Here is a 57671-nt window from a genome sequence, read left to right as displayed (position 1 = left end):
AAGAAGTCATTAACGCACTCATGGCGACCACGGGTGTGTTCGCGCTAGTCGCGATCTGGCTGGCATTTGGCTTGTCAGGCATGTTAGTTCGTCAGGTCGCAAACCTGGCAAATCAGGTCACAAAGCTCCGTCAGGATTCCGAGCCCTCAATCCAGTCGGGCGAGTTCGATGAGCAGGAATTGATCGGCCTTGTCGACGCCTTCAATGACTTCCACCGGCGCATGGCCGATATGGTCGCGCGAGAAAAGGAGTTCACCGGCAACGTCAGCCATGAGTTGCGCACGCCGCTAACCGCCATCAAAACGAGCTGCGAACTGTTGGACCAAGCCCCGGGGCTCGACGACAGAGCACGTGCGCGGATTGCACAGATCGAGCGCGCGGCAGACCATATGCGGGAACTGGTCAGCGCCTTGTTGCTATTGGCTCGCGAGGAAACATCCTCAACAACACAGCCTGTGGCACTTGCCTCACTTGTCACGGAAGTGCTTCATCCATTTGCAGAAAGGATCCGGGCAAAGGATATCGACCTCGTTGTCCAAGTGCCAATGGACCTACGCGTCGACATCAACGACGCCGCGCTGACGATCGTATTATCCAACTTGATCGAAAACGCGGTGCGTTATACCGATGTCGGTCACATCCGCTTGGCGTGGAAAGACAGACGATTGTGCGTGGAGGATAGCGGGAGCGGCATCGCCAAGGAGGCGCAGCCGCACATTTTCGATCGACTTTATCGCGGCGATCAAGCCGAATCCGTCGCACGTGGCTTCGGCCTCGGCCTGGCGATCGTGCAGAAACTCTGCGCGCGTTACGGCTGGCCGGTCACCGTTGACAGCGCACTTGGCCAAGGGACCCGAGTCTCCCTGCGGCTCCCGGTGGTTTAACCCGCCAACGCGACGCGACATTCAATCGCTGACGTTCTTGACGAAAATTTCACATCGCGTTGCGTAGCATCCCGTCTTGACCGCCCCATTGGGCAGCAACGAGACGCGAGGGTGCTGACGTGCGCCAAACACCGCTCATTCTTTTACTTTGTCTGGCAGGCTGCGCCACCTACCACGCGCAGCCAATCTCGCCGGCGACGCTCGCGCACCAATTCGAGTTGCGCACGCTTTCCGATGAAGGCCTACGTGAATTCATGCGGCGCGAACTGGGCCGCGACGTCCCGCCATCATCCCAGGCTAGCTGGAATCTCCCAATGTTGACGCTGGCGGCGTGGTATTTCAGTCCGGAACTCCGCGTCGCACGCGCCCAGTGGGCGACAGCAAAAAGTGGAATCGACGTTGCCGACGCGCTGCCAAACCCCGTGTTGCAGTTGCCGTTCCAGCGCTCGTCGCCGAATCCTGGGCCTGGAACCGCCTACACGTGGGGCCTTGCGCTCGACATCCCCATAGAAACTGCCGGAAAGCGAGGCTATCGGGTCGAGCAGGCCGCACACCTTGCACAATCCGCTCGGTTGAGCGTCATGAACACCGCTTGGAAAGTGCAGGCACGGGTGCGCGATACGCTGCTCGCGATATACGCCGCTCGTGAGAAGGCGACTTTGCTCTCGCGCAAGGCCGATGTCCTCCGGGAGATCGTCGCGATGGTGGAGAAGCGCCGTGCCGTCGGCGAAAACGCCGGACCGGACGTCGACGCTGCCATCGTTGCAGCCACGCAAGCACAAGCAGAGCTCGCGACAGTTCGCGGCGCGGAGCAGGGCGCTCGCGCGCAACTCGCCTCCGCCATCGGTGTTCCGACGCGATCGCTGGACGCTGTTCAGCTCGAACTCCAAATGTTCGGCATGGTTCCGGCGGCACCGCCCGACGCCGATGTGCGTCAGGCGGCGATCCTCAATCGTCCGGATCTGCGCATGTCGCTTGCCGACTACGCCGCCGCCGAATCCGCGCTACAGCTTGAAGTGGCAAAGCAATATCCCGACATTCATTTGGGGCCTGGCTACACCTACGACACCGGCACACACAAAATCGCGTTCGGTCTCGCCGGTATCAACCTGCCGATCTTCAATCAAAACCAAGGCAGCATCGCTCAAGCCGAAGCGAATCGCAAGGAGGCGGCTGCGCGAACGGCAGCACTGCAAGACACGATACTCGGCGAGATCGACAGGGCGCTCGACCTCTATCAGGCGAACGTGGAAACGCTGCGCATCGAGGACGCGCGCCTCGCAGCAGCCCGCCGACGGCTTGACAGTACGGCCGCGGCGTTTGCGGCCGGGGATGCCGGCCGACTGACCTATGCACAGGCCAGTGCCGATTTCCAGACGAATCAGCTCGTCCGGCTCGATGCCGCCATCAGTGCCCAACAGGCGGCGGGTCGGCTCGAAGACGCCGTGCAGCGTCCTCTTACTGGCGACGCCCCCGCATTGAAGCCGTCTGTGACTGAAAAGGAGTTGCGCAAATGAAGCTACGTTGGATCATTCTCTGCGCCACGACGATCGCGTTGGCAACTGGTGCCATCTGGTACGTCTATCGGACACTTTCCCTTCAGCCGTCGGCTGCCGGCACTGCCGTGAAGGACACTTCACAACCTTCCGTACGTACGGTCAACGGGGAAACCGTCGTCGTGGTTGCGCCGGATGCTCAACGCGCGAGCCATATCGAGGTGACATCGCTTATCGACGCGCCACGCGAACAGACGCGCCCGGCCTACGCGACAGTGCTTGATTTGCAGCCCCTTTTCGATTTGCGCAGCCGCTTCGCCGCCGCGCAAGCGGATCTCGACACGCTCACCGCGCAGGCGGACAATTCGCGCGACCAATATGCACGGAGTCGGACACTATTTGAAGATGATCAAAATGTGTCCCGCAAGTCCGTCTCAGATGCCAATGCCATGATGCGGGCGAACGACGCAAAACTGCGTTCCGCCAAGATCGCAGTGGCCGGACTCGGCGCGACGTTACGCCAGCAATTCGGCGAGGCGCTTGCCGCGGCTGCGCAGGCACCGACATCCCGCGTCATGGAGCATCTCCGGGCCGGGCAAGCGACTGTGCTGCGTGTCACGCTTCCGGCGGGCAACGGCACCGATGCCCCGCCACAGATTACCGTCGATTCGCCGGATGGCAAGACGTTGCCAGCGCAGCGACTCTCGGCGGCGCCGAGCACCGATCCTGCCCTTCAGGGCCAGCCTTGGCTTTACCTCGTCTCCCAGATGCTCCCGGCCGGCACGCGAACACTCGCCAATCTTCCTGCAACTGGCGCGGCGAAGGCGTCACTTGTCGTTCCGGGGGGCGCCGTTCTCTGGTATGGCGGACAGCGGTGGGCGTATGTCAAGACCGCGCCTGACAGCTTCACGCGCCGCTTCGTTCCCGGATCGGGCGACGGTGATCCCAGCGTGAGCCATACGCCGGGCTTCCACGCCGGTGATCAGGTCGTCATTCAAGGCGCGCAGTTGCTGCTTTCCGAAGAACTCAAGCCGCGAGGTATCGCCACCGTCTGCAAAGACCCTCCGGAGTGCGACGACTAATTCGCCCACCGCAACGCGCACCGACCGATACGTTCCCTCATGCTTAACGCGATCATTCGCTTTTCACTGCGCTTTCGAGGCGTCATTTACGCGCTGGCCGTCGTCGCGGCCGGTTATGGCGTTTATTCGCTCACGCGCGCGAAGCTCGACGTCTTTCCCGAGTTCGCTCCGCCGATGAGCATCGTGCAAACAGAAGCACCGGGCCTTACCAGCGAGCAAGTCGAGACGCTCGTGACACAGCGGCTGGAGAACGGTCTGGGCGGCCTTGTCGGACTCCAGTCGATGCGATCTAGGTCGATGCAGGGCCTGTCGGCCATCACGCTCGTATTCAACGAGCATACGAATGTGATGCAGGTCCGTCAGCTCGTGTCCGAGCGGGTCAATGAATTGGCCGCGACGCTACCGTCGGGCGTCCATCCGCCACGACTGTTGCCGCTGACGACGACGACAAGCGTTGTGCGAACGATTGGCCTGACATCCAACACGCGCTCACTTCAGGCGCTATACGATATCGCGCAGTGGACGTTGCGACCGCAACTCATGAGCGTTCCCGGTGTTGCCGATGCCATTGTTTTCGGTGGCCAGACCCGGCAGATGCAGATCCAGGTCGATCCGACCAAATTAATACGTTATGGGCTATCGATCCAGGACGTGGTCGCCGCCGCGAAAGCATCAACGGGAGTGAAGGGCGCCGGGTTCATCGAGGGGGACAACCAGCGTATCGCGGTGAACGCGGACGGTCAGATCGCCGAGCCGCAGACGCTGGCCAACGTGGTGCTGCATTGGAGCCATGGTGCTGCCGTCCGCATTGGGGACGTCGCCACCGTGGCGTGGGGCGCTGCGCCGGCGGTCGGCGCCGCATCGATCATGGCGCATCCCGGCGTAATGGTTGTTCTGGAAAGCCAATATGGCACCAATACGCTCGAGGTGACAAAAGGCATCGAGACATCGCTGGCGTCGATCAAGCCGATTCTCGCGAAGCAAGGCGTCGAGGTCAACGCCGAGGTATTCCGGCCCGCCAGCTTCATCGATGCGGCGCTGAGCCACCTCCGCACTGCGTTGCTCGTTGGCGCGGCGCTTGTGATCGCTGTCCTTTTCCTATTCCTGCTCAATGTGCGCACGGCCGTCATTTCAGCGGTAGCGATTCCGCTGTCACTGCTCGTTGCGATTATCGTTCTGACCGCATTCGGCGTCAGTCTGAACACCATGACGCTCGGCGGGCTCGCGATCGCGCTGGGCGAAGTGGTCGACGACGCCATCATCGACGTTGAGAACATCTATCGGCGGCTGCGGCAGAATCAGACCTTCCCGACGCCGCAGCCGGCCTATCGCGTCGTGCTGCGCGCCTCGCTTGAAGTGCGCAGCGCCGTGGTGTTCGCGACGTTCATCGTGATGCTGATCTTCCTGCCGGTGCTGACGTTATCGGGCGTCGCTGGAAAATTGTTCGCGCCGCTTGGTATTGCGTACATCCTGGCCGTGCTCGCGTCGCTTGGCGTGGCACTCACCGTCACACCCGCGTTGGCCTTGGCGCTACTGGTAGGCGGGCCATTGCCACAGCATGAGCCGCGTCTGATTGCCCGCCTGAAGGCTCGTTATGCAGCGCTGCTCCTGACGGTCGAGCAGCACGTGAGGTCCGTGATGATCGCCGTTGGGCTGATGTGCGTCGTCGCGCTCGGATCGTTACCGCTTCTGAGCGGCAACTTCATCCCCGAACTTCGCGAAGGTCACTATATCGTGCACATGGGGCTTGCCCCCGGCACGTCGCTTGCAGAATCGATGCGCGTCGGCGCCCGAGTGTCGCAAGTGTTGATGAAGGTGCCCGGTGTTCGGTTGGTCGCACAACGGGCGGGGCGTGCCCATGGCGTCGTCGACCCGACCGGCGTTCAGCTTTCAGAATTCGAGGTCGATCTTGCGCCAATGAGCGCGACTGGCCAAAGCTGGGCCCTCTACCGCATCCAACAGGCACTCGCTCGCTTTCCGGGTTTGACGACGTCGGTCAATACGTTTCTCGTTGAACGGATCGACGAGACGATATCGGGTGCGACGGCGCCTGTGGCCGTGAACGTGTTCGGCGACAATCTCGACGTCATCGACCGCAAGGCGCAGGAGATCGCTCAACTACTGGGTTCGATTCGTGGTGCGGCAAGCGTCCGGGTCGAATCTCCCCCGGACATTCCTGAGCTGGAAGTCAGGCTCAAACCCGAGTCATTGAGCCGCTGGGGCTTCCGGCCGCTCGACGTGCTCGACACCATCCAGGCGGCGAATGAGGGCACCACCGTCTCCCAGATCTACCGAGGCAGCCGAACATACGATGTCGTCGTCGTCCTGGCGCCATCGGCCAGGGCGACACCTGACGATATCGGTGCGCTGAAGTTGCGCAATCCGGATGGACTTGCCGTGTCGCTTCGAGACCTGGCGTCGATACGTCAGGTGTCGGGCCGCTATCAAATCATGCACGACAACGGTCGACGCATGCAAACCGTCTCAGTCAACCTAGGCAACCGGGCGGTCGGTGATTTCGTCAAGGAGGCGCAGGCGCGTGTGAGCCGGGAAATCACGTTGCCGTCGGGAACGTATGCCGTGTTCACGGGCGAGAACGAAGCGCGTACACAATCTCAGCATGACCTGGTCGTGTACGGAGCGATTTCGCTCCTCGGCATTGCGATGCTGTTGTTTCTCGCGATGAAGAGTCGTCGAGGGGTGGTCCTGGTAATGATCAACCTACCGTTTGCCTTGGTGGGTGGCGTCCTGAGCGTAGCGCTCACGGGCGGTACTCTGTCGTTAGGCGGCATGGTAGGTTTCGTGACGCTCTTCGGGATTTCGTTGCGCAACTCCATCATGCTGATCAGTCACTACGAACACCTGGTGCACGTGGATGGCCGTACCTGGGGACCGGAGACCGCAGTGCAGGGCGCATCCGAACGGTTAATTCCGATCCTGATGACAGCGCTCGTGACAGCACTCGCGCTCGTGCCGCTCGCGCTGACCAGCGGTGCCGCTGGCAACGAGATTGAAGGGCCGATGGCCATCGTGATTCTCGGGGGGCTAGTTACGTCAACGGCACTGAACCTTCTCGTTTTACCCACACTTGCATTGCGATATGGCCGATTCGAACGCGATCTGCTTGCAAAACCTTCGGAGAACTCGCCGGGCATATAACCTGCGCGTACCCGCAATACGCCTCGTCTCGCATGCCGCTTTTTCGGCCGTTCATAGCCGTTCGCCCGTGTGTTGCTCACGAGGCACTCTTGACCAGGGTTTCTTTCATCCGCGCGACGACGATCACGCCGGACAAGAAGGTGAGTCCGGCGATCAGCCACACTGCAGCCGCCAAACCGAAGAAGTCGGCTGTGACACCAGCCAGGAGTGCACCGACTGCATAGCCCAGGTCGCGCCACAGCCGATACACACCCACGGCCGAGGCCCGCCAAGCAGGATGCGCCACGTCACCAATGGCGGCCAGCAACGTCGGATAGACCATCGCAGTGCCGACGCCCAAGAGTACGCCGCCCACACCGAAGCCCAGGAAGCCGTTGCTTGATGCCGTGATTGCAATGCCTGCCGCCTGCGTCCACATCCCCCAAGCGATCAACTGCTTGCGGCCAATGTGGTCGGACAGGGCTCCCGTGAAAATCTGCGTCATACCCCACACGGCAGGGTATATCGCTGCAAGCGTGCCGACCTGAGCAAGCGACATGCCTGCGGTAGCGAAGACCAGCGGAAATAGACCCCACGCCATGCCATCGTTGAGGTTATTCACCAACCCCGCCTGGCTGATGCTCGACAGATTGCGGTCGGTGAGCGAGGCGCGACGGAAGATTTCGCCTTGGGTGGGCAGCGCATCTTCATGTTCGGTGTGGTGCGCCTGCACTTCGTGTGCAACGTAGTGCCGGGTTTCGCCAACCGCCATAGCCGAGAGTGTCAAACCCGAGGCAACGTAGACGACACCCAGGTAGAACGGTTCCGGGCGCAGCCCGTAGCGGGCGGCCAGCCAGCCGGTGGCGAGCGCGCTGCCCGCCACGGCGAAATAGCCGGAAAATTCGTTGAGGCCCATCGCCAGGCCGCGTTGCTTGGGGCCAACTAGGTCGATCTTCATTATGACCGTGGTGGACCAGGTAAGGCCCTGACTGACGCCTAGCAAGACATTGGCAGCGACGATCCAGTTCCAATCGGGTGCCCACATCAGGACGAAAGGCACCGGCACGGCCACCAGCCACCCGGCGACCAGTATATGCTTGCGGCCGTACCGATCGGACAGTCGTCCTGCAAAGTAGTTGGTCAGCGCCTTGGCGATGCCGAAGACAACGATGAAGGAGAGAATTGCTGCCCGCGCCGCGACGTGAAATTCGTACGCGGCGATGGCCGGCAAAATGCTGCGCTCAAGTCCGACCATCGCCCCGACAAAGGCATTCACCAGCACGAGCAGCGAGAACTGGCCCAAGTTCTCGCGCAATCCGAGACGAATGTCAGATGTGTGCATGGGGCAGATCTCCAAGCTGAGGTTGAAGCGCAGCTTGTCGACGCCCACGAAAAACCACGGCCCTTCGCCGCGTCGCTTGCCCAGCCCCCCACAACCGAAAGAGTGGGAAAAGGGCCGATTCCTTGCTGGGGAATTGCGTGGAGAACATCGTCAGCGCCTCCGTCAGAACACCAGTACCTTGTCTGCCTCAGCTGTCCAGGCAGTCATTTAGCTCAAGGTGCTGCGGCGAGTTCCCTTGATAAGTTCATAGACGCTAATTCCTCGAGCGTCGAGACAAGTGCCGTACAGACCGCCGCCGCCCCCGACCGTGCACAGCATATCTCCCGCGTTCTAATAGTCCTCGGGAACATGCTGGCCTGACTTAGCACAGACCACTGCGCCTCCCATCAGGAACAGTCGGACCGTCCCACTTTCACGCTTGACCAGCGCTTTGGCGAGACGCAGAGCATTTTAGCTGTGTTCGCTCCCGTAGGCGGCATCATTGAGAATGAAAAAGGTTTGCATGGTGGCCTCCATAAGCGTTTCGATCGATGTTTGAGTTGCTTCGCGGCTTACTGAGTCGAGCTTTCGATGCGCAAACCGCCTGCGGCCCGTTCGCTGACGCCAGTACGGTTCTCAATGGCTCCCCCCGTCCCGCATCGACGACCGACGCTATGCTGGCCGAGCGAATCGACGACCGGCTCGAGGAACTGGAGGACTATACCAAAGTCATGTGCGCAATCCTGGAGCAACTGCGACCTTTGGCAGCCCTGCGCGGTCGGTCGCCGGCAAGGCAGCGACTGACGCCACACCTGACTCTCGCCTTGGGTTTTCTAGGAGCGTATTGTCGCGCACAATGATTTATACTACTTGCCATGCGAATCATCCGCCTGCTTCTGCTTATCGTGCTGTCGCTAGCGCTGCCCACGGTCGGGCTGGCATCTGCGGGCTATATGGGTGAGTTCCAGATGCAGCAGGCGGCAGACGCGAGCATGACGGAGATGGCGATGCCGGTCGGCCATTGTGACGAAACCGCTACCAAAGTGGCCCAGCCCGGCAAACTCAAGGCCGGCACGCTCTGCAAGCTTGGTCAGGACTGCAAGATTGGCGCTGCCTATCATCCGACCAGCCCGGTCAAGCTGTTCCATCCATTGCCCGCTGCGCAGCGGGTTACGCCAGTGCCCACGCGAGCACTGCTTTCCCACGTCCCCGAAGGACTGTGGCGACCTCCCACTTCGCTTTGATTTCCTGACAGTATGATCCGCTGAGCGTGCGCTCGGCGGTCGCAGGCTGTGCGCACGCGCACGTTGTCTCGTCACGGAGTCAATAACATGTTCACGCGTTGGATGCTCATCCCCTTGCCCTTGTGTTTGGCAGGGGTGGCCGGCCTCGTCCAGGCCGCGCCCTTGACCTTTAGCGACGCGCTCAAGGTCGCCGAACAACAATCCCCGGCGCTGACGGCCAGTGCCGCCAACCTCCGATCGGCCCAGTCTGCGGCGATTCCGGCGGGCGCTTTACCGGATCCAAAGCTGATCGCAGGCGTCGAGAACTACCCTGTTTCCGGAGATACCCGCTGGGCACTGGAGCGCGACTTCATGACCATGCAGAAGATCGGCATCATGCAAGAGGTGCCCAATGGCGACAAGCGTCGCGCGCGCGTCGAAGTGGCCGATGCCCGTTCGGTGCTGGCCCAGAAGCAGCAGCAGGTCTCGCTGCTTGAAGTGCGCCGAGGCACCGCGCTCGCTTGGCTCGATCGCTACTACCTGGAAAAAAAGCTGGCGCTGTTCGACCAGCTCGACCAGGAGAATCGCCTGCTGGCCGACACCGTGCGGGCTCAGGTCGCCTCCGGCAAAGGCCAACCGGCCGACGCCGTGATGGCCGAGCAGGAACAGGCCGACCTCGCGGATCGTCGTGACGGCCTGACACGCGATATCGCCATGGCAATCGCTTCATTGCGTCGTTACGTGGGCGCTGACGCGGATGATCCCTTGCCCGGCGACGCGCCGGCGTTGGCGGTCGATCCAGAACGCTATCGGGCGCATCTGCATCATCACCCGGAAGTGGAACTGTTTGCCGCAAAGTCAGGCGAAGCCCGGGCCGAGTTGCATGAAGCGCAGGCGGAAAAAAAGCCCGACTGGGGCGTCGAGCTGGCCTACCAGCGTCGCGGCCCGCAGTTTGGCAACATGGTTTCGGTCCAGTTCACGATCGGCTTGCCGATTTTCTCGAAGAGCCGGCAAGACCCGATGATCGCCTCCAAGGCGGCCGATCTGGAGCGGGCCGACGCGGAGCGCGACGCCATGTTGCGCGATCACCTCAATGAGCTCGATAACGGCCTGGCCGAATACACGTCACTCACCCGCCAACTGGATCGCGTCAACCAGACGTGGCTACCGCTCGCACGCCAAAAGGTCGACCTCCTTACGGCCGGCTATCGCAGCGGCAGGACCGACATGGGCACGGTACTCGCTGCCCGGCGCGATCTGATCGAGCGGCGCATGAAGGCAATCGATCTGGAAAACCAGCGCGCGCAGATCGCGGCCAAACTTTACTTCACGTATGGCGGGGACGAACAATGAAGCCACGTCACATAACACTTGGTGCATTGATTGTCTTGGTAGCCGCCGCCAGCGCCGGCGCAGGATACTGGTACGCGCTGCGTCATGCGGGCAGCGCTACGGGGAGTGCGCCCGCGGCCGCCGCCAATGGCGTGCCCACTCAAGGCGACGCCAATCGGAAAGTGCTCTATTGGTACGACCCGATGGTGCCGAACCAGCACTTCGACAAGCCCGGCAAATCGCCCTTCATGGACATGCAACTGACGCCGAAGTACGCAGGTGAAGGCGGCGATGCCGCGGGCGTTCAGATCGATTCGGGCGTGGCGCAAAATCTGGGCATCCGTCTGGCCCGGGTCGAGCAAGGCACGTTTGACGCACCGATCGATGCGGTGGCCAACGTGGTCTTCAATGGCCGGGACGTGGCGGTGGTGCAAGCGCGCAGTGGCGGCTTTGTGCAACGCGTCTACGCCAGGGCGCCCGGGGACGTGATCGCGCAAGGCGCACCGCTTGCGGACTTGCTGGTGCCTGAATGGGGCGGTGCACAGGCCGAGTTCCTCGCGGTGCTCCGCACCGGTGACAAGGGCCTGGTCGACGCCGCGCGCGAAAGGCTCATGCTGCTCGGCATGCCCGCCGGGCTCATCGCCCGGGTCGAGCGTACGGGTGTGTCGCAATCGACGTTCACGATGACCTCGCCCATCGCCGGGGTTATCCAGTCGCTCGACGTGCGTCAAGGCATGAGCATTGCCGCCGGCATGACACTCGCGAAAATCAACGGATTGGCCACCGTCTGGCTCGAAGCGGCCGTGCCGGAATCCCAGGGTGGATTGGTCGCCGTTGGCCGCCTGGTGGAAGCCCGTCTGGCGGCGTATCCTGGCGAAACCTTCAAGGGCAAAGTCATCGCCGTATTGCCTGAAACCGATTCGGCCAGCCGGACCCTCAAGGTGCGGGTCGAGTTGCCTAATCGCGACGGGCGCCTGAAGCCCGGCATGTTCGCGCAGGTCCGCGTGCAGAATGGCGCGGCTAAGCCGGTTCTCACCATTCCAACCGAGGCGGTGATTCGCACGGGCGTGCGCAACGTCGTGATCGTCGCGCAGGACGGCGGCCGCTACGCGCCGGTAGAGGTCAAAGTCGGGCAAGAAGGTGCCGGCAAGACGGCGATTCTCGAGGGTCTGTCGGAAGGACAGAGCGTCGTCGTCTCCGGCCAGTTCCTGATCGACTCTGAGGCCAGCCTGCAGGGTGTCCTCACCCGCCTCGCGGGCGCCCCCGCCCAGGCCACGGTCCAGCCGGCAAGTGGCGCGAGCGCCCCCGCCGCGCTCAACGAAGCCACCGGCAAGGTGGAAAAACTCGAACACGGGCAAATCACGGTCTCGCACGGCCCGGTCAAGTCGCTCGGCTGGGGGCCGATGACGATGACGTTCAAGCTGTCCGACCCGTCCATGGCGACCGGCATCAAAGCGGGCGATACCGTGCATTTCGGCTTCGTCCCCAGCGGCGATGAGTTCGTCGTCAAGCAGTTGGAGAAGACAGGAGCCGGCTCATGATCGCGAGGCTGATCCACTGGTCGATCGTCAATCGCTTCCTGGTTCTGATGGCGACGCTCTTTGTTGCTGCCGCGGGCGTGTGGGCGGTCAAGACCACACCGGTCGACGCACTGCCGGACCTGTCGGACGTGCAGGTCATCATTCGTACCAGCTATCCGGGCCAAGCCCCACAGATCGTCGAAAACCAGGTGACCTATCCGCTGTCGACGACAATGCTGTCGGTGCCCGGTGCGAAAACGGTACGCGGCTATTCCTTCTTTGGCGATTCGTTCGTCTACGTCCTGTTCGAGGACGGCACGGACCTGTATTGGGCGCGCTCGCGCGTGCTTGAGTACCTGAACCAGGTGCAAGGCCGCCTGCCCGTCACGGCCAAGACCGCATTGGGACCGGATGCGACTGGCGTGGGCTGGATCTACGAGTACGCATTGATCGACAAAACGGGCCAGCACGACCTCGCCCAACTGCGCAGCCTGCAGGACTGGTTTTTGCGCTTTGAGTTGAAAAGCCTGCCCAACGTCGCCGAAGTTGCCTCCATTGGTGGCATGGTCAAGCAATACCAGGTCGTGCTCGACCCCATGAAACTGGCCGCCTACCATATCCCTCAGGCAAAGGTCATCGATGCCATCCAGAAGGCCAATCAGGAAACCGGGGGTTCGGTGCTCGAGCTGGCGGAGACCGAATACATGGTGCGCGCGACCGGCTATCTGAAATCGCTCGACGATTTCCGCAACATTCCGCTGAACGTCTCGGCCACCGGAGTTCCGGTCAAGCTTGGCGATGTAGCTACCATTCAGGTTGGCCCCGAAATGCGGCGTGGCATCGCCGAATTAAACGGGCAAGGAGAAACCGCCGGCGGCGTGATCATCCTGCGCTCGGGCAAGAACGCTCGCGAAACCATCGCCGCGGTCAAGGACAAGCTCGCCGAGCTGCAAAAAAGCCTGCCTGCCGGGGTCGAGATCGTGCCGACCTACGACCGCAGCAAGCTGATCGACCGCTCGATCGACAACCTCAAGCACAAGCTGATTGAAGAGTTCATCGTCGTGGCACTGGTTTGTGCGGTGTTCCTGTGGCATTTGCGCTCGGCTCTGGTGGCGATCATTTCACTGCCCCTTGGCGTGCTGATCGCGTTCATCGTCATGCGCTATCAGGGCATTAACGCCAACATCATGTCGCTTGGCGGCATCGCCATTGCGATCGGTGCGATGGTCGATGCGGCGGTGGTGATGATCGAGAACGCGCATAAGAAGATTGAGATGTGGACGCACGAGCATCCCGGCGAGTCCCTCAAAGGCAGCGCGCATTGGACCGTGATCGGCGAAGCGGCCGCAGAAGTCGGGCCGGCGCTGTTCTTCAGCCTGCTCATCATCACCTTGTCGTTCATTCCGGTGTTCACACTCGAGTCGCAGGAGGGGCGCTTGTTCGGCCCGCTCGCCTTCACGAAGACCTACGCGATGGCAGGCGCTGCGCTGCTTTCGATCACACTGATCCCGATTCTGATGGGCTACTGGATACGGGGGCGCATCCCGGACGAAACGCGAAACCCGCTCAATCGTGCGCTCATCCGTATGTATCGCCCGCTCCTCGACTGGGTGCTGGTGCGGCCGAAACTCACCTTGGTGATCGCTATGCTGGCGCTCTTGACCACCGCGTGGCCGATCAGCCGCCTGGGCGGCGAGTTCATGCCGCCGCTCGATGAGGGCGATTTATTGTACATGCCCTCGGCACTGCCGGGGCTATCTGCGGCAAAGGCGGCGGAGTTGCTGCAGCAGACCGATCGTCTGATCAAGACGGTGCCCGAAGTCCAGAGTGTGTTCGGCAAGGCGGGGCGTGCGGAGAGTGCGACGGACCCGGCGCCCATGGAAATGTTCGAGACCACCATCCAGTTCAAGCCACGCGATCAGTGGCGCCCTGGCATGACGCCGGCCAAGCTGGTCGATGAACTCGACCGGGTCGTGAAGATCCCTGGCCTGTCCAATATCTGGGTGCCACCGATCCGCAATCGCATCGACATGCTGGCCACCGGCATCAAAAGTCCGATTGGCGTGAAGATCTCCGGGACGAACCTGGCCGAGATAGATCGCGTCGCGCAAGACGTCGAGCGGGCTGCGAAAACGGTGTCGGGTGTGAGCTCCGCGCTGGCGGAGCGCTTGACGGGCGGGCGGTATGTCGACGTCAACATCGACCGCGCGGCCGCGGCGCGCTACGGCCTGAACGTGGCCGACGTGCAGGCAATTGTGTCCTCGGCCATCGGCGGGGAGAACGTCGGGCAAACCGTGGAGGGGCTCGCGCGCTATCCGATCAACGTGCGCTATCCGCGCGAGATTCGCGATTCGCTCGAGGGACTGCGCAATCTGCCGATCCTCACCGACGCCGGTCAACAGATTACGCTGGGGACAGTTGCCAAGATCGATGTCAGCGATGGCCCGCCGATGATCAAGACGGAAAACGCCCGGCTCTCGGGCTGGGTCTACGTCGATGTGCGCGGCCGGGATCTGGCGTCGGTCGCGGGCGACTTGCGCGCAACAGTGGCGCGGGAGGTCAAGCTCGAACCCGGCATGAGCATTGCCTATTCCGGTCAGTTCGAATACCTGGAGCGCGCCGCCGCACGCCTCAAGCTGGTCGTGCCCGCGACGCTGGTGATCATCTTTGTGCTGCTCTTCATGACCTTCAGTCGCTTTGACGAGGCTGCCCTGATCATGACGACGCTGCCCTTCGCCCTAGTGGGCGGCATCTGGGTTCTCTATCTGCTCGGCTACAACATGTCGGTGGCCACCGGCATCGGCTTCATCGCGCTCTCGGGCGTCTCCGCCGAGTTTGGCGTGGTCATGCTGCTGTATTTGAAGCAGGCCATCGCGGCAAGGCAAGCATTGGGCGTCACGTTGACTGCAGAGAGCCTGGACGACGCCATCCGCGAGGGGGCGGTCTTGCGGGTGCGCCCCAAGGCGATGACGGTCGCCGTCATTCTCGCCGGCCTGATCCCGATTCTGTTGGGCAGCGGCACCGGCTCGGAGGTCATGAGCCGGATCGCGGCGCCCATGGTGGGCGGCATGATCACCGCGCCGCTCCTGTCAATGTTCGTGATCCCGGCGGCCTTCCGGCTCATGCGTGGCCGGAATCATCGCCGGACGTAGTTCCCTTGCCCGAAAGGGTGTTTTTCTCACTATGTGTCAAAGGAGTTTGTTATGTTCAAAATGATCAGCGCAATGCTCACCTGTGTCGCCCTCGGTGCCTCCCTGCCGGCCGTGGCCGCCGGCGCGGCCGATATGAAACCCATGAGTGGCATGAGCCAGATGGGGGGCATGAAGACAGACAAGTCTGCTGCGGTCACCGCAACGGGCACCGGCGTGGTCAAGGCTGTCGACAAGCAAGCTGGCAGCGTGACGCTGGCCCATGGGCCGATCAATGCATTGGGCTGGGGGCCCATGACCATGGGCTTCAAGGTGGCCAATGCCAAACTGCTGAGTGGCGTTTCGGTTGGCCAGAAGGTCAACTTCACCCTGGTGTCGACGGGCGACGCCCAGACCGTGACAGCGATCCAACCTTCGAAATGATGCATTGGCGCGAGCGGATGCTGCGACGATTGGCTGCCGCGCTGGCGGCGCGCTCCGCTCGCTATGGCCCTACGCGATCGTGGCAATCGTCATCGCGTCGTGGTTGCTCCATCACTTCATCGCGTCCGCCACTTGGCGCGAGTGGGCCGGTGCCGGTCTTGTGCGTCCTTCATAATCGCGCCACAAGTCGAGATTTTCGACTTCCGGTCGACGATTCACCTGCTGATCAACGTCTTGCACATCGAGGTCCGACGGTACATGCAAGTGATCACCCGTTGTGGCCGTCGACGAAATCGACGTCGAGACCGAGGATATGGGCGTCGGGCTCGCCGAGTACTGGATGGCACCTCGGCGCGTAGCTCAGCTGAAGGCACACGGTTAGCGATTCTTTCGAATGCGATAACCAAATGGCCATTGATCGCCGATCCATTGAACAATTTGATCGGTTATCCAGTCCCTCACACAATCGTTCGCATCATAGTTCTTCCCCCTTGATCCGAAATTGGGATCGGGAGTATTTCCGGGTTGCGCGGCCGGCACCGGAGCACTTTAACAATATGACCTTTCCTTGGGATGCTCTGGCAGCGACAGGAAAGGCTCGAATGCTCGGACGCGCGTACGGTATCCGAATCCGCCCCCGCCTTACGTCGCCTGACCTCTATCCACGATCCGACGCCATGTACCTCCCTGGTCATCCGAGAGATACACGTCACGTTTGAAAGTCGCAATGACAATTTGACGGAAATCGACCGGGTTCTGGCAAATGAACGCGATACCGTCCTCATCTGACATAGGTAGCGCAACGTCGTTTGCGTCCTTACCATCCTTCCAGCGCAGGCGCGTCAACCTTGATCTTGTCAAGTACTGGCTTAGCCAAATGTGGATCCCATCAAAATCAAACCACGCGGCAAGTGCAAAATCCTTGCCATACACGTGCTGAAAATGTTGGGCAAAATCCTCGGAGATGAGCAGTCCAGTATCGGTGCTGGCGGCAACGACGCCAGGTTGCGTGGGATGCACGGCAAGGCTGTGCGCAGCAGACGCAATATCGACTCCCCGTGCGGTCGCAACGGTCCATGTCGTACCGTCAGATTGCGTGTAAAAGAATCCTTGATTCCGCAGAACGGCATTCGAGGAATCGTTATAGACGTAAATGGCCCGTGCATAGTAGCTCGCCCCCATTACACGCAATGCCGCTTGATCGCTTAATGCCAACGCCTTCCATGTGACCCCGTTGTCACGACTTCGCTGCAAGCCGAGGCGATTCGGAGCATTGCCGCTGGTCGACGAATAACCGCTGCTCAACAAAGAGCCTTCTGTCGCAACGATTGCTGTGAGGTCGTCGGCTGCCCCCGGCGCCATGCTCCAGCGTCCTGCATGATAGACCGCCAAGCCATTGTGCGTCGCGATGAAAAGTCGTGTGCCATCTCGACTGTACGCTAGGCCGTGGATATGTGTCATGACGGGAAAGTCCGAAGCCGATACGCTCTGCGCCCGCAGTGTCGAATCACCGTGGGTAGCCGCGAACGCATCAACCAGGGGAGGGACTGAAGCGACCCCGAGCAAGAGTGCAGCCAATAGCGCGTGTCGGCGTGCTGCGTTCAGACGTGCGAGGTTGTAGATCATATGCGCCTCCGTCAATTCATAGAGTGCCTCGCCGATTACCGCATTTGCATGCCTGCAATCGTTATCACAACATTCGTCGGGTTCTCTGGCCTGGCATAGCCCCCCCAAAGGACATGACATCCCCTTAGGCCTGACGAAGCTATAGAACGTCGGTATCGATGGACGTCCTCACTTGCGTTCACGATAGTGGATAGTGTGCGCGCAGCCGCCGTCCGTGGCAACGACCCGCCTGTGCCGGACGGTGATCGTTTTCCCACATTCTTGTTGATTTTCCGGACCTCGTCGAAGCTCTGCCGCACGTTCGTCGCAATTTCCGCGACACCGTTCGCCGCCATCGTCGATGCGACTATCTCCGTGGCGAGGCCAAGTGACGGGATCAGCGCGCTGAATAGTATTCAAACAGGTTTCATGACAGGATTCTTGAGGTAAAAAAGTGGAGTAAAAGGCAGCGAAATCCTGTGAGAGTATTCCGTTTTCGCGAACGGCGTTCGTGCCGGTCATTCATGTTTCATGGCGTCCCGGCTGCGAAAGAGGAAAACCTACGGGCCGCTCTCGTTGAGCTGCCAAACAAATTGCACAACTCTTCCCAAACTCCACTGAAACGGCGTTGACATTCTGATGTTCCATCGTCGGGACTTTGTGCATCATCGCCGAGTGATCCTTCAATTCAACTATGGCGCCAAGCGCCATCTCGTGCAGCACCCAGCCGGATTTCCTCACGACGAATCCTATGGCGACACCGCGCCTGACCGTCGAGCGGCTCCGGAATAACGTGCATCGCTTCGGTCACGTCGACGGTAGGGGTTCGAGAGACTCCTTTCGCGTACCCAGCCTTGCCGATCAAGGCCGTTTAGTCATCTTGCGAGCCTACGCGTCAGTCGGCGCAACGCACACTGCGACGCCCAAAAAATCGATGCAGGGCGTGCAAAGTCGGCAGAGCTGCATTCTGTATTTAAGGCATATCCATTGACTGTCTTCGGACCGTCCGGAGGCAATCGAGACGAAGCACGGACTTCATTGCAGGCGCGTACCGAAATTGGGGATCGCAACAGGATCGACTTGCTTCGCCAACGCGGCGCATTTCCATGCTTGATGGACATGACAACATTGTCATCTGGAAGTAATGTCAGTGACGCCGCCCCACTGGTAGTATCGCCCGCAGTACGTTGGAAAGCCGACTACCGCGGCATCGACGGCGATTTCAGCTCAAGCTCTGAAGTATGTGCGCGTCGCTATATCGGGCTCGCGAAAGCGAGTCTGCTAGCAGCATTAACATGGCTGACCTCACCGATTGGTGATTCTCCCAACCAAAATCAACTGGATACTGATAGATGCGATCTCATCTCAGCAGACGAACCTTCATTCGGGGCATCGGCGCGGCGGGACTCGTCGGCGGATTGGGCGTCTGGCGTCCGCAGGTGTGGGCCATGACGAGCCCCGGGCAGCCTCATGTGCTTACGGGTAACGACTTCGACCTATCCATTGCGGAAACCCCAATCAATATCACGGGGAGTGAGCGCACGGCCACACTGATTAACGGAACCCTGCCAGGCCCGGTCTTACGATGGAAGGAGGGGGACGTTGTGACGTTGCGTGTTGCGAATCGCATGTCCGCCCAGACGTCGATTCACTGGCATGGAATTCTGGTGCCGACCAACATGGATGGCGTCCCGGGCCTCAGTTTTGGCGGGATTGACCCTGGTGAGACGTACACATATCGCTTCAAGGTCAAGCAGCATGGAACCTATTGGTACCACAGCCACTCGGGGATGCAGGAGCAAACCGGGGTGTATGGCCCGCTGGTGATTGAACCCAAAGATCCCGAGCCGTTTAAGTATGACCGGGACTATGTTGTCATGCTCTCGGATTGGACGGACGAGGATCCCAGGCGCATCAAGGCAAAGCTCAAGAAGCAATCGAATTATTACAACTTCCATCAACGGACGTTTGGAGATTTCATTCGAGACGTCAAGAAGGATGGGTTGGGCGCCACAATCGCTGATCGCAAAATGTGGGCCGAGATGCGGATGAGTCCGACGGATCTTGGCGACGTCAGCGCCTACACGTATACATACCTGGTCAATGGCCTAGCGCCAAACGGGAACTGGACAGGCATCTTTCGGCCGGGTGAACGCATTCGTCTGCGCTTTATCAACGCCTCCGCCATGACCTACTTTGATGTCCGTATCCCTGGACTCAAAATGACGGTAGTCGCGGCCGATGGGCAGCCCGTCAAGCCCGTCAGTGTCGAAGAATTTCGTATTGCTGTAGCCGAGACTTACGACGTCATCGTCGAGCCCACTTCGGAGGCGGCCTACACCATTTTCGCCCAGTCGATGGACCGTACGGGTTTCGCACGCGCCACATTGGCCGTGCGCGAAGGGCTTTCGGCGAAGATTCCGCCGCTCGACCCGCGCCCACTGGTGACGATGGACGATATGGGCATGGGAGGTATGGCCGGCATGGATCACGACTCCATGCAAGGCATGGCGGGCATGTCGAGCATGAGCGGCGATTCGATGCAGGGGATGAGCGGCATGGCCGGCATGGATCACGGCTCCATGCAAGGCATGGATGGCATGTCGAGCATGAGCGGCGATTCGATGCAGGGGATGAGCGGCATGGCTGGCATGGATCACGGTTCCATGCAAGGCATGGAAGGCATGGAAGGCATGTCGAGCATGAGCGGCGATTCGATGCAAGGAATGAGTGGCATGGCCGGCATGGATCATGGTTCCATGCAGGGGATGGGGAGCATGCAGTCCCATCCTGCGACCGAGAACGGGAATCCGCTTGTTGACGGACAGGCCATGAATCCGACGCCGAAGCTCAATGACCCGGGTATTGGACTGCGCAACAACGGCCGGCGCGTGCTGACCTACGCCGATCTGCGCAGCACGTTCGCCGATCCTGACGGCCGGGACCCGACGCGAACCATTGAATTGCACTTGACCGGACATATGGAGAAGTTCGTCTGGTCGTTCAACGGCGTCAAATTCGGCGACTCCCAGCCGATTCGCCTCAAGTATGGCGAACGGGTCCGCCTCGTCCTGGTGAACGACACCATGATGACCCATCCCATACATCTTCATGGCATGTGGAGTGACCTGGAAGACGAGCAAGGTCGCTTCATGGTGCGCAAGCACACTATCGACATCGCTCCGGGCTCCAAACGCAGTTACCGCGTAACGGCCGACGCGCTCGGACGCTGGGCGTATCACTGCCATCTACTTTTCCACATGGAAACCGGTATGTTCCGTGAAGTGGTCGTCGAGGAGTGAGGATTCTCATGCTAAAAGAACAAAAATTTGGGAAGGTCGCAGCGGCTACCCTGACCGTGATGCTGTGCGCCACAACATCTCTTTCTGCGATAGCGGCACCTGATGCAAAGGCTTCCGTCTCAAGCCAGCCGACCTCGATGGGCGATGCCACCATGCAGTCGATCGGGACGTCGTCCAATGGCGCACCATCGCCCGTACCACCGTTGACGGACGAAGATCGAAAAGCGGTCTTCACCGGCGGTCATATACACGACATGGGCGATAAGGAGATCAACTACTTCTTCCTGTTCGATAACCTGGAATGGCAAAAAAGTCAGGGTGGCAACGTATTGAACTGGAATGGGTCAGGATGGATCGGTGGCGACATCGACCGCCTCTGGCTTCGCACGGAAGGCAAGCGAGCCGGCGGCAAGCTCGGGGACGCGGAAGTTCAGGCGCTTTGGGGCCACTCCCTCAGTCCGTGGTGGGACGTGGTGGCCGGCGTTCGTCACAACTTCAAACCGGGAACTTCGCAAACTTGGGGAGCGCTTGGCATACAAGGGCTCGCGCTCTACAACTTCGAAGCGCAAGCAACCGCATTTGTCGGACAAAGTGGTCAAACTGCCGTACGCCTGGAAGGCACGTATGACTTTCTTGTTACGAATCGCTTAATCCTCCAGCCATCGCTGGAAGTAAACATGTACGGGAAAAACGACGCGGCAAGAGAGCAGGGAGCCGGTGTGGCCAACAGCTCGCTGGGCTTGCGTTTGCGATACGAAGTCGATCGTCAATTGGCGCCGTACATTGGTGTGACTTGGGACAGATCATACGGCAACACCGCGCGCATCCTGGAGCAGGAAGGTGGGCGTCGTAATGAGCTGTCATTCGTTGCCGGCGTGCGTGCCTGGTTCTGACGCACCAGTGATATTCGTCGATGTCCCGTTGTACCGTCGAAGTTCTTCTGTTGACTGACGGCGGGACGCTTTAACGTTTCTCAATTTCTAACCACAAAGGATGTTTGCCATGTCACATCAACGCTTTTTCTCAAAGTCACTTGTCGCCGCCGCTGGCCTGATCTTCGCCTCGGCCGCATTTGCTCATCCGAAACTGCTGTCCTCGACCCCTCAGGACAATACTGAAGGACCCGCACCGCAAAAAATCGAGCTTCACTTTTCCGAGAATCTGATGACACAGTTCTCGGGCGCCAATCTCGTCATGACGAGCATGCCCGGCATGTCGGATCACTCTACAATGAAGGTCGCGGCAAAGATTTCCGGTGGCGACGATCCCAAGGTGATGGTGATTGCCCCGGCTCAACCGCTGACGACGGGAACTTACCGCGTGGATTGGCGTGCGGTGTCGTCTGACACACACCCGATCACCGGGAAGATTACGTTTATGGTGAAGTGAGCATCATGGACAGCTGGGTAAACATCGTCATTCGGTTCGCGCTCTATCTGGACCTCATGCTGCTCTTTGGTCTGCCACTTTTTGGCCTGTATGCCTTAAAGCATGACGAGCGCCGTTCGTCGCGGATCACGAAGCAGTTTGCCGTTATTCTTGGCGGTGCTGCCACCGCTGGGATCGCGCTGTCCGTACTTAGCATGATCGTTCTGGCAAAGATGATGACGGGTGAGGAAGACTATTCCAGCGTGAGCCAACACGCGTTGGGAATGATCATATCCGGTACCACGCTCGGCACGGCATGGGTGCTCCGTCTCGTGGCGTTGGTTGTCGTTCTCACCGTCACGCCCGCACTGCTGCGTCGCCCAACCGTCGGACTCGCCGCCGCCGCGATTGGTGGGGCGGTTGCACTGGCGTCGTTGGCGTGGGGCGGTCATGGAGCGATGGATAGTGGCGACAAGGGGGTGATCCATCTTTCGGCCGACATTCTCCATCTCGCGGCGGCGGGCGGATGGATCGGGGCGCTGACGGCGTTCGTGTTGCTTCTTCGCGTGGACGATGCCTCACCCAGTCAGCGGCTTGAAACGCTGCAGCGGACCTTGGCCGGATTCGCCGTGGTCGGGACGGCGATCGTCCTCACACTGGTCGCCACAGGCTTGATCAACTACGGCATGATTTCCGGCCCGACGCTGAGTGGACTGACGACGACGCTATATGGCCAGCTCCTGCTTACAAAACTGGGCTTCTTTGCATTGATGCTTGCACTCGCGGCGGCCAATCGGTATCACTTGACGCCTCGGCTCGAAGCAAAGATAAGAAATGGGGATTATGCAGGTGCCGTTGGCGCTCTGCGCAAGAGTCTGTTGATTGAGTCCAGTGCCGCCACGGCGATCATCGTGCTGGTTTCGGTACTCGGCATTCAAAGCCCTCAATAATCCGGTTGCGCCATGACCGTGTCGAAGTACCGGGGCGAAATGCATGTATCAAGGAAGTCATATGCGCCTCTCCTACGATCGGGCGGAAACGGCGTGGCGGGCCATCCCTGCCCGTCAAAGCGGCCCGCATGCACTGAATGATGCCGACCACGGTTTGTGCAAGCAGGCAGACCGCCGTCCGCGTAGGCGTGTGCAACGCATCGCATCGCATCGCATCGACACTCGCCCATCCTGGATGCAATGGCCAGCGGCGTCAAAGCGTTCTCGCAATGGCGTCAATCGGCTTCATGCCAGAGCCGAAGCGCGCGACACTCGAGCGATGCTCCCTAAGCTCCTCATAGGGGAGATATTGAATGTCGAGCTCGGTGACGCGGGAAAACGCAGGTCGGGCAAGCTGACTTCGCACGTCGCTTTCCCGAGCGTCCGGCGCGACGAGGTACAAGTGCCGTTGCGCCGGCGTGGCGGCGCCGAGGGCAAGGTCCAGCAGACGAACGATGCCCGAATAAATGGAGGTCGTATGTTCGACCTCGAATGCGGCTGCGACGGATTGGTCCGCGTTCAGCCAAATGACGTCAATCAGTGGGACCGTTTCGGCGCCATTAATGCACAGTGATACCGGTAATTCGACCAGGCAGCCGTCCGCGAGCTTGCCGCCATCGTATGGACGCGAGCGATCATTGGTCGCGATCCAGACTTGGTAGCCCAGCGCACGGCCCAAGTCACGCAACCAACCCTGTACCTCAGTGCGCGTCACATCCTGCTGCCGAATATCTTCGAGCTGGCGCGCAAGCGCAGAAGATTGCTCTCGCACCGCATCCAGATCCTTAAGCCACGCCTCGCCCGGTTCAGCGCTTCCGCCAAGGGGCGGTAGCGGATAACGCGCCATGCCAACGTCAAAGAGAAAGCCAGCCAGCGCGCCGAGGTCGTTTGAGAGTAACGATCGGTATTCGCGATTCAGTTCGAGAACGCCCTGATGCATCGCTAGGTAGTGGTCCCAGCGCCCAAGTTTGACATTGGCGCCCGCCACCGCGTTGAAGCCTTTCACGATAGCGGTATTGAACGGGCATACGAGTGTCGGGTGAATGAAGTACAGCAGATTGGCGGCAGCCGGCCCCAGCCCTTTAATGCCGTGCGCGTCCAGCGTTCGAATCGCCGAGAACACCGCTTGAGGCTCGCTGCAACAATCGCATGTATCGAGCAGCTTGCCAAATGCACGCTGATTGGCCGGACTTTCGTAGATATCGGGGATGCGAAGTTTGGGCTTCCACAGAAACGCGTGATCTGCCCCCTTAAAAATCTGTCGTTGTTCGGCGATCGATGTCACAACTAACTCAAGGGAAGAACCACGGTACGCGTTACCAAAACGTCCCGGCGTTGATTTCCCGGATGACCTGCCGGATACCTTGCCGGATGGAACGGAAATTCTTGAGCCGCTCAGGCCACAAGAACCATGTTTGGAATGTACCTGTTGGGTCCGACGTCCAGTGCTCGATTAGCGTGTGAAGCGTATTCATGTTGTTGTGAATTTTGGACTGCGCGCAAGTCTATCACTACCGAAACGACGCGCAAGTCGTACCTCCCGATCCATTTGTGGTTGCGGTGAGATGCGCAGCAGTTTTCCGTATGAGTGCTGCGCGCGCGGTCGGGAGGCTGTGACCTTGCCTCGTTTTACGTTGGCGGGCGCCAGATGAGGCACAACCGTTGAATTCGTGGCATTCAATTTGAACCACATATCAAAAACGTAACTTTCGGGTAACCGTCGAGTCAGGATGAGGAGGATAAATTATGAGTGCAATGAATCACATCTCGTGACTCATCCAGTTGGGCAACCCTGAAAGGAAGAATATGAAAGCACACCTACTTACCGTCGCGGCGCTTGCCGTACTCGTGTCCGGCCCCACGTTCGCCGAAGACGCCTACGGTTTTCCTCCCGGCAACCAACCCTCATCGTTGACGCGCGCTCAGGTACGTGCCGAACTACAAGATGCCGAGGCCAAAGGCCTGCTGACCCAAACGGACACGATCTATCCGAGCGATTCAATTCGCACGCTCACCGCCGGAAATGGCACAGTCGTTCAGAGCAACAGTGCACCTCAGGTGGGAGGGGCGACTGCCCAGCCGCGGGGGCAGAATCGGGTGATTCCGGATCCGTCTACCTACGCGAAGCCGTAAGCAATTCGCGCCTCAGGTAGATGAGGTACGCCACCGATGGTCTGCGCGCGCGACGGAGCGCTATCGAACTGTCACGATTTGTGGTGCCGCGAAAGCGTCGTGGCACCACAAATCTACATCGTTTGCCGGGGCAAATTGGCACAATCTTCCGAGCGGAAGCCGTCTCCCCAGCGTGCAGGAACTACCCTCGATTCCGACGCACAACGTGCTCAAGCCCGAGACAATCAGCACGCGGCGGACGAGATACGTTCTTCTACATCCAACTTACGCGGTGTCGCAAAAAATACTGGACGACATTTGGCGGAGACAATGAATCAATTACAAGCCATGAGAGTGTTTCTGAATGTTGCCGAAACCGGCAGCTTTGGAAGCGCGGCCGTGAAACTGAATCTGTCAAATGCTGTAGTCACCCGGTACGTTGCGTTACTCGAGGAACATCTGGGTGCACGCTTGCTCAATCGCACCACCCGTCGCATGTCTCTGACCGAAACAGGGCGCCTCTATGCACGCGGCTGCCGCCAGATATTCGATCAACTTGATGAGATGGAGGCTGGGGTTTCCAATGCCTCTCGTATGCCATCAGGGGAACTGCGCGTCGCGTCGTCCACGACATTCTCGTTGCAAGCATTAACACCGCTTTTGACCCTGTATCGCCTGAGATATCCAGCAGTGCATCTGGCCGTTGATTTGTTCGATGGAGGCGTTAACTTCATTGAAGAAGGGTATGACGTCGGCATACTGGCGCCAACTCAGGTCAATAGCACCCGCGTGGTGAGTCGCCCGTTGCTATCAGTGTCCGCCATCCTCGTTGCAACTCCACAGCTGATTCTGGGCCACGGCAGCCCGTCTGAGCCGCAGGAGTTGCGTAAGTTCCCACTGCTATGCCTGCAAACGGATGCGCGAAACCCGACGCTTCGCTTTACCAAAGAAAACACCGCAGAATGCGTTTCATTTGATCCGGTGTATTCGGCGAACAATCTCCTCATGCTCAAGCAGGCCGCGATGGCTGGAATTGGAGGCTCCGTCCTTCCCCGAACCATGGTCGTCGATGAGCTTTCCCAAGGAAAATTGGGGCAGGTCTTGCCAAATTGGCAGGTCGGTGGCAATGCGTTGGAAATTGCATTGATCTATCCGGGACGCCGGAATATATCGGCTAAGACGCGCACGTTCGTCGAGATGACGATTAAGCACTTTGGGCAAGATGCCAGTCTCTAGGAACAGTACAAAATTTCAAAAAGACTTTTCAAGGTTTTTGTGACAACAATTAACTACTCGCGTTTTATAATTTTCGTGCGAGAAGAAGATCAGTTCGATATTGAGCCGATCTCCAGAAGTTGACGCGGCCAACGGCCGCGTTTTTTTTGCCAAAAAATATTGGCAGTTGCTTCATGACAACATCTCTGCCAACAATTGGTTTGCATATCAGCACGAGCTCACTGCAACACATTGATTTTGTTTGATTTTTATAAAAAAATAATTATTAAAATAAGTTAAAAAATGATTTCTAAATAATCGCACCGACCCGCGGGCCGCCACTCCATACAATTCCATCTGCGATCAATACGGAGGGTCGGTTGATGCCGAGATGCCGCATGCGGCGATGCATTCCTCTAAGCCAATCCTGACTTTCCTGATTACGCAACCAAGCTGGTTCAATCATTGATGGTTATGGAGATGAATACATGAAGAAGACACTTCTCGCAGTGGCACTTTTGGGGGCATTTTCGGCAGCACAAGCACAATCGAACGTGACGTTGTATGGCGTCCTTGACGCTGGCGTGACTTACGTCAGCAAACAGGCGTTCAAGGATGCGAACGGTAACATTCAAGGTGGCTCAAACTGGCTGGCGCAAAGCGGTGTCGCTCAAGGGTCTCGCTGGGGGCTGCGCGGCTCGGAGGACTTGGGTGGAGGCCTGAAAGCCATCTTCACTCTGGAAAATGGCTTTGACGTATTCTCTGGTCAACTGCAGCAAGGTGGACGAATGTTCGGTCGTCAGTCGTTCGTCGGGCTTAGCAGCAACAGCCTCGGTACGGTCACGCTGGGCCGTCAATATGACTCCGTAGTCGACTTCCTGCAGCCGGTAAGCTCCGTGCCGTCCTTCGGTCTGTACGGCGCCCATTTCGGCGACGTGGACAATATCGACAACACGTTCCGTACTAACAACTCTGTCAAGTATACGAGCGTCAACTACAACGGACTGACGTTTGGCGGTATGTTCAGCTTCGGTGGGCAAGCGGGGCAGTTTGCGACGAACCGGGCCTTTAGCGTCGGCACCGGCTACGCAAACGGTCCGCTGACGTTGGGCGCGGCCTACCTGAATGTCAACAACCCGAGCGCAGCTGTCTATGATAATGGCGGCACCCTTGACAAAGCGGTGTTTGGCGCTACCCCCTTGCAGCAGGCCGATCAATTGCGTGTGTTTGGCGTAGGCGGCTCCTATTCGTTCGGTCCGGCGACGATTGGCTTGTTGTATACCAACACGAAGCTCAAGAACAGCAGCTTCATCGCCGGCGGTAGCGATATCAAGGTGGACAATTACGAGATCAATGCGAAGTACATGTTGACTCCGGCACTGCAACTCGCTGCGATGTACACCTACACCAATGCGAAGTTCGATCGCCTTGGTTCGAAGCCCAAGTACCACCAAGTTAACTTGGGTGTCGACTACTGGTTGTCGAAGCGTACGGACGCCTATGTCATGGGCGTGTACCAGAAGGCCGCGGGAGATGCAAAGAACGCAGAAATCTACGGTCTTGGCGCTTCCAGCACCGACAAGCAAATTGCTTTGCGCGTCGGCCTGCGCCACAAGTTCTGATTGTCGCGGAAGTCCCCCCTGATTGCCTTCGCAAAGTGACATGTGAGGGTAGATCTCGTGAGCGCGGCACGAGAGGGTTTGCGTGCCGCGCTCGCGACATACGGTATCGACACGGCAGAGTTGCTCACCGTCCGGCTATCAAATGGAGGCCAACATGTCCAGAATCGCTGTTATTGCAATATTGACCTTGCTTGCCGCGGGGTGCACCTCTTTGAGCGAAAGTGCAAAATCGACGCAGATTGATCCGAATTGGGGAGGGCACTCAATATACCGAGGTAGCCGCTAGCGCAACGATTGCTCCGCTCAGAACCACGGCAATGACGTCGCGGTCGGCGCGACGTCTGATTCAACCATGCGGGACGGGCCGCTTGTCGCGGCTGATGCCTTGCTACGCCCCGTCACCGGGAAAGGTCAAGAAAAACGTAGTCACCCCATATCGGCTTTCGGCCCGCGCGCTACCGCGATGTAACTCCATGATGGATTTTACGATCGAGAGGCCCAGCCCAGAATTCCCGGCAGACGTATGACGCGATGCGTCCGCGCGGTAGAAGCGATCGAACAAGCGCTCCAAGTGCTCACCGGAAATGTCTTTCCCTTGATTGTGGATGCTAATGACCGTTTCCCGCCCAAGCATTCTTGAGCGTAGTTCAATGCATGTCCCCAGTGTCGAAAACGCCAACGCATTTGAAACCAGATTACTCACCGCTCGCCTTAAGAGCGTGGGGTCGGCGAATATCAGCCCTTCGGCGCTAACCTTCATGTGCAACTCGCGCTCGTCTGCGACCGCTTCGAAGTAAGATGCGATATTGTTCAGCTCAGTGTTGGCATCGAGCCATTCGAGACGCAACGCATGTTTTGCATTGTCCGCGCGCGCCAAAAACAACATGTTCTCGACCATCCTGCGAAGTCGGTCATATTCCTCCATATGCGACTCGAGCAGTGACTGATACTCGTCCACGCTTCGCGGGCGGGACAACGTGACCTGCGTCGAGCTAATAAGGTTCGACAATGGTGTTCTGATGTCGTGCGCAATGTCCGAGGAAAACTGGGTGAGGCGACGAAAGGCATCTTCCAGGCGGTCCAACATTCTGTTGATGGCCTCAGCAATGTCCTGCAACTCGTCCGGGGCAAGTGCGATTTTGAGTCGCTCGCTCAAGCGACTGGCCTCGATCGAATGAGTCTGCGTACCAATTTCCTTGACGGGTCTCAAGCCCGCGCGCGTAACCGCGTAGCCCAGAATTCCGACAAGCATGGCCCCCACAGCGGCGGCGCCCCAAAGATCCTGTCGATAGACAGCAAGCAATTCGCTTCGGTCTTTGGACGAACGAATGAAGATGATCTGAATGCGTGTGCCATCGGCCAGGCGCTCGATGAAAACAATGGCCCGTGCCTTTTGTCGACCATCGAAATCCAAATCGAATGGCACGCCAGCGTTGTTCGCCAGATCCAAACGGTCCAGCAACTCGGCGGACATGCCGGCCGAGCTGCTGATAAGCACTTTTCCGGACATATCCCGCATTGCCATGTGGAGTCCTGGGTGGGATGCGACAACATCCAGGAAGATGTGCGCGTCACGCATCACGCCACTCTCGGATTTCGACTCTTTCAGCAGGCTCCGGAACTGCGTCAACTTGCCGATGATCTCCAAATCGTCTCGTCGCTCAAGCTGGGCCGCCAACGAGCGATACAGAAACGTGCTCGACAAGGCAAAAACGAGAACGGCCACCACCCCGAACGCAGCGGTCAGGCGGAACGTGAGCGACCTCGGCCGTATGAACCTCATTTCCGTTCCTCCAGAACATATCCCATGCCTCGGACAGTGTGAATCAACTTTTTCGCGAACGGGTCGTCCATTTTCACGCGCAGCCGACGAATTGCCACATCAACGACGTTGGAGTCACTGTCAAAATTCATATCCCATACGTGTGATGCGATCAGCGTTCGCGACAATACCTCTCCGTGCTTCTCGAGGAGCAGCTGCAGCAATGCAAATTCCTTGGCCGTCAAGTCCACGCGCGTGTCACCCCGCTTAACCTTGCGCCTGACGATGTCGACGGTCAGATCAGCGACCTCCAATATGTCTGGCAGACGGCGAGGGGAACGACGCAGCAACGATCGGATTCGCGCCAACAGCTCGGCATACGCAAACGGCTTGACCAGGTAGTCATCTGCCCCCAGGTCAAACCCCCGTATCTTGTCGTCGAGCGTATCGCGTGCCGTTAGAAGAAGCACCGGTGTCTGCTTCTCTTCCCGGAGGGCCTTCAACACTTGGATGCCATCCAATTCCGGCAGCATGATATCAAGGATGATGAGGTCAAACCTCTCGTGTAGGGCCAGGAACAGGCCGTCCTTACCGTTGGCCGCCAAGTCGGCCGTGTAACCGGCTTCGGTCAACCCTTTCCGGATATATGCGGCGGTCTTTGACTCGTCTTCAACGATGAGAATGCGCATCCGGTCTCTCCACGCGAATGATTGTAGTAAGGGGCGACGAGCTTTCTCCGCGGGGCCGCAGAATGACTCTGGCGTGTGGGGGTGATTTTGGTCGCGGATCGTTCACGCCCATGGTTTGCGGGGCACAGATGTATTTGCGATGAAGATTGGATCGACCGCATGACATCGTCAGGGCATCGGTACCGGCACGTAAATATTGCGAGTCCCCGAGGTGGGCAGTGAGGCAATCCTCGCAAGTGACGGCACCGCGGCTACCCCCTGCGACCGAAGTATTTGGAATAGTTTGCGGGTGGCAGAACTGTCGATTTCCCAAGCGAAGCCGTGCATCCCGTCTCGCTTCATGTGCAAGGCGACGACATATTGGGGAAGCCTGAGTTGGAGTTGATCCGAGAAGGCTCCGGAATAGATTGAGGCCGACATCAGTTGCCCGGCAGAATACACGCGAAATGTCGTGGTCGTTCCGGTCGTCCGGTCTATGCGCCGCAAGTAAAGTTTGTTTTTGCTGGCCAGGCATACGCCTTGATAGAAAATCCCGGCACTCAGTCCGTTTGGGACGAGCGCGAACTCGCAACGGGAGGTGAAAAGGATGTCGTCGCGAGATATATTCTCGGCTTCAGTAATTGCGATTTGTTCGGAGCGGCGATCGAAAGGCAGCGTTGCCATGCATCCGGCGAGCGTGATCGGCAAAAGAAGTATAGCCAGCGGGATCGCCTTCATGGTCCATGCTCCGGTAGTTGCGCTGTGGCCTGCACATTTTACTGGCGCATCCACCGCCAGCCGATTACTCGGAGATTACAATTCTGTCATCAAAAGAGGACCATTCGTCGCCTTTGTTCCGTGAGCCTTCAGGAAGGTTGGCCATCTTGGTTCGGACAGCCCTCTGAGATTTTAGATGAACGGGTGACAAAACATATTCTCCAACGATCATGAGAATTTCACGCCACCTGCTCGACTGATTGTCAAACGTAACCCACTTCGGTAATCATGCCGGCCATCATGTGATAGAGGTTATGGCAATGCATCAGCCATCGGCCTGCATTGTCGGCATCGAACGCAAGGGTGAGCTTTGCCATCGGCGGGACGTGCACCGTGTCACGCAGTGCCCCCGAGAACGCCTTGCCATTGAGCGCGACGATCTGAAAGTGGTGACCGTGCAAATGCATCGGGTGGGCCATCATCGTGGTGTTTTGGAAAGTGATGGCCACTCGCTGCCCCTTGCGGATTTTCACGGTATCGCGATTATCCCAGCCCTTATGGTTGATTCCCCATGTATACGGCTGCATCGAACCGGTCAGCATCAGCACGGCATGCGAATCGACGGGACGGTCCACCAGCGGCCTGAGGGCAGACAATCGCAGTTCCTGATCGAAGCTCACCGGTCCAGTGGTGGCCGTCGCCATACCGGCGATCTTGCCGACATTGGCGCCGTTGGAGGCGAGAATAATCCCTGTCTGTTGTCTGGCGCCTTCCCGTACTGCCAGAATCGGCCAGGCTCCAGTCCCATTGGGCACGTCAACGAGAATATCGATTCGTTGAGCCATCGCCAAACCAAAGCGGCGGCCTGTCAGTGGCCGCACGGCGTTGCCGTCGACCGTCGCGACCGTACCTTGCAGCGCGCCGAGGTCAATGTGAAAATTCGTGGATGAGGCACCGTTGATAATCCGCAAGCGGACTCTCCCGCCTTGCTCGACCCGGATGACTTCCGGGTCATTGAGCGTGCGATCGTTGGCGAGATAGGCATCGAAGTCGACATCGTTAAGGTCCATCTTCATGCCTGGCATTTGATCCGGCATGCGACTGCGGTTCATACTTCCCATACCAGACATACCAGACATACCGCCCATGCTGCGAGGCTGCTCTCCCGACTTCTGACCTGTCATGGCCCCCATGGAGTCTGCCTTACCCTTCTGCAGTTCCGAAAACACTTCAGCGGGATCGCGGAACAGGAAATCCTCCAGAAAGATCGTCACCTCCTGGCGGTCGGCCTTCACGTCGTCGGCCGTGCGCACAACCAATGGAGCGGCCAGCAGTTTCTGATGCTGGAAGCCGTGATGTGAGTGCATCCAGTAGGTGCCAGGGCGCGCCGCAAAATCATACGCGCGCCGCTCGCCTGGCTGAAGCTCCGGCACGCCGAACTGACTCACGCCGTCCTGATCGGACGGGGGCGTCTGTCCGTGCCAGTGGACAATGGTGGGCTCATTCAGGCGATTATCCAGCTCGACCGCGAAGCGCTCGCCCGGATCCAGGAACAGGCCCCGCGTACCGCCTGGTTGATGCAGCCCGTACACCGTCGCGGCACGGCCGTTGACCTCGATCGAGCGGGTGTCGACGATAAGACGACGCGAAGCGCCATTCACTTTCCCGTTCGCGATTTCTTTGGTACTGCCGGAGGGCCATTGCGCGCACCCGGTTAGTACTGCCGATGCGGCGGCAGCGGACGTCAACAGGAATTTACGGCGAGATTGCGACATGGTGTGGTCCCGATTTCAGGTACTGCGATGATGACGGGCGCAGTCAATGCCGCCTGTTTCCTCTGCGAAAAATCAGATTTTCACGTTTCGCAACCGTAGCGCGTTGGTAATAACCGATGCGGAACTCAAGCTCATCGCCAGTGCTGCAATCATCGGTGATAACAACAGGCCGGTGAACGGATATAGCACCCCTGCAGCCAGAGGCACGCCCAAGGCGTTGTACACAAACGCGAAACCGAGGTTCTGCTTCATGTTCCCGATGGTCGCCTCGGACAGATCCCGTGCACGAGCAATACCGAGCAGGTCTCCTTTGACGAGCGTGACTTGTGCGCTGCTCATTGCCACATCGGTGCCGGTCCCCATCGCGACGCCGATATCCGCTTTGGCGAGCGCAGGCGCATCATTGATGCCGTCGCCGGCCATCGCCACGACCTTGCCTTCCGTTTGAAACCTTGTGACCAGTGCCAGCTTGTCAGCAGGCTTCATCTCGCCGTGGAACTCGTCGATGCCGAGCCTCGTGGCGACCGCCTTGGCCGTGATGGTGCCGTCGCCTGATGCCATCACGACGTGTATGCCGTCCGCCCGAAGGCGCGCCAATGCTTCGGATGTCGTGGCCTTTATCGGGTCCGAAACCGCGAGCAAGCCAACCAGTTTTCCATCGACGGCGAGATACATGACGCTTGCCCCTTGTGCTCGCAATGCATCGGCGTTGCCGGCCAACTCGTCAACACCGATATTCTCGGCCTGCATCAGGGCCGTGTTGCCAAGCGCGAGCCTGCGTTCACCAACAATGCCGCGTACGCCAATCCCGGTACTCGACTCGAAGTTTTCGACCTTCTCGAATGTGAGCTGTCGCTGGCGGGCGGCATCGACAAGGGTCGCCGCAAGCGGATGTTCGCTGCCCTGGTCGACGCTGGCGGCGAGCCGGAGAACGTCCTCCTCCGAATATCCATTCACGCCGATGGCCTGTTCAAACGCGGGACGTCCTTGGGTCAACGTACCCGTCTTGTCGACGATAAGCGTGTTGACCTTTCGCAGATTCTCAATCGCGGCAGCATCCCGAAACAGCACGCCATTCGAGGCGCCTTTGCCACTCGCGACCATGATGGACATCGGCGTCGCGAGCCCGAGCGCACATGGACACGCAATGATGAGCACCGCCACCGCGTTGATGAGACCGTACACCCAGCTCGGTTCGGGGCCGAGTATGCCCCAGGCGAAGAATGTCAGGATCGCGATGCTGACCACCACGACGACAAACACACCCGCGACCTTGTCGGCCATGCGCTGCATCGGCGCCCTGGAGCGCTGCGCCTGCGCGACCATCTGGACGATTTGCGCCAGCACGGTCTGGGAGCCAATCTTTTCGGACCTGATGATGAGGCTGCCGGAAGCATTCATGGTCGCGCCGATGACATGGTCGCCGACCTGCTTGGTAACCGGAATGGGCTCGCCGGTAATCATCGCCTCGTCGAGTGAGCTGGAGCCGTCTGTCACGACGCCATCGACCGGAACCTTCTCGCCGGGCCGCACGCGAAGCAAGTCGCCGACATGTACATGTGTCAGCGGAACATCTTCCTCCGAGCCGTCAGCATTGATGCGACGCGCCGTCTTCGGCGCCAGCCCAAGCAATGCCTTGATCGCCGCCGACGTCTGCGACCGGGCATTCAACTCGAGTAGTTGCCCGAGCAACGTAAGCGAAATGATGACGGCCGCTGCCTCGAAATACACGCCGATGCGGCCGTGTGCGGTGAATGCCTCGGGAAACACGCCGGGAACGACTGTTGCGACGACACTGTAGATATAGGCAGCCCCCGTGCCGAGCCCGATGAGCGTCCACATGTTCGGGCTGCGATTGACGAACGACTGGATACAGCGCTCAAAGAACGGGAAGCCCGCCCACACGACCACGGGAGTCGACAGAACCAGTTCGACCCAGCTCTGAGTGGATGCCGCCATCCAACCCAGTCGATGGCCGGCCATGGCCAGGACGAACACCACTGCGGTCAGCGGCAGCGTCCACAGGAATCTGCGACGAAAATCCGTCAGCTCGGGATGCTCTCCGTCGTCGACGCTAGGCAGCAAGGGCTCCAGGGCCATGCCGCACTTCGGACAGTGTCCCGGCTGGTCCCGCCGAATCTCCGGATGCATCGGGCAGGTGTATGTCGTGCCGGCGGGCGCGGCCTCAATCGGCGTGCTGATCGAAGGCTGGACATATTTCGCCGGATCCGCTCGAAATTTTGTCAAACACGAATCGCTGCAGAAGAAATATTGGCGTCCCTCGTGCTCAACGCTGAATTTCGAGTCAGCGGTGACGGCCATGCCACACACCGGGTCCTTGAGTACGCTATCGGCTCCCGCGGAAATGTCGCGGCGACTATGACCATCGTGAGCTGCATAGTTGCCGTGATCATGCTCAGCGGTATTGCCTTGCGCGACGCGAACGGCATGGCGATGGTGGTCGCACCCGCTTTGGCGGTCTCCCGAATGCTGGTTGGTCGTGTCGCTGTCGTTACGCTGCCCGCTCATGGATCTTTCTCCGTGTTGGATACACGCCGTGGAAAAAATATTCCACTTCGCGCGTAGTGACGAAAAAATTTACCCGACACGCCCGATGAATTCGCCACTTCACCGATGTTCATAACCACGTATCGATCGAGTCCTCTCCATTACCACCAGAATTGCGCATTGCTCTCTGTGGACCGCTTCCGCGGATTCTGGTCTTGCAAAGCGACGAAATTGGCGAGCGCAATCAACAGCGCCACCATCATCGCACCGCCGGCCGGACTTTGGCTGAGGTAACGCCGCACCGTGGCGATAAACGAAATCGGTGAATCGGGCATGGCGCGGCCCGACAACACCCCAGACGAGGCGCAACACCACCGCCACACCCACCGCATAGCCCGCCTAGACATGCATGCTCCAACCAACCATCGCCACCGAGATGGACAACGGCGAACCCGCTTGCCAAAACCCAGTGTCCGATGCGCACCACCGGATCCCCGTCAAAAGATTTCGCAGCATCCATTCATGGCGAGCGATCTCCGTCCTTCGATGCTCGCAACATGCGTGACGACTTCCGAGTCATTCGGCTCGCATCAGCAGGCCATTATTGCACCGGCATCTACAGTTGTCGCCCTCCAAAATTCGACGAGATAATTAGGAGTGTTCGAGCGGTACAGCCTCGGCACCGACATGCCGAGATTCTTGTCCAAGCTCCGTGTTGGCACGCTGGCGGCCGGCAGCTTCTTGATCGACTCGATTTCGCCTTCGGTCATTTGGCGCTCGCGGCCACCAATGCGGCCCACTGGCGGGAAATTTCCAGCTCGGCACGGGCTGGCATCGCCGCTGGTTTTCGCCCCATTTCGGCCGGGCTGGCCATGACGTGGAAGACAAAGCGGCCCGATGTCGGTTTGGTTTGCGCGACGTCGGCCAGGCGCTTGAATGGTACGCTTCGCTGGTGAAGCTCTCTGACCAGATCGACCAAATGCTTGACGGCAGAAGGCGGGCCTTCAGGAATGACTGCCAGTCATCGCTGTTGAAAACATCCCGGTATGCGCACGATCCCAGCGGACCTCCGACCGTTGGCGGAACTGCGCTTTCCGACGCCGGACTGTGACAGCGACTGAAGCCCGCCCGAGTGTTCTAGGATCAAACTTGTTTACCCCTCATGCTCGGAACATGTTCAGCTGTACCGCCGCGGCCTGTTCGCCAATATCGCCATGCGTCAGTGAACGTGTTGATGATGAACGTCGGGATAATGAGCGTGCGTGTGCAACATTTGGGCATGACTGTGAGAATGCGTATGCGGCTCGCTCCCGTCCCAGTCAAAATCGTGTTCATGCTGATGGTGTTCGTCGTGAGAGTGACGATGCGCGTGTTCCATCGGCTCATGCGTATGGGCATGTGCGTGGTGCTCTCTTAAGTGCAGCCAGATGCCAAGCGCCATGAGCGCCCCCGCGCACCAAAAGAACACCGAGGGCATTGCGGGCCAGATTGCGATCGAGAGAATCACCCCAAACAGGGGTGCCACAGAGAAGTATGCCCCCGTGCGTGCGGTACCGAGATTTCGAAGTGCAACGACAAATAGGACGAGACTGACCCCATACCCGGCGAATCCCGTCAACATCGCCTTGGCAACCTGATTCGCGGCTGGCAGGCGTGCCCCTAGCCATAGCGCGATGCCGAAATTCACCGGACCCGCCACGAGTCCCTTCAAGCACGCGATCACCACTGCATCATTCGTCGAAACTTTGCGGGTCAAATTGTTATCGACTGCCCAGCACAGACAAGCCCCAGCAACCAGCACCGCGCCAGCAGGCAATCCGTCTGGCCCCGTTTGCCATGAAAGCAATACGCCGCCTGCGACGATGGCCACCATTCCAAGCAGCACGTTCAGGTCGACATTTTCGCGAAATACGACCCACGCAATGAGGGCCGTAAACACGCCCTCAAGGTTCAGCAATAACGCGCCGGTCGCCGCAGGGGTACTAGAAAGTCCTAGCATCAGTAGCGCTGGCCCTGCGACTCCGCCGGCCAAAATTGCGCCGGCTTGCCATGGCACTTCGGTTGCTTGCATCTGCGGGGAGTGTTCGCGAGCATCATGAGGGCGCGCGAGGCGTCTCACGACAAGCACAAGCGCTAGGCCAACACCGCTACCAAGATAGAAGAGCCCTGCGAGCATGAACGGGGAGAGGGTTCCAAGCAGCAATTTGGCGAAGGGCGTGGTCGCCCCGAACAGGGCGGCGGCAAGCAGCGCGGTCCACGCCGCGTTCGGTCGAATTTGCATCAAGGTTCGCCTGTAATCATATTGGCAAGGTCGGCGGGTGAATCGCTCGTCTTACACCCGTGCGCGTCGTCAGGATGTTAGTATACCCCCCTAGACTATTTTGAGGGGCCGCGATGAGTCATACCGTGCGCGAGAAGAAGCAACTGCTCAACCGAGTCCGACGAATTAGAGGCCAGATTGAAGCCATCGAGCGTGCGCTCGACGAGGAGCGCGGGTGCATGGACGTGCTTCAGCAAATCACCAGTTGTCGTGGTGCCATGAATGGTTTGCTCGCCGTGGTTCTCGAAGACCATATTCGAACGCATCTCGTTGACGCTGAGCACGCCGATGAACACGGCAGTGGTACTGAGCAACTGATCGATGTCGTCCACAGCTATTTCAAATGAGCAATGATGAGCAACTTTGAGGATTCCGCGTTCGACGCCGGACACGACCACATTTATTTGGGTGCGGCTCACAGAGACAATGAGCGCCGAACCTGGATGGTAATCGCTCTATGCAGCGCCATGATGGTTGCCGAGATTATTGGGGGTAGTCTTTATGGCTCCCTAGCCCTCGTCGCCGACGGCTTGCATATGTCAACACATGCTGGCGCGATGCTCATCGCGGCATTGGCTTACACGTATGCTCGCCGGCATGCCACCGATTCCCGTTTTGTATTTGGCACAGGAAAATTGGGAGATCTCGCGGGGTTCACAAGCGCCATTGTGCTCGCGATGATTGCGATACTGATCGCTTATGAGGCCGTGGCGCGCTTCATTTCACCGGTGCCCATCCACTTCGATCAGGCGATTCCGATCGCGATTCTCGGCCTGCTGGTGAACCTTGCCAGCGTGTGGTTGCTCAGCGGAGACCACCACGGCCATAGCCATAGCCACGCACATGAGCACGGGCACGATCATGGTCTTGAACAGGGTCATGGAGACGAACCGAAGTACGTCCGCAGCGGCACCACTGAGTTTGTCGTTACGATCTTCGAAGATGGTGTGCCCCCGGTTTGGCGCATTACGCCTACCGCTGGTTCAACGCCACTGAGCGCAGAGGCTGTTTCGGTCAGCACGATGCGCCCTGACGGGAAGTCTCAGACTTTCGGTTTTGTGGAGCGCAATGGGTATCTGGAGTCAACGCACAGTATTCCGGAACCGCACGCTTTCCAGGCGGTGATCCACCTGCCCGATGGCGAGCATCGAGTGGAGTTCGAGGAGCACGCTCACCCTCTCGACGACTCCCGGGCTGCGGCACACCGCGATCACAACATTCGTTCCGCGTACGTGCACGTGATTGCCGATGCCGCTGTTTCTGTGCTGGCAATCATTGGTTTGTTGCTGGCTCGCGCTTTCGGTTGGCTGTGGATGGACCCGCTCGCTGGCGTGATCGGCGCCCTGGTGATTGCGAATTGGTCGTGGGGTCTGATGCGCGATACAGGAGCCATTCTCCTTGATATGAACCCAGACTCGCGACTTCGCGGCGAGGTACGTCGCCTTTTGGAGACCAGCGGTGACAAGGTGGTGGATCTCCATGTATGGCGTCTCGGCCCGGGGCATATGGGCGCCATTGTATCGATCGTAACACGTCGTGCGGAGCGCACGCCAACGTACTATCACGCGACGCTTAAGCACTTGCGAGAACTCTCACATCTCACCGTCGAGGTGCACGTCCCGCGCGTAGTAAGTTGACGTTATGGCTGCGCGCAGATGGCTTGCCGAGCACGTCGCTTCTCGCTTCAGCTCATCGCACTGAACGACGCGCCAGCCCTGAAAATCGTCAGAGTCCGCAGCGGCTAACCTAGGGGCGCGCCGTACCGGAATTGCAGAGTGCCAGTGATCGCCAGTCGCGCGTAGTATTCCATATAGGGCTATGCAGAACCCGCAAGTGGGTTTTGAACAGGTTCGATACGAGCCGGAATCACTTAACTTCTCGTGAACATGGACTCTGATGCGGGGCGGCCAGTGCCGGGATTACCGAGCGCGGAATATGCGTGGCCGATGCGCTCTGACGAATTGTTGCGCGCTGCCGGATATGACCCGGAAGCTATCCGCTGGCGCATGGCAACGGGTAGCCCGTGGCGCGTCCGTCCGGGGCACATGATTGCCGTCCTCCTCGCCGCTGCGATTTGTCCTGCGCTCGCGCTGGTCGCACTCGCTGCAATTGCCCGCGCTGTGACCATGTTCTTATAGCTACGTCACTGTGTGCCAACGGGTGTCTCTAGAATTGCGAGAATGATCGGACACCTCCTCCATGTCCGTTTGCGCAGTGGCTTCCTGGGAAGTCATCAGTCCGCCAGGAGCCTGATCGCACCGACGGATTCGCCATGCCGAGGGCGTGCCAACGCATGCTTCGCGCTAAGGGTCTGCTAAGGCTTCACGCCTACGATGAAATTGAAGGTTCTGCGAGGCGATTGTGATCGCACCTTCATATTGATCGTCAACCTTAGGAGTTCAATCATGAAGCATTCATATGTTGCCGCATTGGTTGCCGTGTTGGGCTTGATCGGCGCTGTGCAAACTAGCGCCCAAGCGGCGACAACCCATTCTGCCGCACCCAGCATTGCGAGTTCTGACTCGCTCACGCGTGCCCAAGTGTATCGACAACTCGTCAGTGCCGAAAAGCATGGGCTTTTGCAACAAGGCGACACTGTCTATCCCAAGACGGCGATGAGCCATGAGCGGAATATGCACGTCACAAGACAATCCGTTGATCATCGTCTGCTTCAAGCGGAGCGCCACGGCCTGCTCACCCAGCCCGGAAACGCTTATCCGGTAGTCCCTGTCGCGGCTCGCAAGCACGCCGCTTGGACGCCGAAAATGCAGGTGGCGGGCGAGGCGACGATCCAGCGGCTCTATGAAAACCCGTAACCAACATGGTGGCTCAGCCTACCGCGCGCCGAAAACAAGCCCGGCAGCCAAGCAGTCGCTAAGTCTTTGCTAAGTGTCGTGCCTCAGAATTCGCTCATGGGCCACGGCGCTTAGCCGTCCCGCCCGCCAGATGATGTTTAATCTGTGGATAAGAGGCTCCCATGAAACAGGTCATTACCCGCTACGACGCTGCGTCCCGCCATATGCACTGGCTCACTGCGGCACTGCTAGGCGCACAATTTGTTGTGGCTTGGGCGATGCCCGATATCACGCGACAAACGCCCGCCATCGGGCTCGTCGCGTGGCATCTCTCGCTTGGCGTGACGATTCTTGGGCTCACGGCCATGCGGTTAGTATGGGCGCGTCGCCGCACCGCGCCTGCCAGAAGTATGAAGTCGATATTTCACACGCTCGCCGCTATTGCGCACAAGGGGCTATATACGCTCTTGCTCCTCGTGCCCATCTTAGGTTGGATAAATGCGTCGGCACGTAGCTTCCCCGTCAAGCTAATGGGTATCGTACCTTTGCCCGCATTGTCCGCACCAGGGTCGTCGTTCGGCCATGCCATGGGCGACGTGCATTCCCTGCTTGCCTACGTGTTGCTCGGCGCCGTGGCGTTGCACGTCTGCGCAGCCCTTTACCATCACTGGGTATTGCGCGACGGCACCTTGCACAAGATGCTCCCCCTACAGAATCAACCCGAACCCGGCACGTTCCGTTAGCCACACTACAGCGGCACCCCTGCGCCGCTCGCCGACACATGCTAACGCTGCCTCGCTCGCACACGCCATCAAGCATGTGTGGGCGAGACGGCTTTTGCGTTGCCTTCTCACGCCATCGCGCCGAAGACCAAACGAGTAAAAACGAAATTGATCGACTTTGCGATTGCCGATCTGAGCCCGCTAATGCCACGCTAAGTGTCGGCGCCTACGCTTGTTCTTGCGCGAAAGGTCGCGCATTTTTTCGGAGAACTCAATCATGTACCGATTTACCAAACTTTCCCTTGCAGCTGTCACCCTTGCGACACTCGGCACGCTCGCGTATGCCGGCCAGCACTCAGAGAACGATGCCATGGCTGCCGCCAGCGCCAAAATCTCGCTGACACAAGCCGTAGGCATCGCGGAGAAACACGTTAGCGGTAAGGCCTCACAAGCCGAATTCGATCAGGAAAAGCAGGGCCACCTCTACAAAGTCGAGGTGGTGGGTGGCGGCAAGGTGTTCGACGTGAAGGTGAATGCGGATACGGGGGCGGTCATCTCGTCGACGCAGGACAAGGACGATTGAGCTGCCGATGGTGCAGCATAGCGACGTAACGGTAATGCGAGCGAGAACTTCAGACGAGCGATATGGAATCCATTAACACTACGCTATTTTTAATGCTGAACGCGCACGCTTTGCCGTCGCCGCCCGTGCTTGGGCTAGCGATATTCCTAGCTCAGTACCTAATACTTGGCGTCCCGATTACGCTGGTAGCGGCGTGGCTGCGCGCCGACGAACCACAACGCCGAGCATTGGTTGGCGCCGCAGTTGCGGGCGCCGTCGGACTGGCGATGAACCAGGCGATAGGCTGGGTGTGGCAACACCCGCGACCGTTTGTGATGGGAATCGGTCACACCTATCTGTCGCATGCCCCCGATAGCTCGTTCCCGAGCGATCATCTGACGTTGATCTGGTCGGTTGCCTTCGCGCTCGTCTTGGAGCAGCGTACGCGCGTGGTGGGAGTTTGCACCGCGCTACTCGGGCTGTTCGTCGCGTGGGCGCGCATTTTTCTCGGCGTGCATTATCCGATGGATATGGTGGGCGCAGCGGTCGTCGCAACTGTTTCCGCCTGGTTAGTGACGCGGCAAATGCCGTGGCTGGTAGTCCCGGCGTATCGTGTGGCCCGGTGCGTACACCGGAAGTTTTTTGCACGATTGATCGAGCGTGGTTGGGTGAAGGCGTAAGGATACGACGCTGGCATACCTAAGTGTGCCCTAAGCCTGCTGTCGGAGAATTCGCCCGTTATCGAGTGAAATCGGAGGCAATCATGAATCGTGTCAGTCAGGCAAGTCCGGAGTGGTTGAACAAGGTGCCGGAAGTCACCTTGACGTTTTGGCTCATCAAGATGATGTCCACCACCGTCGGCGAGACGGCGGCCGACTTCCTGAACGTCAACCTGGGGTTCGGGCTGACAGGAACGTCTGCTGTGATGGGCCTGCTTCTGGCCGTATTTTTGGGCTTGCAGGTGTCGGCGCGGCGGTACATTCCGTGGCGCTACTGGAGTACCGTCGTCTTCGTGAGTGTTTTCGGAACATTGGTCACCGATAACCTGAGCGATAACCTGGGCGTTCCCTTGGCGGCATCCACGCTCGCCTTCTCCGTCGCGTTGCTCCTCACGTTCGGCATCTGGTACGCCAAGGAGCGCACCTTGTCGATTCATTCGATTGACACGATCAAGCGAGAACTCTTCTACTGGACGGCTATTCTGCTGACTTTCGCCTTAGGCACGGCAGCCGGCGATTGGGTGGCCGAGGGGCTGAATCTGGGGTACGCGAACTCCGCCTTAGTGTTCGGTGGGCTGATTGGTCTTGCGGCGATTGCGCGATTTGTGTTCCATCGCAGTGCAGTCACGACGTTCTGGGTCGCCTACGTGCTGACTCGTCCGTTCGGCGCCTCGTGCGGCGATCTCCTCTCGCAACCCTCATCCAATGGGGGCCTTGGGCTTGGGGTCGTCGGCACAAGTGCAGGATTCGTGGTGGCCATCGTTGTGCTGGTGCTCTACCTCTCGATTTCCGAGCGGGCAGCCGCACGTCAGCAAACCTAATTTACTGATCGATATATCTGACCATGAACGAAACCGTACAGAAATCGCTGAGCAAGGTGCCCGAGGTCACACTGCTATTTTGGGTGATCAAGATCGCTGCAACCACACTGGGTGAGACAGGGGGCGACGCGGTCTCTGGAGCGGCCCCACGTATCTGAGGACACAAGGACTCTCTTAAAATAACGGATAGTCTTGTGTCTATCAGTAAGCCTAGTCATTACGTGGAACCCATCGAAATTCTGACCGAGCCGGAGCGCCGTCGGCGGCGCACGGCGCAGGAAAAAATCGCCATCGTGCAGGAGACGCTGGCACCGGGAGCATCGGTGTCAGCCGTGGCCCGGCGGCACGGCGTGAACCCGAACCAAGTGTTCGGCTGGCGCAAGCAATACCAGGAAGGCAGTCTGGCGGCGGTGAAAGCGGGAGAAACCGTAGTGCCCGCATCGGAGTTGGCTGCAGCCATCAAGGAAATCAAGGAGCTGCAACGGCTGCTCGGGAAAAAGACAATGGAAGTCGAAATCCTGAAGGAAGCCGTGGAATGGGGCCGTTCAAAAAACCTGATTGCGCGCTCGCCCTTGCTGCCGGGGGACGACCATTGAAAACGGTCTGCGAAGTTCTCGGCGTGGCGCGCTCTGTTGTGGCAGTGAAGCAGGCTCGTTCGTCTGACTGGCAAGACGGTCGCCGTGCCAAGCCCACCGACGACACGGAACTGGTCGAGGAAATCCATGGCCACGTGGCGCATCTGCCAACCTACGGCTACCGGCGCATCTGGGCGCTGCTGCGCCGCAGTCGCGAGATGGTCGGCGCACCGTGCATCAACCACAAGCGCGTGTATCGGGTCATGCGTGAGCACCATTTGTTGCTGCGTCGTCCCGGCGTGCGGCGAGACAAGCGGCGGCACGACGGTCGCGTGGCCGTGGATAGGAGCAATACCCGCTGGTGCTCGGACGGCTTCGAGTTCCGGTGCGACGATGGCACGCCGCTGCGCGTGACGTTCGCGCTGGATTGCTGTGACCGGGAAGCGATTAGCTGGGCTGCTACGACCGGCGGGCATAGCGGCGACGTGGTGCGCGACGTGATGCTGGCGGCCGTCGAGCAGCGCTTCGGCACCACGCAGACGGCGCAGGCCATCGAATGGCTGACGGACAACGGCTCGGCCTACATCGACCATCGCACGCGCAGCTTCGCGCGCGAGCTGGGCCTGGAGCCGCTGACCACGCCCGTACGTTCGCCGCAGAGCAATGGCATGGCTGAATCGTTCGTGAAGACCATGAAGCACAATTACGTCGCCTATATGGACAAGCCCGACGCGCCAACGGCGCTCTCGCGTCTGGCCATTGCGTTTGAACATTACAATGAGCGCCACCCGCACAAAGCCCTGAAATACCGCTCGCCTCGCGAGTTCAGGCGAGCAGCGGCGTCATCAACCTAACGGTGTCCACGTGTCCTGAGTTACAGGGGCAACTCCAGTCTCGATGTCAATGAACCTCGGTTACCTTGTTGGCACTGCAATATTCGCGGTGATCTTTGCCGTCGCTGTCACGGCACAGATCCGTGCCAGGCAGTTCTCGCCAATGCTGTACTGGGCGACCATTATCGCGACGACAACGGTGGGCACCACGCTCGCAGACTTTGCCGACAGATCGCTGGGTATCGGTTATGCCGGGGGCTCTTCAATTCTGCTCGCCTTGCTGCTCGGCTCGCTCTGGATCTGGTACCGGACGATGGGCTCGGTCTCCGTCCACACCGTCAACTCGCCCAAAGCGGAAGTGTTCTATTGGGTTACGATCATGTTTTCCCAAACGCTCGGCACTGCCCTAGGCGACTGGACCGCAGATACGGCAGGGCTCGGCTATACGGGGGCGGCGGTGGTGTTCGGCGCGCTCCTGCTGATTCTGGTTGCAGCGTATTTGTGGACCCGCACATCTCGCACATTTCTTTTCTGGGCCGCATTTATTTTGACCCGCCCGCTGGGTGCCGTTGTGGGAGACTTCCTGGACAAACCCGTGAGTGCCGGCGGTCTTGCGCTGAGTCGATACTCTGCATCGTTCGCGTTGCTGGCATTCATTCTGACCAGCCTGCTGCTCTTTAGGCAGCGCGCCGCGGCGAAAGCGCACTGAGCCGTTCCATCAGAGGGCATGACATGCGAATCCTGCTCGTAGAAGACGATCCGATGGTGGGCAGCGTCGTGCGCGACTCACTCAAAGACGCGACGTTCGCGGTGGATTGGGTCACCGACGGCCAAGCGGCTTTAGCGGCCTCGGATTGCCAACACTACGATCTGGTGCTGCTCGATCTGGGACTGCCTCGCAAAGACGGTCACAGCGTTTTGCAGACCTTGAGAGCGCAAGGGCAACGTGTACCGATCATCATTGTCACTGCCCGCGATGCGTTACCGGAACGACTGAAGGGCTTGGACGCCGGTGCGGACGACTATATTCTCAAGCCCTTCGAGATGGCTGAACTGCTGGCGCGAATAAGGGCCGTCATGCGGCGCCAGTCTGGACAGGCGGCACCGGTCATGACGAACGGCATCGTCACGCTCGATCCCGGCACACGCGAAGCCCGGACCCCGGACGGGTCAGCGGTGCAGCTATCGAACCGAGAGTTTTCGTTGCTACAAGCGTTACTGACCCGGCCCGGAGCGATCCTATCGCGAAGTGACCTGGAGGACCGCATTTACGGGTGGGGGGAGGAAGTCGAGAGTAATGCGATCGAGTTTCTCATTCACTCGCTTCGCAAAAAGCTCGGGGCGAGCACGATCAAGAATGTCAGGGGGGCGGGATGGATGGTCTTAAAGGGCGATTGAGCGACTCCATCCGCCTGCGCTTGAGTCTGTGGCTATCGGCGGCAATCCTCTTTTTCGCCGTGATCGCCGGTGTGATCTCGTTTGGGGCGGCATTCGACGAAGCGCACGAACTCCAAGACGACGTCTTGCGGCAAGTTGCAGCGCTCGTCGATAACAACAATCTTCCGACCAGCGAGTTTCACAACCTTAGAGCCCCTCAAGCGAGTGACGAGGAAGCTCGTGTAATTGTTCAGCGTCTGGGGGCTTCAATACCGCCAAGCGCGGGAGATGGGGACGACAAGCTGCCACTTCCGCTGCCCGTCACGATGCGTGACGGCCTGACAACGCTCACCTCGGGCGGCGAGCCTTATCGGGTATTGGTCAAAACACTGCGCTCCGGCACACGTATTGCGGTAGCACAGGAGACGGATGTCAGAGACGAAATCGCCCGTACCAGCGCAATTAGAACCGTCATGCCACTGGTGGCATTTGTGCCGGTCCTGCTGATTGTGGTCGGGTGGCTCGTGCGAAGGATCTTCCGGCCAGTCGCCAGCCTTTCGAAGGAGATTGATCAGCGCCAGTACAGCGAGCTGCATGCTGTACCTGCCGACCACCTGCCCAGCGAGATCCGCCCGTTTATCCGCGCCATTAACAATCTGCTTTCGCGCGTTGCCACGTCCGTTGACGCGCAGCGTCGCTTTGTCGCCGATGCCGCACACGAGCTACGCACGCCCCTTACGGCACTGTCGTTGCAGGCGGAGCGACTGTCCGAGGCGCAAATGTCAGCCACTGCGGAAGAGCGACTCATCGAATTGCGTCACGGCATCGAGCGCGGGCGACACATGCTGGAACATCTGCTCACGTTGTCCAGCGTGCAGGCGATGCCGCGCGACGGCAACGCCAGAACCGAGTCCGTTCTCCAGGTGTATCGTCACATTCTCGAAACGCTGTATCCACTGGCAGAAGCCAAACAAATCGATATCGGCATCGAGGCAAAGGGGGACGTGTCGCTGTGCGTCAGCCCGGCCGATTTGAGTGTTTTGATGAAGAATCTCGTGGACAACGCGATTCGCTATACGCCCGCCGGCGGCCGCGTAGACCTGATGCTTGAGGTCTCGGAGTGTCAAGCGAAACTGCGCGTCCAGGACACGGGGCCGGGAATTCCCCCGGGGGAGCGCGCCCGCGTGTTCGACCCGTTTTACCGAGTGCTGGGAACGACACAATCGGGCTCTGGCCTCGGGCTGTCAATTGTGAAGGCGATTGCGGACAAAATGGGAGCCAGCCTTTCTCTCGCCTACTCGGACGAAAATACCGGCCGTGGCCTGAGCGTCTGCCTCATCGTGTCGCTCGCATTGCCACTGCCACCTAAGGATGGAAAAGCGTGACAGGTCTATCAGGCGCTACAGAAAGGCGGCTTCACTGGGTATTCGAGACAAGCTTGTGGATCAAGGCGTTATTTGCGCTTTCCGAGATCCTCGCTGGCGTTGTGGCGTACTTTGTCCCAACGCAGGTATTCCTCTCGATCGTGCTCCGATTCTCCGGCAATGAACTGACCGAAGACCCCCATGATGTCGTGGCGAGTTTCCTGATGCACGCCGTACAGCATCTCTCGGTTGGCTCGCAGAAATTTGCGGCGATTTACTTGCTGGCTCACGGTGTCGTCAAGTTGTGGCTCATCATTGGTCTACTGCGCGAGCGACTCTGGTATTTCCCTGTATCGATGGTCGCATTCGGACTGTTTATTGCTTATCAGTTGTATCGCTACACCTACACGCAGTCGATCTGGTTACTGCTTCTGTCAGTGCTTGATCTCGGCGTTATTGCACTGACATGGCATGAGTATCGCTATATCAAACAACGCCTGTCGGCGAGGTTGACGCTGCGGGCGGATGGTGCGCCAGCAGGGGCGCACGAGGATCCCTTCAAATAGCGCACAAAGAATGGCGACCGCGCTCTGTCAATACCTCCTTCGGAAGATTGTTTCCGGCGCGCCAAAGCACAAATATGCGATGACCACTGAGTTCCAAATTTCCCGGAAGGCATCGATACCCCGCACGGTCTGGGTGCTGGGTCTCGTCAGTCTCTTTATGGATTTCTCATCGGAGCTTGTCCACGCGCTGCTGCCCATCTATCTTGTCACTACGATGGGTATGAGCGTGGCGGCATTTGGCGTGCTTGAAGGAGTCGCGGAAGCGACGGCGATGATTGTGAAGGTGTTCTCGGGAGCAATCAGCGATTGGCTAGGTCGGCGAAAAGGCTTACTGCTTCTGGGATATGGGCTCTCCGCGCTCACGAAACCACTGTTTGCGCTGGCCACATCACCCGCGATCGTTGTGAGTGCACGGCTACTTGACCGCGCAGGCAAGGGAATACGCGGCGCCCCACGTGATGCACTAATCGCAGATGTGGCCCCGACTGAGATACGCGGTGCATGCTTTGGGCTGCGACAGTCGATGGACACGATCGGCGCACTCCTTGGTCCATTGCTCGCCATTTTGCTGATGTTCTGGTTTTCGGATCAGATTCGTGTGGTGTTGTGGTTTGCGGTGGCGCCCGCGTTCGTCGCAATTGCTTTAATCGTATTCTGCGTTCGTGAGTCGCCCGCAGAAGGGGGGACGCAAGGGTTCCGGTCGCCGCTGCACTGGCGGTCACTGACTGAGTTCTCAAGTCGCTACTGGAGGGTCGTGGCCGTTGGTTCCGCCTTCGCGCTAGCCCGCTTTAGCGAAGCGTTTCTCGTGTTGCGAGCGCAGCAAAGCGGCCTGAGTATCGCCTGGATACCTGGCGTGATGGTGGTGATGAGCCTCACGTACACCGTGTCAGCATGGCCGGTCGGTATGCTCTCGGACAGGATGGATCGGCGCACGCTGCTCGCGATTGGCATGCTACTGCTGATCTCGGCAGATCTGATTCTCGGAGCAAATCGCACGATTTCGTCAATGTTTGTCGGGGTCGCGTTGTGGGGCTTGCACATGGGCTTTACGCAGGGCACTCTCGCAACAATGGTCTCGGAATCGTCCCCCGCAGCGTTGCGCGGCACCGCGTTCGGCATGTTCAACCTAATCGGTGGCCTCTCCATGCTGCTGGCCAGCGCGATTGCGGGCGCCATGTGGGAATACTTTGGCGCGTCGGTCACGTTCTACGCCGGCGCAGCACTGGTGTTGGTGCCATTGAGCCTGTGCTGGTGTTTGCCGCGCTCCACATCGCGCGCTTGAGCTTGATTTTCTAATAATTAGAAGCGACTAAAATTATCTGGTGACGCTGTGCTGCGCGGCTGGTAGCTGCGTTTAGGTATCGACGTTGGTGACAAGAGAAATCTCATTATCAGGAAGGTGTGAATGCCCCACGGTGCCCTTCTACGCAGAGGTCCCCGGAGTCCTTGGAGGACTCGATACTTTATCGACACGGAATTCACTGATTTCAAGGCCGACGCGTGTCAGCTCATTAGCATCGCGATCGTGAGCGAGAACGGGGACGAATTCTATGCGGAGTGCACAGATTTTGATCTGTCGCTCTGCAATAGTTTCGTCTGCGAAACGGTGTTACCACAACTCGGCCAGATTTCAGGACGCTCCATGCCAACCAGCAACGTGAGGGACGAGTTGGTGGCATGGCTTTGCGCTGTTCCGCTCAAACCACGCCCCGTTCTCAGCTACGATTCTGACTGCGATTATCAGCTTGTCACTCATCTCTTGCGAGGATCTCTGCCTCAGGGATGGAGGCACGAGAACGTCTATCTGAAAATCAATTCCGAGCGACTCATCCAGTACGTGACAGAGCATGGCGGTGAGCATCATGCACTGTTTGATGCCCGGGCCAACGCATACGCATTCATATAAATTCAGCCTGAACACACGAGTCTCATGCGCATGACGAAGGTGTTCGAATGCTATTAGGATAAGTCTTCTTATCACGATAGGCGCAAATCTGTCCTAAACTAGTCTTCGTGAGAATGCGTGAGAGCATGCGCAATGCCGCCACCAATCGCCATATCCCCGGAATTCCCCGATAACGCGTCACTCGCCGCGTTGCGCGCGTGGTATGCCGGACTGAGCGCCCGCGCCGCGGTCGAGCGCTATCTGAATGACAGAAAAGCGGACGGCGCTTCCTCGCGCGGCATGCTGGGGCAGATTCGGCGCCGGTTAAGCGAGATGGCACGCAGACGCCAACGCGAGGATCTCGCCGTCGTATTCGAGCACAGTGCTGGCGAGCGCATCCGGCGCGCACGGGCTGCGAGTCAGGCGATTGAAGCGCTACGTGTATTGCCTTTGCCAGCGCCTCTGATTAGCGACGATATCGCCACGTGGCTGCCCTCTCGGGCCGTACGGGTGCTACGCGCTTACGGCATCGCGACATTGGCTGATCTGACAGTACGCATTCCGCGCCGACGTCGCTGGTGGTCCGCTGTGCCGGGGCTGGGGCCGATGAGTGCCCGACAAATCGAGGCATTCTTCGCGCAGCACCCGCAACTCACGGAGCGCGCCCGCGCCCTGATTGTCGCTACCACCCCCAACACGGTAGTGCCTTGGGAACAATTGCGGCTTCCGCACGAGATAGATGGCTCGCAGGGGACATTTCGAGCCCCACGCAAGACGTGCACGTTGAGAGCAGCAAACGATTACGAAGCGGTCAAAGCCTGGCTTGCGCTTCATGAATCGGCAGCTACGCAACGGGCCTATCGGAAAGAAGCTGAGCGGTTAATTCTATGGGCGATCGTCGAGCGCCAGCGCCCCCTGTCTTCATTGACCATGGAGGATGCGATCGCATACCGAAGCTTCATACGCCGACCCACGCCGCGCGAGCGCTGGGTAGGTCCGCCGCGGCCGCGCATCTCGCATGAGTGGCGGCCTTTCGCGCGCGGGCTGTCCGCCGTGTCAAGTGCTTACACCTTATCTGTGCTTGCAGCGATGTACCGATGGTTGATTCAACAGCGATACGTGCTCGCCAATCCGTTTGCAGGCATCAAAGTGCGCGGAGGGGCGCGCCGCGCGTCAATCGATGCGTCACATGTATTTGGAGAAGGCGAATGGCTGCTCGTACGCACCATCGCAGACGGGCTTGAATGGTCGTATGGATGGGAAGCGGCAGCCGCCCAGCGTCTACGATTTGTCTTGGATTTTGCTTACGCTACTGGATTGCGAGCTAGTGAGCTCGTCGCAGCGACCCTCGGTAGTGTTGAGGTTGATGACCACGGTGATCAGTGGCTCACGTTGGTCGGCAAGGGGGCACGCACTGGCAAAGTAGCGCTGCCACCGTTGGCACGCATGGCGCTCGAACGCCATCTCTTGGAGCGTGGATTACCAACGTCACGGACACTTTGGGTCCCGATCACGTCATTGATCGGTGACCTCGGTGGAGATTCCGCCACGGGCATCACCTCGACGCGGCTATGGAGTGTGATGCGCCGGTTCTTTACCCAAGCAGCCGATATCCTCCAGACCGAGAGTCCGGCTGTCGCTGATAAATTGCGGCGCGCCAGTCCGCATTGGATGCGACACACGCACGCAACGCATGCACTGATGCGCGGAGCTGAATTGACCACGGTCAGAGACAACCTCCGGCATGCATCAATTTCAACGACGTCTATCTATTTGCACAGCGATGATGTGAAACGAGCAAAGCAGATTAGTGGAGCGTTTGCTGCGCGGTAGGTTGGACAACGGCGCCCACACAGTGCGGAGGAGGTTCGTCAGGCGAGAATACTCCTCATCGGCATATTCGAGGAAATCACATTGACGCAAGCCCCATATTACTTTTGGTGTTATGTGGCAATTTTGCCTTTATCGTGGCATGCCCCCATAGACGGTTTCCGCCGGGGCGCTCACACCATTCGGTGCGTGTCCCCCCGGGGCCTGGGGCGCTGCCGTGGCTACCGGCAAGCTGCCGTTTGCCATCGCAGCCAGAGCGATGACTTGGGCGAGCGCGGTCATCCGCGGGCGAATTTTGCGCTTCATCTTGTTCTCCGTGGTTCTGGGGCGCTCACCGCATCGCGGTGAAGGCGTTTGTCATTAGGATGCGCTCATTTCTCCAGGTTTTTTTGCGTCACGGACTTGGTGGCCTGCCCGGTCTCGGCTTTCTCATCGTGCGCCTGGTTGTGCGAACCCATGCCGCGCATCATGAAAAACATCGAGAGTGGGCACAGCAGGACTAACAGAAACGGCGCGATGCCAAGCACCAGGGCATGGAATTGCGGTAGGGCAAAATAGGCGGCCACCAGCACCACGCCCATCACCAGGGCGAGGTTGATCATCGTCTTGCGGCTGCAGTTCATTTGTCTCTCCTTGCGCCCGATCGCTTAGCGTCTTGCGGGTGGCCATGCGGGGCTGCCCACGGACTGCGGTCGTGCCAATCGAGCTTATGAAATCACTTTGGGCGCCGGCATCGAACTCGGGGGTGCGATGCCGGCGGCGGTCAAATCAGATCGAGTCGACTACTGTCCTCGGTAAAGTTGTTTGAGGTCGGCGGGCGCCGGCGCCGGAGATTCCGCACTTGCCATGCCGTGCATCGTGGTGCTGCCTTGTGACATCCCCATCGCGCCGGAGTGCATGTCCATCGGCATGCTCTTCATCATTTCTTGGCACTGCGCCATCATTTGTTGCGGGTCGACCGGGGCAGTCTTGGCCTGCGCGACCTGGCGCTGCCGTTGGGTCACGTCCAAGTCGGGGCCGGCGAAAGCGGCCGTGGCCGACGCAAGGGCCACAAGGCCCAGGAGCAAAACGGATGTTTTCTTCATGCTCTGTCTCTCCAAAATTCTCAAATTGCGGCACGAGCCCATGCGAAGGTAAGTGGCTCGTTATCCGGTTCGGCATTACGTGCCGAGCAACCGCTAAGCAGCTGGGTGGGCGATCGCGAGCAATTCGCGATGCGCGGCGCCAGCGGGCCTGAAAGGTGATTGCCGGCAATCACTCAAAAGAGAGTTCTCGCGACCACAGATGCCTGTGACGCGCGAATGAGGCCAAGGTGAGCGGATCAGCTCCGGAAACAGCAATAGCGAATGGACAGAGGGGGAGAGGTGACGCGAGCGAGCTCGGGGCGGGCGAGCGACGAGGAACTGGCCTGCGAGGCCGCTACCCGGGGGATCGGGAACACACGCGCGGGGCCAGGTGCAACGGGATGATCAAGGTCCGTCGACGTATCGACAGACTGCTTGCCGACATCGCCTTGCGCTTGACACAGCCCCACTTGGGCCGCGTCGCGTTGGGCGCAACCCGACGTGGCAAACGTGAAGTCGTTCATCGACTGTTCGGTCGACGCCATCGAAGCGTGCGGACAAGCGTAGGCGGCGACGGCGAGCTGCATGAACAGCATGCTCCACAGCACCACGAGGGCTGTCACTACCTGCTTTACGTAACTTGCGTGACGCGTTTTCATTGTTCTCGACTGTATTGCGACCTGGCGGCCACGCGCGTGGGCGTGTGGTTCAGTGTCGGAACGCCATTCGCCATGGCCAAACCTCCCGCTCAAGGCGATGCAATGACGGGTCAAGCCCTGTCGTCAGTGGCGCGGTACGTTTCAAATGTAGTCCTTCCTATAGTTGTAATGTCAAGCGGATTTTTCGCATGATTTGCGAGCGCACCCAAAATACAGGTTGACCGTCCTACCGTGGGAATTTCTAAGCTGAAATCGTTCCAGTACGGTGGGGGGGCATCATGGCCAGAATCGATCCGGTCTGCGGGATGACCGTGGAGGAGCGTACCGCGGCGGGCCACACGTCGCACCGGGGCGTCACCTACTACTTCTGTTCGACAAGCTGTCAGCAACGCTTTGAGGCGGACCCTGGTAAATATGCCGCACGCGCCCCCGTCACCAGTGCCGGGGACATAGCGAAACAGCCCGCTGAGGCATACACGTGCCCCATGCATCCTGAAGTAAGACAGGCGGAGCCCGAGGTCTGTTCCACGTACGGCATGGCGCTGGAACCCAACGAGGCCATTGCCGTGGAAGAAAGCCCGGAACTGGCCGACATGACGCGGCGCTTCCGGGTGAGCGCTGCGCTGGTGTTGTGCCCGTATTCCTGATGACCATGGGCGCGGACCTCCGGCCGGACGCCTCGACGCAACTGATTTCTCCGCGCGCCTTGCAGTGGCTGGAATTCGCGTTGGCAACGCCGGCAGTGCTGTGGGGCGGGTGGCCGCTGTTTGTGCGCAGTTGGCGTTCGCTGGTCAACCGCAGCCAATATGTTCAAACTCATCGCCTTGGGCATGGGGGTTTTGCCTGAGGCTATGGCACGGTCGGCGGGCGAATATCTCGGCATTGCACAAACGCGCATCGTCACAATGTTAGTATACCCCCCTAGAGTATTTTAAGGGGGGGCGATGAGTCATACCGTGCGCAAAAAGAAGCAACTGCTTAACCGAGTCCGGCGGATCAAGGGCCAGATTGAGGCTATCGAGCGCGCGCTCGACGAGGAGCGCGGGTGCATGGACGTGCTACAGCAAATCACAAGTTGTCGCGGCGCCATGAATGGACTGCTCGCCGTGGTTCTCGAAGACCATATTCGAACGCATCTGGTTGACGCAGAACACGCCGACGAGCGTGGCAGTGGAACTGAGCAACTGATCGACGTCGTTCACAGCTATTTCAAATGAACAATTATGAGCAACTTTGAAGATTCCACGTTCGACGCGGGACACGACCACATCTTCTTGGGCGCGGCCCACGAAGACAACGAGCGCCGAACCTGGATGGTGATCGCTCTATGCAGCGCGATGATGGTTGTCGAGATTGTCGGCGGCAGTCTGTTCGGCTCACTGGCCCTCGTCGCCGACGGCTTGCATATGTCAACGTACGCTGGCGCGATGCTTATCGCCGCGTTGGCGTACACGCACGCTCGCAGGCATGCTGCCGATCGCCGCTTTGTATTTGGCACAGGAAAGTTGGGAGATCTCGCGGGCTTTTCCACCGCCATCGTACTCGCCATGATCGCGATACTGATCGCATACGAGGCCGTTAAACGCTTCTTTTTCCCGGTGCCCATCCACTTCGATCAGGCGATTCCTATCGCGATTCTCGGCCTGCTGGATAACCTCGCAAGTGTGTGGCTGCTCAGCGGCGATCACCACGGACATGACCACGGCCTTGGACACGCTCATGGCGGCGAAGCGAAGCACATCCTCAGCGGCGCCACTGAGTTTGCCGTAACGATTTTCGAGGTTGGTGTGCCCCCAGTATTTCGCATCACGCCGATAGACGGATCATCACAACTGATCGCAGAGGCCGTTTCGGTAAATACTGTGCGCCCCGATGGGAGGTCCCAAACTTTCGTGTTTGTAGACCGTGGCGAGTATCTGGAGTCAACGGAGAGTATCCCCGAACCGCATGCTTTCCAGGCAGTAATCCGCCTACCTGATGGCGAACACCGCGTCGAATTCGAAGAGCACGCTCACCGTCTTGGCGACTCACCTGCTGCGGCACACCGTGATCACAACATTCGCTCTGCGTACGTTCACGTCATTGCCGATGCCGCTGTTTCCGTGCTGGCAATCATCGGGCTGCTGCTGGCCCGCGCGCTCGGTTGGCTCTGGATGGACCCGCTTGCTGGCGTGATTGGTGCCCTGGTAATTGCGAATTGGTCTTGGGGTCTAATGCGAGACACAGGGGCCATTCTGCTTGACATGAACCCAGACCAGCGACTGTCCAACGAGGTACGTCGACTTATAGAGAACAAGGGCGACAAGGTCGTGGACCTGCATGTGTGGCGCCTCGGCCCGGAACATATGGGCGCAATTGTTTCGATAGCCACTCGTCGCGCCGCGCGCACGCGCGATGTTCTATCGCGCTGCACTCAGGCACTTGAACGAACTCTCGCATCTAACCGTCGAGGTCCACGTGTCGCGAGCGGCGAGCTGACGCAAAAGTTGTCGGTTGGCTTCGAGCGCGTTGTTTGCCCTCAGGAAAACAGACAACTTCTCGTAGGGAGTACTTGTGGCGTGCCCGCATTAATTTAAACCAACCGGCCCCCACAATTCCCGTTGCGGTTTAATAAGCCATATTGCTTTTAGCGTTATGTGGGAAATTTCCCCTTATCTTGGCATGCCCCCAATTCGCATTTTCCATGAGGACTGTTCATGCGCTTACCACTTCGGCATGCTTTTGCTTCTGCCATTCTGCTCATCGCCACACAGGCCGCGTTTGCACAAGCATCGAGAACCGTGTTCCTTGAGGACCTGACCTGGACCGAACTGCGCGACCAGATTCAGGCGGGAAAGACTACCATCCTGATCCCGATCGGCGGAACCGAGCAAAGCGGCCCTGATGTCGCGCTCGGCAAGCACAACGCGCGGGTGAAGGTGCTTTCACAGCGTATTGCGGAGGGACTCGGCAATGCGCTCGTTGCGCCCGTGATCGCCTATGTGCCAGAGGGCAGCTACGCTCCGCCTACTTCGCACATGCGCTTTCCCGGCACCATCACGGTGCCGGACGACGTGTTTGAAAAAACGCTGGAATCCGCCGCTAACAGCTTCAGGATCCACGGGTTCAGGAACATTGTGTTCCTCGGCGATCACGGCGGTTATCAGAACGACATCAGGCGGGCTGTTGCCCAGCTCAACAAAGCGTGGTCAGGCTCAGCGGCCCGAGCGTTCGTGCCAACCGAATACTACGGCACCAGTTCCGATGGCTACGCGAAAATTCTGCGCCAACGTGGTTACCGCGATGACGAGATCGGCACACATGCGGGACTTGGGGATACGTCGTTGCTGCTCGCGCTGGCACCGCAAATGGTTCGCGAGGATCGGTTGCGACGCGGTCCGAAACTCGGACCGGCTGACGGTGTCTATGGCGGTGATCCGCGTCGCTCAACAGCTGAGCTCGGTAGACTGGGAACCGATGCGATTGTGTCGCGAACCATCGCTGCCGTCAGAAATGAGACCGCGGGCCGCTGACGGATCCGCCGGCATCTAACTCTTCCTTACACATTCATCTGATAACGGAACTCACCATGCATCAGTGTTCTCGTCGCTTGTCGCTGCTTGTCTCGTCTGTTGGCGTTGCCCTAGCCGGTTTAGGCGTCACCTGCATAGCCTCCGCAGCAACGGCTATTGCTACCGTGGCCGACATGCCCCCCGTGGTGGACGCAAGCAACCTGTACAGTGAAGCAGGCGCCGGCCACTTCAGCGCGACGGTGGCGGATGCGCTGCCGCGGATCTATGTGCCCAACCTGCGCTCCAACGACGTCTACGTGATTGATCCGGTGACGTTCAAGGTGGTGGGAAAGTTTCACGTCGGCTACAGCCCGCAACACGTCGTTCCGTCATGGGACCTGAAGACGCTATGGGTAGCCAACAACGCCGAAGGCCGCCCCGACGGAAGCCTGACGCCGATCGATCCGAGGACAGGCAAGCCCGGCAAGGAACTCAAGGTTGACGATCCCTATAACATGTACTTCACGCCGGACGGCAAGGAAGCGATCGTGGTGGCGGAAGCCCATGCTCGGCTGGACTTTCGCGATCCGCACACGATGGCGCTGAAGTCGAGCCTGTCCGTGCCAGAGTGCAAGGGCATCAACCATGCTGATTTGTCGATCGACGGCAGGTACGCGCTCTTTACCTGTGAGTTCGGCGGGAAGCTGGCCAAGATTGATCTCGTCAATCGCAAGGTCATCGGTTATCTTGAGCTGGAAAAGAAGGGTATGCCGCAGGACATCCGCGTCTCGCCGGATGGCGGGGTCTCCTCGTTTTCAGTGCAATAAGTGACGGTACGCAAAGCTAGCACTGGCGCGGGGGTGGTCTGGGTAGACCG

General features: G+C 59.2%; 48 protein-coding genes and 5 pseudogenes (1 of these 53 running past the window's edge). 36 read left to right on the top strand and 17 right to left on the bottom strand.

All coding sequences use genetic code 11. From position 1 onward, the window contains the following. The 4 genes from PEP31012_RS22610 to PEP31012_RS22595 form a co-directional block, all read left to right on the top strand. Nucleotides 1–884: the 3' portion of a sensor histidine kinase gene (locus PEP31012_RS22610; RefSeq protein WP_094068958.1), read on the top strand. The gene continues 388 nt to the left of window position 1, outside the view; only the last 884 of its 1272 coding nucleotides appear in the window; its start codon lies beyond the left edge, outside the window; its stop codon occupies nucleotides 882–884. A gap of 119 nt (nucleotides 885–1003) precedes the next feature. After that, a complete protein-coding gene (locus PEP31012_RS22605; protein ID WP_172417179.1) occupies nucleotides 1004–2401 on the top strand; it encodes a TolC family protein in 1398 nt (465 codons plus the stop codon). Further along, nucleotides 2398–3462 (top strand): RND family efflux transporter, encoded by a 1065-nt coding sequence (locus tag PEP31012_RS22600; protein WP_017234502.1) that lies wholly within the window; start codon nucleotides 2398–2400, stop codon nucleotides 3460–3462. The genes PEP31012_RS22605 and PEP31012_RS22600 overlap by 4 nt, the downstream gene beginning before the upstream one ends. Nucleotides 3463–3501: 39 nt before the next feature. Then, a complete protein-coding gene (locus tag PEP31012_RS22595; RefSeq protein ID WP_094068956.1) occupies nucleotides 3502–6621 on the top strand; it encodes an efflux RND transporter permease subunit in 3120 nt (1039 codons plus the stop codon). A 76-nt stretch (nucleotides 6622–6697) separates the two neighbouring features. On the opposite strand, the gene PEP31012_RS22590 is transcribed toward PEP31012_RS22595, so the two are convergent. Continuing rightward, nucleotides 6698–7942, bottom strand: a complete 1245-nt coding sequence (locus PEP31012_RS22590) for an MFS transporter (RefSeq protein ID WP_094069189.1) — start codon at nucleotides 7940–7942, stop codon at nucleotides 6698–6700. An 854-nt stretch (nucleotides 7943–8796) separates the two neighbouring features. Here PEP31012_RS22590 and PEP31012_RS22580 point away from each other — a divergent pair. From PEP31012_RS22580 to PEP31012_RS22560, 5 genes are read left to right on the top strand one after another with little or no spacing between them, the layout of a single operon-like run. Next, nucleotides 8797–9165: a hypothetical protein gene (locus tag PEP31012_RS22580; protein ID WP_017234506.1), complete on the top strand. Its 369-nt coding sequence runs from the start codon at nucleotides 8797–8799 to the stop codon at nucleotides 9163–9165. A 48-nt stretch (nucleotides 9166–9213) separates the two neighbouring features. Then, entirely contained in the window at nucleotides 9214–10497 is a 1284-nt protein-coding gene (locus tag PEP31012_RS22575; protein ID WP_244946225.1) for a TolC family protein, read from the top strand. A 35-nt stretch (nucleotides 10498–10532) separates the two neighbouring features. After that, nucleotides 10533–12017 carry an efflux RND transporter periplasmic adaptor subunit gene (locus tag PEP31012_RS22570; protein WP_246171432.1) on the top strand — a complete coding sequence of 495 codons (1485 nt, stop codon included), beginning with the start codon at nucleotides 10533–10535 and terminating at the stop codon, nucleotides 12015–12017. Next, on the top strand, nucleotides 12014–15148 hold the full coding sequence (locus PEP31012_RS22565; protein ID WP_017234509.1) for an efflux RND transporter permease subunit: 3135 nt from the start codon (nucleotides 12014–12016) through the stop codon (nucleotides 15146–15148). The genes PEP31012_RS22570 and PEP31012_RS22565 overlap by 4 nt, the downstream gene beginning before the upstream one ends. A 51-nt stretch (nucleotides 15149–15199) precedes the next feature. Next, entirely contained in the window at nucleotides 15200–15568 is a 369-nt protein-coding gene (locus PEP31012_RS22560; protein ID WP_174975360.1) for a copper-binding protein, read from the top strand. A gap of 642 nt (nucleotides 15569–16210) precedes the next feature. Here the strand turns inward: PEP31012_RS22560 and PEP31012_RS22555 are convergent. The 3 genes from PEP31012_RS22555 to PEP31012_RS22545 form a co-directional block, all read right to left on the bottom strand. Next, nucleotides 16211–17194: a F510_1955 family glycosylhydrolase gene (locus PEP31012_RS22555; RefSeq protein WP_094068953.1), complete on the bottom strand. Its 984-nt coding sequence runs from the start codon at nucleotides 17192–17194 to the stop codon at nucleotides 16211–16213. Between the two features lie 168 nt (nucleotides 17195–17362). Beyond that, complete coding sequence (locus PEP31012_RS22550) at nucleotides 17363–17695, bottom strand: hypothetical protein (protein WP_124988667.1); 333 nt, start codon at nucleotides 17693–17695, stop codon at nucleotides 17363–17365. Then, nucleotides 17696–17914 carry a cupredoxin domain-containing protein gene (locus PEP31012_RS22545; protein WP_150591461.1) on the bottom strand — a complete coding sequence of 73 codons (219 nt, stop codon included), beginning with the start codon at nucleotides 17912–17914 and terminating at the stop codon, nucleotides 17696–17698. Between the two features lie 611 nt (nucleotides 17915–18525). Between PEP31012_RS22545 and PEP31012_RS22540 the strand changes: the two genes are divergently transcribed. The 4 genes from PEP31012_RS22540 to copD all read left to right on the top strand — a co-directional run bounded on the left by PEP31012_RS22540 (nucleotide 18526) and on the right by copD (nucleotide 22793). Beyond that, nucleotides 18526–20475 (top strand): copper resistance system multicopper oxidase, encoded by a 1950-nt coding sequence (locus tag PEP31012_RS22540; protein WP_094068952.1) that lies wholly within the window; start codon nucleotides 18526–18528, stop codon nucleotides 20473–20475. An 8-nt stretch (nucleotides 20476–20483) separates the two neighbouring features. Beyond that, nucleotides 20484–21368 (top strand): copper resistance protein B, encoded by an 885-nt coding sequence (locus PEP31012_RS22535; protein ID WP_094068951.1) that lies wholly within the window; start codon nucleotides 20484–20486, stop codon nucleotides 21366–21368. Between the two features lie 109 nt (nucleotides 21369–21477). Next, complete coding sequence (copC, locus tag PEP31012_RS22530; protein ID WP_094068950.1) at nucleotides 21478–21864, top strand: copper homeostasis periplasmic binding protein CopC; 387 nt, start codon at nucleotides 21478–21480, stop codon at nucleotides 21862–21864. A 5-nt stretch (nucleotides 21865–21869) separates the two neighbouring features. Next, a complete protein-coding gene (gene copD / locus PEP31012_RS22525) occupies nucleotides 21870–22793 on the top strand; it encodes a copper homeostasis membrane protein CopD (protein WP_094068949.1) in 924 nt (307 codons plus the stop codon). Between the two features lie 253 nt (nucleotides 22794–23046). Here the strand turns inward: copD and PEP31012_RS22520 are convergent. After that, nucleotides 23047–24307: pseudogene (locus PEP31012_RS22520) on the bottom strand (type II restriction endonuclease). A gap of 331 nt (nucleotides 24308–24638) precedes the next feature. On the opposite strand from PEP31012_RS22520, the gene PEP31012_RS22515 reads away from it, so the two are divergent. The 3 genes from PEP31012_RS22515 to PEP31012_RS22505 all read left to right on the top strand — a co-directional run bounded on the left by PEP31012_RS22515 (nucleotide 24639) and on the right by PEP31012_RS22505 (nucleotide 27781). Continuing rightward, entirely contained in the window at nucleotides 24639–24965 is a 327-nt protein-coding gene (locus PEP31012_RS22515) for a DUF4148 domain-containing protein (protein WP_094068948.1), read from the top strand. Nucleotides 24966–25274: 309 nt separating this feature from the next. Beyond that, nucleotides 25275–26180 (top strand): LysR family transcriptional regulator, encoded by a 906-nt coding sequence (locus tag PEP31012_RS22510; RefSeq protein ID WP_174978363.1) that lies wholly within the window; start codon nucleotides 25275–25277, stop codon nucleotides 26178–26180. Nucleotides 26181–26647: 467 nt separating this feature from the next. After that, nucleotides 26648–27781, top strand: coding sequence for a porin (locus tag PEP31012_RS22505; RefSeq protein WP_094068946.1), 1134 nt, complete (start codon nucleotides 26648–26650; stop codon nucleotides 27779–27781). Nucleotides 27782–28169: 388 nt separating this feature from the next. On the opposite strand, the gene PEP31012_RS22500 is transcribed toward PEP31012_RS22505, so the two are convergent. From PEP31012_RS22500 to PEP31012_RS22465, 9 genes are all read right to left on the bottom strand, one after another. Further along, entirely contained in the window at nucleotides 28170–29564 is a 1395-nt protein-coding gene (locus PEP31012_RS22500; RefSeq protein ID WP_094068945.1) for a heavy metal sensor histidine kinase, read from the bottom strand. Continuing rightward, nucleotides 29561–30232, bottom strand: a complete 672-nt coding sequence (locus PEP31012_RS22495) for a heavy metal response regulator transcription factor (protein WP_094068944.1) — start codon at nucleotides 30230–30232, stop codon at nucleotides 29561–29563. The genes PEP31012_RS22500 and PEP31012_RS22495 overlap by 4 nt, the downstream gene beginning before the upstream one ends. A 168-nt stretch (nucleotides 30233–30400) precedes the next feature. Then, complete coding sequence (locus PEP31012_RS22490) at nucleotides 30401–30949, bottom strand: hypothetical protein (RefSeq protein ID WP_094068943.1); 549 nt, start codon at nucleotides 30947–30949, stop codon at nucleotides 30401–30403. Nucleotides 30950–31191: 242 nt separating this feature from the next. Further along, nucleotides 31192–32703 carry a multicopper oxidase family protein gene (locus PEP31012_RS22485; protein WP_124988669.1) on the bottom strand — a complete coding sequence of 504 codons (1512 nt, stop codon included), beginning with the start codon at nucleotides 32701–32703 and terminating at the stop codon, nucleotides 31192–31194. Between the two features lie 72 nt (nucleotides 32704–32775). Further along, on the bottom strand, nucleotides 32776–35232 hold the full coding sequence (locus PEP31012_RS22480) for a heavy metal translocating P-type ATPase (protein WP_094068940.1): 2457 nt from the start codon (nucleotides 35230–35232) through the stop codon (nucleotides 32776–32778). Nucleotides 35233–35372: 140 nt separating this feature from the next. After that, nucleotides 35373–35546: a hypothetical protein gene (locus PEP31012_RS23780; RefSeq protein ID WP_172417177.1), complete on the bottom strand. Its 174-nt coding sequence runs from the start codon at nucleotides 35544–35546 to the stop codon at nucleotides 35373–35375. Between the two features lie 255 nt (nucleotides 35547–35801). Further along, a complete protein-coding gene (locus PEP31012_RS22475) occupies nucleotides 35802–35981 on the bottom strand; it encodes a hypothetical protein (protein ID WP_124988670.1) in 180 nt (59 codons plus the stop codon). Next, on the bottom strand, nucleotides 35978–36190 hold the full coding sequence (locus tag PEP31012_RS22470; protein ID WP_124988671.1) for a recombinase family protein: 213 nt from the start codon (nucleotides 36188–36190) through the stop codon (nucleotides 35978–35980). Before PEP31012_RS22470 ends, PEP31012_RS22475 begins: the two co-directional genes overlap by 4 nt. Nucleotides 36191–36430: 240 nt before the next feature. After that, nucleotides 36431–37492, bottom strand: coding sequence for a DMT family transporter (locus PEP31012_RS22465; RefSeq protein WP_094068937.1), 1062 nt, complete (start codon nucleotides 37490–37492; stop codon nucleotides 36431–36433). A gap of 113 nt (nucleotides 37493–37605) precedes the next feature. Here PEP31012_RS22465 and PEP31012_RS22460 point away from each other — a divergent pair, with 113 nt between their 5' ends. The 15 genes and pseudogenes from PEP31012_RS22460 to PEP31012_RS22385 all read left to right on the top strand — a co-directional run bounded on the left by PEP31012_RS22460 (nucleotide 37606) and on the right by PEP31012_RS22385 (nucleotide 51583). Beyond that, complete coding sequence (locus PEP31012_RS22460) at nucleotides 37606–37878, top strand: metal/formaldehyde-sensitive transcriptional repressor (RefSeq protein ID WP_094068936.1); 273 nt, start codon at nucleotides 37606–37608, stop codon at nucleotides 37876–37878. 6 nt (nucleotides 37879–37884) lie between these two features. Next, nucleotides 37885–39168 (top strand): CDF family Co(II)/Ni(II) efflux transporter DmeF, encoded by a 1284-nt coding sequence (dmeF, locus tag PEP31012_RS22455; RefSeq protein WP_094068935.1) that lies wholly within the window; start codon nucleotides 37885–37887, stop codon nucleotides 39166–39168. A gap of 768 nt (nucleotides 39169–39936) precedes the next feature. Continuing rightward, entirely contained in the window at nucleotides 39937–40347 is a 411-nt protein-coding gene (locus PEP31012_RS22450) for a DUF4148 domain-containing protein (protein ID WP_172417176.1), read from the top strand. A gap of 161 nt (nucleotides 40348–40508) precedes the next feature. Next, complete coding sequence (locus PEP31012_RS22445) at nucleotides 40509–41069, top strand: cytochrome b (RefSeq protein WP_094068932.1); 561 nt, start codon at nucleotides 40509–40511, stop codon at nucleotides 41067–41069. A gap of 256 nt (nucleotides 41070–41325) precedes the next feature. Continuing rightward, nucleotides 41326–41631, top strand: a complete 306-nt coding sequence (locus PEP31012_RS22440) for a PepSY domain-containing protein (protein ID WP_094068931.1) — start codon at nucleotides 41326–41328, stop codon at nucleotides 41629–41631. Between the two features lie 62 nt (nucleotides 41632–41693). After that, entirely contained in the window at nucleotides 41694–42290 is a 597-nt protein-coding gene (locus PEP31012_RS22435; protein ID WP_094068930.1) for a phosphatase PAP2 family protein, read from the top strand. 83 nt (nucleotides 42291–42373) lie between these two features. Next, complete coding sequence (locus PEP31012_RS22430; RefSeq protein WP_094068929.1) at nucleotides 42374–43150, top strand: COG4705 family protein; 777 nt, start codon at nucleotides 42374–42376, stop codon at nucleotides 43148–43150. A gap of 23 nt (nucleotides 43151–43173) precedes the next feature. Next, nucleotides 43174–43287, top strand: a pseudogene (locus PEP31012_RS24185) (hypothetical protein); the annotation flags it as partial. Between the two features lie 93 nt (nucleotides 43288–43380). Beyond that, a protein-coding gene (locus PEP31012_RS22420) for an IS3 family transposase (protein ID WP_172417107.1) occupies nucleotides 43381–44579 on the top strand; the annotation gives its coding sequence in 2 pieces (ribosomal slippage) (nucleotides 43381–43696 and nucleotides 43696–44579; 1200 coding nt in all). 22 nt (nucleotides 44580–44601) lie between these two features. Next, nucleotides 44602–45267: pseudogene (locus tag PEP31012_RS22415) on the top strand (COG4705 family protein); the annotation flags it as partial. 23 nt (nucleotides 45268–45290) lie between these two features. Continuing rightward, on the top strand, nucleotides 45291–45956 hold the full coding sequence (locus PEP31012_RS22410; RefSeq protein WP_094068927.1) for a response regulator transcription factor: 666 nt from the start codon (nucleotides 45291–45293) through the stop codon (nucleotides 45954–45956). Continuing rightward, nucleotides 45932–47320 carry an ATP-binding protein gene (locus tag PEP31012_RS22405; protein WP_094068926.1) on the top strand — a complete coding sequence of 463 codons (1389 nt, stop codon included), beginning with the start codon at nucleotides 45932–45934 and terminating at the stop codon, nucleotides 47318–47320. The genes PEP31012_RS22410 and PEP31012_RS22405 overlap by 25 nt, the downstream gene beginning before the upstream one ends. A gap of 53 nt (nucleotides 47321–47373) precedes the next feature. Beyond that, nucleotides 47374–47865, top strand: coding sequence for a DUF2127 domain-containing protein (locus tag PEP31012_RS22400; RefSeq protein WP_244916919.1), 492 nt, complete (start codon nucleotides 47374–47376; stop codon nucleotides 47863–47865). A gap of 79 nt (nucleotides 47866–47944) precedes the next feature. Beyond that, on the top strand, nucleotides 47945–49147 hold the full coding sequence (locus tag PEP31012_RS22395; protein WP_107338503.1) for an MFS transporter: 1203 nt from the start codon (nucleotides 47945–47947) through the stop codon (nucleotides 49145–49147). Between the two features lie 756 nt (nucleotides 49148–49903). Then, on the top strand, nucleotides 49904–51583 hold the full coding sequence (locus PEP31012_RS22385) for a site-specific integrase (protein WP_094068923.1): 1680 nt from the start codon (nucleotides 49904–49906) through the stop codon (nucleotides 51581–51583). 368 nt (nucleotides 51584–51951) lie between these two features. Here the strand turns inward: PEP31012_RS22385 and PEP31012_RS22375 are convergent, their stop codons facing one another. From PEP31012_RS22375 to PEP31012_RS22365, 3 genes are all read right to left on the bottom strand, one after another. Next, nucleotides 51952–52203: a DUF2933 domain-containing protein gene (locus PEP31012_RS22375; protein ID WP_017234515.1), complete on the bottom strand. Its 252-nt coding sequence runs from the start codon at nucleotides 52201–52203 to the stop codon at nucleotides 51952–51954. A gap of 159 nt (nucleotides 52204–52362) precedes the next feature. Further along, nucleotides 52363–52665 (bottom strand): hypothetical protein, encoded by a 303-nt coding sequence (locus PEP31012_RS22370; RefSeq protein WP_017234516.1) that lies wholly within the window; start codon nucleotides 52663–52665, stop codon nucleotides 52363–52365. A 236-nt stretch (nucleotides 52666–52901) separates the two neighbouring features. Beyond that, nucleotides 52902–53303, bottom strand: coding sequence for a hypothetical protein (locus PEP31012_RS22365; protein ID WP_017234517.1), 402 nt, complete (start codon nucleotides 53301–53303; stop codon nucleotides 52902–52904). A gap of 278 nt (nucleotides 53304–53581) precedes the next feature. On the opposite strand from PEP31012_RS22365, the gene PEP31012_RS22360 reads away from it, so the two are divergent. The 5 genes and pseudogenes from PEP31012_RS22360 to PEP31012_RS22340 all read left to right on the top strand — a co-directional run. Then, nucleotides 53582–53950, top strand: a complete 369-nt coding sequence (locus tag PEP31012_RS22360) for a YHS domain-containing protein (protein ID WP_017234518.1) — start codon at nucleotides 53582–53584, stop codon at nucleotides 53948–53950. Between the two features lie 297 nt (nucleotides 53951–54247). Further along, entirely contained in the window at nucleotides 54248–54520 is a 273-nt protein-coding gene (locus PEP31012_RS22355) for a metal/formaldehyde-sensitive transcriptional repressor (protein WP_017234519.1), read from the top strand. 6 nt (nucleotides 54521–54526) lie between these two features. Next, nucleotides 54527–55781, top strand: a pseudogene (gene dmeF, locus PEP31012_RS22350) (CDF family Co(II)/Ni(II) efflux transporter DmeF). Between the two features lie 218 nt (nucleotides 55782–55999). Beyond that, nucleotides 56000–56815: a creatininase family protein gene (locus PEP31012_RS22345; protein ID WP_017234520.1), complete on the top strand. Its 816-nt coding sequence runs from the start codon at nucleotides 56000–56002 to the stop codon at nucleotides 56813–56815. A gap of 56 nt (nucleotides 56816–56871) precedes the next feature. Then, a pseudogene (locus PEP31012_RS22340) lies at nucleotides 56872–57600 on the top strand (YncE family protein); the annotation flags it as partial. Between the last annotated feature and the right edge of the window lie 71 nt (nucleotides 57601–57671).

The organism is Pandoraea eparura, from assembly GCF_902459725.1.
Taxonomy (GTDB): domain Bacteria; phylum Pseudomonadota; class Gammaproteobacteria; order Burkholderiales; family Burkholderiaceae; genus Pandoraea; species Pandoraea eparura.
Note: the sequence above shows the minus strand (reverse complement) of the source record. Positions and strands in the feature narration are given on the sequence as shown.

Coding starts and splice junctions, on each gene's coding strand:
- dmeF (WP_094068935.1), top strand. CDS start 37,885: ATGAGCAACTTTGAGGATTCCGCGTTCGACGCCGGACACGACCACATT.
- PEP31012_RS22490 (WP_094068943.1), bottom strand. CDS start 30,949: ATGAAGGCGATCCCGCTGGCTATACTTCTTTTGCCGATCACGCTCGCC.
- PEP31012_RS22355 (WP_017234519.1), top strand. CDS start 54,248: ATGAGTCATACCGTGCGCAAAAAGAAGCAACTGCTTAACCGAGTCCGG.
- PEP31012_RS22410 (WP_094068927.1), top strand. CDS start 45,291: ATGCGAATCCTGCTCGTAGAAGACGATCCGATGGTGGGCAGCGTCGTG.
- PEP31012_RS22365 (WP_017234517.1), bottom strand. CDS start 53,303: ATGAAAACGCGTCACGCAAGTTACGTAAAGCAGGTAGTGACAGCCCTC.
- PEP31012_RS22515 (WP_094068948.1), top strand. CDS start 24,639: ATGAAAGCACACCTACTTACCGTCGCGGCGCTTGCCGTACTCGTGTCC.
- PEP31012_RS22505 (WP_094068946.1), top strand. CDS start 26,648: ATGAAGAAGACACTTCTCGCAGTGGCACTTTTGGGGGCATTTTCGGCA.
- PEP31012_RS22465 (WP_094068937.1), bottom strand. CDS start 37,492: ATGCAAATTCGACCGAACGCGGCGTGGACCGCGCTGCTTGCCGCCGCC.
- PEP31012_RS22405 (WP_094068926.1), top strand. CDS start 45,932: ATGGATGGTCTTAAAGGGCGATTGAGCGACTCCATCCGCCTGCGCTTG.
- PEP31012_RS22560 (WP_174975360.1), top strand. CDS start 15,200: ATGTTCAAAATGATCAGCGCAATGCTCACCTGTGTCGCCCTCGGTGCC.
- PEP31012_RS22485 (WP_124988669.1), bottom strand. CDS start 32,703: ATGTCGCAATCTCGCCGTAAATTCCTGTTGACGTCCGCTGCCGCCGCA.
- PEP31012_RS22445 (WP_094068932.1), top strand. CDS start 40,509: ATGAAACAGGTCATTACCCGCTACGACGCTGCGTCCCGCCATATGCAC.
- PEP31012_RS22595 (WP_094068956.1), top strand. CDS start 3,502: ATGCTTAACGCGATCATTCGCTTTTCACTGCGCTTTCGAGGCGTCATT.
- PEP31012_RS23780 (WP_172417177.1), bottom strand. CDS start 35,546: ATGCCCGATTCACCGATTTCGTTTATCGCCACGGTGCGGCGTTACCTC.
- PEP31012_RS22370 (WP_017234516.1), bottom strand. CDS start 52,665: ATGAAGAAAACATCCGTTTTGCTCCTGGGCCTTGTGGCCCTTGCGTCG.
- PEP31012_RS22555 (WP_094068953.1), bottom strand. CDS start 17,194: ATGATCTACAACCTCGCACGTCTGAACGCAGCACGCCGACACGCGCTA.
- PEP31012_RS22395 (WP_107338503.1), top strand. CDS start 47,945: ATGACCACTGAGTTCCAAATTTCCCGGAAGGCATCGATACCCCGCACG.
- PEP31012_RS22550 (WP_124988667.1), bottom strand. CDS start 17,695: ATGACCGGCACGAACGCCGTTCGCGAAAACGGAATACTCTCACAGGAT.
- PEP31012_RS22480 (WP_094068940.1), bottom strand. CDS start 35,232: ATGAGCGGGCAGCGTAACGACAGCGACACGACCAACCAGCATTCGGGA.
- PEP31012_RS22590 (WP_094069189.1), bottom strand. CDS start 7,942: ATGCACACATCTGACATTCGTCTCGGATTGCGCGAGAACTTGGGCCAG.
- PEP31012_RS22510 (WP_174978363.1), top strand. CDS start 25,275: ATGAATCAATTACAAGCCATGAGAGTGTTTCTGAATGTTGCCGAAACC.
- PEP31012_RS22580 (WP_017234506.1), top strand. CDS start 8,797: ATGCGAATCATCCGCCTGCTTCTGCTTATCGTGCTGTCGCTAGCGCTG.
- PEP31012_RS22375 (WP_017234515.1), bottom strand. CDS start 52,203: ATGAACTGCAGCCGCAAGACGATGATCAACCTCGCCCTGGTGATGGGC.
- PEP31012_RS22435 (WP_094068930.1), top strand. CDS start 41,694: ATGGAATCCATTAACACTACGCTATTTTTAATGCTGAACGCGCACGCT.
- PEP31012_RS22460 (WP_094068936.1), top strand. CDS start 37,606: ATGAGTCATACCGTGCGCGAGAAGAAGCAACTGCTCAACCGAGTCCGA.
- copC (WP_094068950.1), top strand. CDS start 21,478: ATGTCACATCAACGCTTTTTCTCAAAGTCACTTGTCGCCGCCGCTGGC.
- PEP31012_RS22600 (WP_017234502.1), top strand. CDS start 2,398: ATGAAGCTACGTTGGATCATTCTCTGCGCCACGACGATCGCGTTGGCA.
- PEP31012_RS22385 (WP_094068923.1), top strand. CDS start 49,904: ATGCCGCCACCAATCGCCATATCCCCGGAATTCCCCGATAACGCGTCA.
- PEP31012_RS22540 (WP_094068952.1), top strand. CDS start 18,526: ATGCGATCTCATCTCAGCAGACGAACCTTCATTCGGGGCATCGGCGCG.
- PEP31012_RS22345 (WP_017234520.1), top strand. CDS start 56,000: ATGCGCTTACCACTTCGGCATGCTTTTGCTTCTGCCATTCTGCTCATC.
- PEP31012_RS22430 (WP_094068929.1), top strand. CDS start 42,374: ATGAATCGTGTCAGTCAGGCAAGTCCGGAGTGGTTGAACAAGGTGCCG.
- PEP31012_RS22360 (WP_017234518.1), top strand. CDS start 53,582: ATGGCCAGAATCGATCCGGTCTGCGGGATGACCGTGGAGGAGCGTACC.
- PEP31012_RS22450 (WP_172417176.1), top strand. CDS start 39,937: ATGAAGCATTCATATGTTGCCGCATTGGTTGCCGTGTTGGGCTTGATC.
- PEP31012_RS22440 (WP_094068931.1), top strand. CDS start 41,326: ATGTACCGATTTACCAAACTTTCCCTTGCAGCTGTCACCCTTGCGACA.
- PEP31012_RS22535 (WP_094068951.1), top strand. CDS start 20,484: ATGCTAAAAGAACAAAAATTTGGGAAGGTCGCAGCGGCTACCCTGACC.
- PEP31012_RS22495 (WP_094068944.1), bottom strand. CDS start 30,232: ATGCGCATTCTCATCGTTGAAGACGAGTCAAAGACCGCCGCATATATC.
- PEP31012_RS22500 (WP_094068945.1), bottom strand. CDS start 29,564: ATGAGGTTCATACGGCCGAGGTCGCTCACGTTCCGCCTGACCGCTGCG.
- PEP31012_RS22565 (WP_017234509.1), top strand. CDS start 12,014: ATGATCGCGAGGCTGATCCACTGGTCGATCGTCAATCGCTTCCTGGTT.
- copD (WP_094068949.1), top strand. CDS start 21,870: ATGGACAGCTGGGTAAACATCGTCATTCGGTTCGCGCTCTATCTGGAC.
- PEP31012_RS22475 (WP_124988670.1), bottom strand. CDS start 35,981: ATGACCGAAGGCGAAATCGAGTCGATCAAGAAGCTGCCGGCCGCCAGC.